At 44.3% G+C, this 57,671-nt stretch carries 40 protein-coding genes and 1 pseudogene (2 of these 41 cut by a window edge); 13 read left to right on the forward strand and 28 right to left on the reverse strand.

The window, feature by feature from the left end; all coding sequences use genetic code 11:
- A protein-coding gene (locus AC1DQW_RS09805) for a hypothetical protein (RefSeq protein ID WP_477453912.1) crosses the window boundary here: on the forward strand, window positions 1–346 show its 3' portion. 320 nt of this gene lie to the left of the window's left edge; only the last 346 of its 666 coding nucleotides appear in the window; its start codon lies beyond the left edge, outside the window; the stop codon is at window positions 344–346.
- On the opposite strand, the gene AC1DQW_RS09810 is transcribed toward AC1DQW_RS09805, so the two are convergent.
- Entirely contained in the window at window positions 347–1,012 is a 666-nt protein-coding gene (locus tag AC1DQW_RS09810; protein WP_477453913.1) for a phosphatase PAP2 family protein, read from the reverse strand. It lies immediately after the preceding gene.
- Window positions 1,013–1,092: 80 nt separating this feature from the next.
- Between AC1DQW_RS09810 and AC1DQW_RS09815 the strand changes: the two genes are divergently transcribed.
- On the forward strand, window positions 1,093–3,024 hold the full coding sequence (locus AC1DQW_RS09815; RefSeq protein ID WP_477453914.1) for an amino acid permease: 1,932 nt from the start codon (window positions 1,093–1,095) through the stop codon (window positions 3,022–3,024).
- A gap of 5 nt (window positions 3,025–3,029) precedes the next feature.
- Window positions 3,030–3,443 carry a DUF5655 domain-containing protein gene (locus tag AC1DQW_RS09820; protein ID WP_477453915.1) on the forward strand — a complete coding sequence of 138 codons (414 nt, stop codon included), beginning with the start codon at window positions 3,030–3,032 and terminating at the stop codon, window positions 3,441–3,443.
- A 79-nt stretch (window positions 3,444–3,522) separates the two neighbouring features.
- Here AC1DQW_RS09820 and AC1DQW_RS09825 read toward each other — a convergent pair whose 3' ends face one another.
- The 17 genes from AC1DQW_RS09825 to rhaM all read right to left on the reverse strand — a co-directional run bounded on the left by AC1DQW_RS09825 (window position 3,523) and on the right by rhaM (window position 31,124).
- A complete protein-coding gene (locus AC1DQW_RS09825; RefSeq protein WP_477453916.1) occupies window positions 3,523–5,130 on the reverse strand; it encodes an arylsulfatase in 1,608 nt (535 codons plus the stop codon).
- 57 nt (window positions 5,131–5,187) lie between these two features.
- Window positions 5,188–5,619 carry a hypothetical protein gene (locus tag AC1DQW_RS09830; protein ID WP_477453917.1) on the reverse strand — a complete coding sequence of 144 codons (432 nt, stop codon included), beginning with the start codon at window positions 5,617–5,619 and terminating at the stop codon, window positions 5,188–5,190.
- Between the two features lie 151 nt (window positions 5,620–5,770).
- Window positions 5,771–6,703 carry a glycoside hydrolase family 43 protein gene (locus tag AC1DQW_RS09835; protein ID WP_477453918.1) on the reverse strand — a complete coding sequence of 311 codons (933 nt, stop codon included), beginning with the start codon at window positions 6,701–6,703 and terminating at the stop codon, window positions 5,771–5,773.
- Window positions 6,704–6,739: 36 nt separating this feature from the next.
- Window positions 6,740–9,202, reverse strand: a complete 2,463-nt coding sequence (locus tag AC1DQW_RS09840; protein ID WP_477453919.1) for a glycoside hydrolase family 31 protein — start codon at window positions 9,200–9,202, stop codon at window positions 6,740–6,742.
- Window positions 9,202–10,347, reverse strand: coding sequence for a glycoside hydrolase family 88/105 protein (locus AC1DQW_RS09845; RefSeq protein ID WP_477453920.1), 1,146 nt, complete (start codon window positions 10,345–10,347; stop codon window positions 9,202–9,204). Before AC1DQW_RS09845 ends, AC1DQW_RS09840 begins: the two co-directional genes overlap by 1 nt.
- A gap of 59 nt (window positions 10,348–10,406) precedes the next feature.
- Window positions 10,407–12,548: a hypothetical protein gene (locus AC1DQW_RS09850; protein ID WP_477453921.1), complete on the reverse strand. Its 2,142-nt coding sequence runs from the start codon at window positions 12,546–12,548 to the stop codon at window positions 10,407–10,409.
- A 10-nt stretch (window positions 12,549–12,558) separates the two neighbouring features.
- A complete protein-coding gene (locus AC1DQW_RS09855) occupies window positions 12,559–13,629 on the reverse strand; it encodes a glycoside hydrolase family protein (RefSeq protein ID WP_477453922.1) in 1,071 nt (356 codons plus the stop codon).
- A gap of 31 nt (window positions 13,630–13,660) precedes the next feature.
- On the reverse strand, window positions 13,661–14,467 hold the full coding sequence (locus tag AC1DQW_RS09860; RefSeq protein WP_477453923.1) for a rhamnogalacturonan acetylesterase: 807 nt from the start codon (window positions 14,465–14,467) through the stop codon (window positions 13,661–13,663).
- A gap of 13 nt (window positions 14,468–14,480) precedes the next feature.
- Entirely contained in the window at window positions 14,481–15,251 is a 771-nt protein-coding gene (locus tag AC1DQW_RS09865; RefSeq protein WP_477453924.1) for a rhamnogalacturonan acetylesterase, read from the reverse strand.
- A gap of 9 nt (window positions 15,252–15,260) precedes the next feature.
- Complete coding sequence (locus AC1DQW_RS09870) at window positions 15,261–18,191, reverse strand: exo-beta-1,4-galactosidase (RefSeq protein WP_477453925.1); 2,931 nt, start codon at window positions 18,189–18,191, stop codon at window positions 15,261–15,263.
- Window positions 18,178–19,587, reverse strand: a complete 1,410-nt coding sequence (locus tag AC1DQW_RS09875; RefSeq protein WP_477453926.1) for a glycoside hydrolase family 28 protein — start codon at window positions 19,585–19,587, stop codon at window positions 18,178–18,180. The genes AC1DQW_RS09870 and AC1DQW_RS09875 overlap by 14 nt, the downstream gene beginning before the upstream one ends.
- Before the next feature lie 98 nt (window positions 19,588–19,685).
- Window positions 19,686–21,206, reverse strand: coding sequence for a RagB/SusD family nutrient uptake outer membrane protein (locus AC1DQW_RS09880; RefSeq protein ID WP_477453927.1), 1,521 nt, complete (start codon window positions 21,204–21,206; stop codon window positions 19,686–19,688).
- Window positions 21,207–21,225: 19 nt separating this feature from the next.
- A complete protein-coding gene (locus tag AC1DQW_RS09885; protein ID WP_477453928.1) occupies window positions 21,226–24,441 on the reverse strand; it encodes a SusC/RagA family TonB-linked outer membrane protein in 3,216 nt (1,071 codons plus the stop codon).
- A 169-nt stretch (window positions 24,442–24,610) separates the two neighbouring features.
- Entirely contained in the window at window positions 24,611–27,469 is a 2,859-nt protein-coding gene (locus AC1DQW_RS09890) for a glycosyl hydrolase (RefSeq protein WP_477453929.1), read from the reverse strand.
- A gap of 10 nt (window positions 27,470–27,479) precedes the next feature.
- Entirely contained in the window at window positions 27,480–28,709 is a 1,230-nt protein-coding gene (locus tag AC1DQW_RS09895) for an oligogalacturonate lyase family protein (protein WP_477453930.1), read from the reverse strand.
- Between the two features lie 15 nt (window positions 28,710–28,724).
- The gene (locus AC1DQW_RS09900; RefSeq protein WP_477453931.1) at window positions 28,725–30,071 is read right to left on the reverse strand and encodes a rhamnogalacturonan acetylesterase; all 1,347 of its coding nucleotides are present in this window, start codon (window positions 30,069–30,071) and stop codon (window positions 28,725–28,727) included.
- A gap of 738 nt (window positions 30,072–30,809) precedes the next feature.
- A complete protein-coding gene (gene rhaM / locus AC1DQW_RS09905) occupies window positions 30,810–31,124 on the reverse strand; it encodes an L-rhamnose mutarotase (protein WP_477453932.1) in 315 nt (104 codons plus the stop codon).
- Window positions 31,125–31,347: 223 nt separating this feature from the next.
- Here rhaM and AC1DQW_RS09910 point away from each other — a divergent pair, with 223 nt between their 5' ends.
- Window positions 31,348–32,379 (forward strand): GntR family transcriptional regulator, encoded by a 1,032-nt coding sequence (locus AC1DQW_RS09910; protein WP_477453933.1) that lies wholly within the window; start codon window positions 31,348–31,350, stop codon window positions 32,377–32,379.
- Between the two features lie 122 nt (window positions 32,380–32,501).
- Here AC1DQW_RS09910 and AC1DQW_RS09915 read toward each other — a convergent pair whose 3' ends face one another.
- The 9 genes from AC1DQW_RS09915 to AC1DQW_RS09955 form a co-directional block, all read right to left on the reverse strand.
- Window positions 32,502–34,001 carry a DUF5689 domain-containing protein gene (locus tag AC1DQW_RS09915; RefSeq protein ID WP_477453934.1) on the reverse strand — a complete coding sequence of 500 codons (1,500 nt, stop codon included), beginning with the start codon at window positions 33,999–34,001 and terminating at the stop codon, window positions 32,502–32,504.
- Window positions 34,002–34,031: 30 nt separating this feature from the next.
- Window positions 34,032–35,525: a SusD/RagB family nutrient-binding outer membrane lipoprotein gene (locus AC1DQW_RS09920; RefSeq protein ID WP_477453935.1), complete on the reverse strand. Its 1,494-nt coding sequence runs from the start codon at window positions 35,523–35,525 to the stop codon at window positions 34,032–34,034.
- An 11-nt stretch (window positions 35,526–35,536) separates the two neighbouring features.
- A complete protein-coding gene (locus tag AC1DQW_RS09925) occupies window positions 35,537–38,989 on the reverse strand; it encodes a SusC/RagA family TonB-linked outer membrane protein (protein ID WP_477453936.1) in 3,453 nt (1,150 codons plus the stop codon).
- A 105-nt stretch (window positions 38,990–39,094) separates the two neighbouring features.
- Complete coding sequence (locus tag AC1DQW_RS09930) at window positions 39,095–40,117, reverse strand: FecR family protein (RefSeq protein ID WP_477453937.1); 1,023 nt, start codon at window positions 40,115–40,117, stop codon at window positions 39,095–39,097.
- A gap of 78 nt (window positions 40,118–40,195) precedes the next feature.
- The gene (locus AC1DQW_RS09935) at window positions 40,196–40,765 is read right to left on the reverse strand and encodes an RNA polymerase sigma factor (protein WP_477453938.1); all 570 of its coding nucleotides are present in this window, start codon (window positions 40,763–40,765) and stop codon (window positions 40,196–40,198) included.
- Window positions 40,766–41,080: 315 nt separating this feature from the next.
- A complete protein-coding gene (locus AC1DQW_RS09940; protein ID WP_477453939.1) occupies window positions 41,081–42,079 on the reverse strand; it encodes a hypothetical protein in 999 nt (332 codons plus the stop codon).
- A gap of 48 nt (window positions 42,080–42,127) precedes the next feature.
- Window positions 42,128–42,325: a hypothetical protein gene (locus AC1DQW_RS09945; RefSeq protein ID WP_477453940.1), complete on the reverse strand. Its 198-nt coding sequence runs from the start codon at window positions 42,323–42,325 to the stop codon at window positions 42,128–42,130.
- 273 nt (window positions 42,326–42,598) lie between these two features.
- The gene (locus AC1DQW_RS09950) at window positions 42,599–43,354 is read right to left on the reverse strand and encodes an SDR family oxidoreductase (protein WP_477453941.1); all 756 of its coding nucleotides are present in this window, start codon (window positions 43,352–43,354) and stop codon (window positions 42,599–42,601) included.
- A 993-nt stretch (window positions 43,355–44,347) separates the two neighbouring features.
- Entirely contained in the window at window positions 44,348–46,975 is a 2,628-nt protein-coding gene (locus AC1DQW_RS09955; RefSeq protein WP_477453942.1) for a sigma-54-dependent Fis family transcriptional regulator, read from the reverse strand.
- Between the two features lie 28 nt (window positions 46,976–47,003).
- Here AC1DQW_RS09955 and AC1DQW_RS09960 point away from each other — a divergent pair, with 28 nt between their 5' ends.
- Complete coding sequence (locus tag AC1DQW_RS09960; RefSeq protein WP_477453943.1) at window positions 47,004–47,219, forward strand: hypothetical protein; 216 nt, start codon at window positions 47,004–47,006, stop codon at window positions 47,217–47,219.
- 81 nt (window positions 47,220–47,300) lie between these two features.
- Here AC1DQW_RS09960 and AC1DQW_RS09965 read toward each other — a convergent pair.
- Window positions 47,301–48,433, reverse strand: a pseudogene (locus AC1DQW_RS09965) (alpha-L-fucosidase).
- A 221-nt stretch (window positions 48,434–48,654) separates the two neighbouring features.
- Here AC1DQW_RS09965 and AC1DQW_RS09970 point away from each other — a divergent pair.
- The 8 genes from AC1DQW_RS09970 to AC1DQW_RS10005 all read left to right on the forward strand — a co-directional run.
- Window positions 48,655–50,316: a glycoside hydrolase family 28 protein gene (locus tag AC1DQW_RS09970; protein ID WP_477453944.1), complete on the forward strand. Its 1,662-nt coding sequence runs from the start codon at window positions 48,655–48,657 to the stop codon at window positions 50,314–50,316.
- Between the two features lie 13 nt (window positions 50,317–50,329).
- Window positions 50,330–51,271 carry an alpha/beta hydrolase gene (locus AC1DQW_RS09975; RefSeq protein ID WP_477453945.1) on the forward strand — a complete coding sequence of 314 codons (942 nt, stop codon included), beginning with the start codon at window positions 50,330–50,332 and terminating at the stop codon, window positions 51,269–51,271.
- 13 nt (window positions 51,272–51,284) lie between these two features.
- Window positions 51,285–52,070: a rhamnogalacturonan acetylesterase gene (locus AC1DQW_RS09980; RefSeq protein WP_477453946.1), complete on the forward strand. Its 786-nt coding sequence runs from the start codon at window positions 51,285–51,287 to the stop codon at window positions 52,068–52,070.
- A gap of 4 nt (window positions 52,071–52,074) precedes the next feature.
- Window positions 52,075–53,061: an alpha/beta hydrolase fold domain-containing protein gene (locus AC1DQW_RS09985; protein WP_477453947.1), complete on the forward strand. Its 987-nt coding sequence runs from the start codon at window positions 52,075–52,077 to the stop codon at window positions 53,059–53,061.
- A gap of 5 nt (window positions 53,062–53,066) precedes the next feature.
- The gene (locus AC1DQW_RS09990) at window positions 53,067–54,248 is read left to right on the forward strand and encodes a glycoside hydrolase family 88/105 protein (protein ID WP_477453948.1); all 1,182 of its coding nucleotides are present in this window, start codon (window positions 53,067–53,069) and stop codon (window positions 54,246–54,248) included.
- A 6-nt stretch (window positions 54,249–54,254) separates the two neighbouring features.
- Window positions 54,255–55,262, forward strand: coding sequence for a pectinesterase family protein (locus AC1DQW_RS09995; RefSeq protein WP_477453949.1), 1,008 nt, complete (start codon window positions 54,255–54,257; stop codon window positions 55,260–55,262).
- A gap of 2 nt (window positions 55,263–55,264) precedes the next feature.
- Entirely contained in the window at window positions 55,265–56,911 is a 1,647-nt protein-coding gene (locus AC1DQW_RS10000; protein WP_477453950.1) for a glycoside hydrolase family 43 protein, read from the forward strand.
- 140 nt (window positions 56,912–57,051) lie between these two features.
- Window positions 57,052–57,671, forward strand: the beginning of a protein-coding gene (locus tag AC1DQW_RS10005) for a hybrid sensor histidine kinase/response regulator transcription factor (protein WP_477453951.1). It continues 3,754 nt past the right edge of the window; 620 of the gene's 4,374 nt are visible here — the first part of the coding sequence; the start codon lies at window positions 57,052–57,054; its stop codon lies beyond the right edge, outside the window.

A 57,671-nucleotide genomic window follows, 5' to 3' on the forward strand; every position in this document is an offset into this window, starting at 1 on the left:
AGGCACGCTTGAAGCCAGGGTATTTACGCTGAGGGTTGATAACAGTGCCTCAACAGGCGAAGCACCGCAATTAAGACAGTTTATCCTTTTATATACGCAGGAAGCCACCTATACCATAGAGTATTTTTATCCCGAAGCCAGGGCAGACCTTGCCAAGGCCGAGCTAAAAGAGTTTACTGGCTCCATAAAGCTTGCTCCCGATTTGAAACGTAATGATCAGTATATTTCAAATGCAAAAGGTTTGTCAACTCCTTTAAAAATAGCTTTATATGGCGGCGCCCCGCTTATCATCATTATTATAGTGATAGCTATGCGCAGGAAAAAACGACTGGCGGCCGAAGCATGATTATTTGAAAAGCGTTTTGTATAGACCTGTTTTCCATTTATCGGTATGGATAAATTGCCGACTTTCCAGCCAGCTTAGCCAAAATACGGTAACCATTACGCCAATAACCGAACCGGCAATTACATCCTCAAAAAAATGCTGGGTAAGGTACATTCTTGAGTAGCCAACCAATATGGCAATTAATAAGGCTGGGACACCCCAGCCTTTATTTTTGCACCAATAAGTTATTACCACCGCGGCCGAAAAAGCACTTGCAGTATGCCCCGAGGGGAAACTGTTGTAACTGAGGATATAAATATCTTTAACGGTATGCACGTGGCTCCACTGATCACTAAAGTAAATTTTTGGCCTGGGGGCATCAACCATGTACTTTAATACCTGGGCCACCAGGGATGTTACAAGATAGCTTGATATCAATAAAAGGAATTTGCGATAGCTGAATAAAAGCAAAATTAAAGATAGTGAGATAACTGTAAGGCCATCGCCTATATCGGTCATATAGGGTTCAATATAGTCGGCCCAGGGGCTGTTCCATCCGTTAACCGCAAAATATATTTCGGGGCGCGTATAAAACAATTTGATTACCAAACAGGTGCACAAAAGCAGCAGGTAGAGTATAAAAAATGGCTTAATCCTGTGTAAAACATCATTTATCCCTATCTTCATGGCGCAAAATAAGCATATACTTATTCAATGCAAAAAAATGATTATGTTTGGGAAGGGTTCACTATTACTAATTTAATTAAATGTCGAAAAGCATATTTCGTAAAAAGTCAGTTGCCAAAATATTACATGATGTTGAATGCGGTTTCAGCGACAGCGAACACCCCGGTACCGCCGCTTCCCAGCTCAAAAAAGAACTTAACGTTAAAGACCTGACCCTCATGGGCATAGCCGCCGTAGTTGGCGCAGGCATTTTCAGTACTATCGGCGAGGCATCTTTTCATGGTGGTCCGGCTGTTTCCCTTTTATTTATCGTAACTGCTATTACCTGTGGTTTTTCGGCACTATGCTATGCCGAATTTGCATCCCGCATCCCTGTTGCGGGCAGCGCCTATACCTATGCCTACGCTTCATTTGGCGAACTGATAGCCTGGATAATTGGCTGGGATCTGCTCATGGAATATGCTATTGGTAACATTGCTGTTGCTATATCCTGGAGCGAGTATTTTGTGAACCTGCTGGAGGGCTTTAACATTCATCTGCCCAAATACCTTGCTATGGATTATGTTTCGGCCTTAAGAGGGCACGAAGCGGTGTCGGCTGCAGGAGCTAATTTAGCCATTATTGGCGATAGGGTAAAAAGCGCCGCCATGGCCTGGGACAATGCGCCGGGTATTGGTGGTTTTAAACTGATTGCCAATCTGCCGGCTTTAGGTATAGTATTTATTATTACCTACCTGGTTTACATCGGCATCCGCGAAACAAAGAAGGCAACAAATGCCATGGTGGTATTAAAGGTACTGATAGTTATAGCGGTTATAGTGGTAGGCTTTTTTTACGTTACACCAGCCAATTGGCATCCATTTATGCCCAACGGTTTTGGCGGCGTGATGAAAGGAGTATCAGGTGTATTTTTTGCTTATATCGGTTTTGATGCCATTTCGACTACGGCCGAGGAATGCGAACAACCACAGCGCGACCTGCCCCGGGGCATGATCTATTCGCTTATTATATGTACTGTTTTATATATTCTTATAGCGCTTGTACTTACCGGCATGGTAAGCTATAAAGAACTGCAGGTTGGCGATCCGCTTGCTTTTGTGTTTGCCAAAGTGGGGCTACATAAGGTAAGCTACATCATATCAATAAGCGCGGTAATTGCTACAGCAAGCGTTTTACTGATATTCCAGTTAGGCCAGCCGCGTATCTGGATGAGCATGAGCCGCGATGGGTTATTGCCTAAAGCATTCTCCCGTATTCATCCCAAATTTCATACGCCGGCATTTGCAACTGTTGTTACCGGCTTTGTGGTAGCCGTACCCGCCCTGTTCATGAACCTTACCGAGGTTACCGATTTAACCAGTATAGGTACCCTGTTTGCATTTGTATTAGTTTGCGGAGGGGTGCTGTTATTGCCCCGTGAAGCTGCGGTTAAAGGCAAGTTCCATTTACCTTATGTTAACGGAAAGTTTGTTGTTCCGCTAATAACTATTATCATCCTGGGTTCGCTTTTTTATTTAAAGCCTGCCCCCCAGGTTGAAATGATGCAATTTAAAAAACTAAAGGAAAAACCGACAATTATCGAAAGCCTGGATGCTGCTGATAATGCAGCCTTGTTTACTACCTGCACCATGCTTTATGGCAAGCAAAACGTTAGCGGCACGGTTGCCCAAACAAAGTATTTTAAAGATCTTGAGGACGATAACTTTAACACCGCGCTACGGATCACCCCTATCAATGATGTTAAAAAGTATCACTTAGGATTAGACGGTTTTTTATATAACTTCCCTAATTACCTGTTCTTTATACTCATCATAATAATAAGCATATATAGCTTCCTTAAAAATTTCTCGCTGATACCGGTTTTGGGGCTTATGAGCTGCTTTTACCTGATGACCGAACTTGGTTACACCAACTGGCTACGCTTCCTGATATGGCTGGTGATAGGCCTGGTTATCTACTTCTCCTACAGCTACAAAAACAGTGTATTGGGCAGGGAGGCTAAAACCGCTTAACACCTATGTGGACCTGCCCCATTTGCAACCGGGAATTTACAAGCACCAACCAGGTACACTCCTGCCGGGAGCGTAACCTGGGCGATTTTTTGCAGGGCAAATCAGAACATACAATAGCGCTGTTTGATCACCTGGTGAATGAATACCTGCAAATGGCCCCCATTAAGGTTTATCCCACCAAAAGCATGATCGCCTTAGGCTTGCGTACCAATTTTGCCTATGTAACCCAGTTAGGCAAAAACTTTATTGATGTGGTATTCCCTTTTAACCAGATCTACGCTGATAATCTTTGCTTCACCAAAATTAAAACCGTCCCCGGCACCAACGATCATAACCATTACTTCAGGATGTATTTTAAGGAAGATATTAATGATGAGGTGAGGAAGTATATGCAACTAAGTCTCGCAGAAGGCAAATAAAAAAAATCCACATCGCTTTTCAAACCCCGTCATTGAGTACCCATCAGCCAAGCTGGAAAAAACGGTAATGACTCCTCAATTACTCACCTTTATTTTTTCCTAATTTATCAAACTCAACCACACCAGCCCGGGTGGCCCAGGCATTATACATTGCAGTAAGCCCGGCAACCTTTTGCGGGTATCTGGCGCTCAGATCGTTTAACTCAGAGCGATCAGTGCTGATGTTATAAAGCTCCCATTTATTGGCCGGCCATTGGGATACCAGTTTCCAATTACCCTGCCTTACTGCCCGGTTGCCTTCATGTTCAAAAAACAGCCCGTTATGCCCTTCCCATTTTTGCCCCTTAAATACCGGAACCAGGCTGATGCCTTCGGTTGGTGTTATGGTATTGCCGTGGTAAACTTTAGGGTACGATGCTCCGGCCAGGTCAAGGCATGTGGCCATCAGGTCAATAATATGCGCCGGTTTGCGAACTATAGAACCAGGCTGAATTACACCCGGATAATAGGCTATAAAAGGCGTGGCTGTTCCGCCTTCGTACTCCCAGTGCTTAAATAAACGGAATGGTGTATTGCTGACATTAGCCCCCAATGTTTCGTATGCTGTAAATGATGTGGAGTCACTTGCCGGTTTATTGTTTGCAGCCAATACTTCGGGTGTAAAACCCGGGCCTTTAATACTTTCATTACTGGCGCCATTATCTGATAAAAACATAATCACCGTATTTTCGTCCTCGCCCAAATCCTTCAATTTTTTCCGGATGAGGCCTATGTTTTGGTCCATACGATCAACCATGGCGGCGTATACCGCCATTTTAGTATCAAAACGTTCTTTTTCTTCCACGGTCAAACTATCCCATTCGGGTACATTTTTATCCCTGGGCGAAAGTTGCTCGTCTTTACCGACAATGCCCATTTGTTTTTGACGTGCAAGCCGCTCCTCCCTAAGCTTATCCCATCCCTTCATGTACCTGCCCTTGTATTTGGCAATATCCCCGGGCAGCGCCTGGATTGGCCAATGCGGACTGGTAAAAGCCATGTATAAAAAGAAAGGTTTGTTGGTTTGTTTATTATCGTCAATAAATTTAATGGCATAATCGGCATAGGCATTTGTTGAATACCAATTTGACCCGGGAGTAAACTCCTTATCATCCAAAGCGATGGTTAATTTTTGATTTGGGCGATATGGCGTAGTTGGGTTAAAATAACTGCTTGCTCCATCAATCAAACCAAAATAATGGTCAAACCCGCGTTTAACCGGCCAGCGCGACGAATCGGTACCCACATGCCATTTGCCTGCCATCAGGGTGTTGTAACCTCCTTCTTTAAGGGCCTCGGCAATAGTTACACAATTTTGATTAAGATAGCCCTGGTAAGCGGGTACATCACGATGATTTACCATATCGCCAACACCTGCCTGGTGCTGGTAAAGCCCCGTTAGTAACGATGCACGGGTGGGGCAGCAACGCGATGCATTATAAAACTGGGTCATACGCAATCCACCTTTTGCCAGGGCATCAAGATTTGGGGTTTGAGTTTCGGCCCCAAAGCAACCAATATCAGAATAACCCATGTCATCCGCCAGGATGATAATAATGTTTGGCCGTTTTGAAGCCGGCTTATTTTGGGCGAATAAAAAATTACTTACTACTGTAAACAGAATAATTATACCGATTAGTTTTTTCATAGGATAGCCAGCCATAAATGGTTCCATAACGTTTTGGGCAGTGTTGCAGTTTGAAATTTAATTTTCACTCGTAACCTCAGCCCCATAGCGTATTGCCGCTTCAAGTATATCAATGTTTATATCTTTTAGCGTTTTGAACCTAATGCAATACCCAGTCACGCTCGCCTTGCCTATTTTTTCTCCATACGTTTGGGCTAAGTATGTCTTATCTTTAATGCCGAGGATATAGACAGAGATTCCGGTTTTGTTTGCGCTCAAACCAATTTGAAAAAAATCCCTGGTCTTTCCATCAGCATATTTTATGGTGTGAAAACCATAGCCTATAGTAGGGTTACTAACAGTTTTATTTTCGCTGTTTTTACCATTGTCGAACCATAATTTACAACCTGGTAAAAGTTGAAGTGTGAGATGGTGTAACTCTTGCATATCACTACGCTTTGGTTCAGGTTGGCTGGTAATATATTCTTTGATTTGTTCCTGTACGTTCATATAATATTAAATTACGGTTTGCTTATGCTGTCCTTTCAAATTTCGCTTTATTTTTAGTCACCATTCATTTACTTTTCTTCGAAAGTACCTTCCTTTTTTCTATGGTTCATCATTCAAATTTCAAAGTGAAAATTGGATAAACAGCGCAAGCTTATTTTCCTGTTAACTTAGCAAACTCCGCTTCGGTAATTTTAAAAATAGTACCATGCCTGATACCTTTTGGCATTTTAATCTGACCGGATATATCCGTCCATTGCTTCAGATTGGTTGATGTGATGGCGCCGTATTGATGATCACGGTATTTATCAAAATAAACAATCCATTGATTGCCAATGTGCAGCGTTGTTGGTCCTTCGGCCCAATAATTACCTGTTATTGGTCCGCTGGGTTTTGAGTATGGTCCCGTCAGTTTATCGGCATAAGCTACTTTAATGTTTTTTTGTACCGGATGCAGGGTTTCATCTTTAAAAACCATCATAAAGCGTTTACCATAAGGCACTATGGTGGCATCGATACTGTTAAAACCCGGATCAAACAGCAAACGTGTTGAACTGTATGTTTTAAAATCTTTAGTGGTAATGTAATATATCCGGTGATTGTATTTACTCTCGGCAACGCTATCAACCAGCGGGAAACGCCCATCAATAGTAGTGGCCCAATAAATCATGTATGATTTTGATGATGCATCGTACGTAATTTCGGGCGCCCAGCAGTTACGGGCTCCCGGCTCATTTGCCATAACGGGTAATTGCTGCTGCTCCGACCAATGCAGCAGATCGGGCGAGCTGGCGTAACCTATACCTTTATCTGTCCAGCTATCCGTCCAAACCATGTGGAACAAACCATCAGATCCGCGGATAATACAAGGGTCGCGCATCAGCTTGTCATTTGAAACCATCGGTGTTAAAAAAGAGCTGTCGCCCTTTAAAGCCGTCCATTGCAACCCATCATTACTATAAGCCAGGTGTAAACCATCCTGCCCGTTATCTTTAAAATAGGAAAACATATATACTTCTTTGGCCTGGGCTTGGGCGTCTGTTTTCCATGCGGTTAACAACAATAACAGGAATATTAGTTTTTTCATAGGGCAATGTTTACCGGCAATCTTGTTCATTTCTTATTATTTTATATCAATGAAAATATCTTCGCGGTTGTTGCGCGCTGTTTTGACCCAAAGTAAATGATTTGTTTTATCATAATACCATCCGGCAGCATTGTTTAATGCGTCGGCACTGCTCACAATTTTTACAGCCTCCTTATTTTCAGCTACCATGGATGGCTCCTTATCGCCACTCCAATGTATTTTAGCCAGGTAACCATGTGGCGCCGGGTTGTAAGTGCCGGCAGGCTTTTTAATATGTAACGCCCAGCCCCCGGTAACATTTGCTACGGTAATTTGGGTGATCGCTTTTTCGCCTTGCTGATATTTCAGGCTAATGCCATCATCCTCATACAGTTTAAATTCAGATGCCTGGTACGGGAAAATATCCAGCGTAATCACATCCACCGGCTTTTCATCCATATATTTCATAGCCGGTTGCATAGGAATAATACTGCCTGCTTTTACAAAAAGCGGCAAGTGGTCGGCGGGTGTTAATATATGAATATATTGCTTTCCGTTATATTTTTTACCCGTCCAATAGTTAAACCAATCACCGGCTGGTAAATACACCGTACGGGTTTGGGCTCCTTTTACAGTTACGGGGCAAACCATCATGTTATCGCCAAATAAATATTGATCGGCTATGTTATACGTATTCGGATCATCCTGGTATTCCAGTACCAGGGCACGCATCAGCGGCATGCCTGTTTGGTATTGTTTATAAGCATTGCTATAAATATAAGGGATCAGCCGGTAACGCAGGTCATCGTATTTTTTAAAGTTGGCCAAAGCTTCTGCGCCATAATTCCAGGGTTCTTTGTAACCCGGGTGGTCCATGCCAAATACCATAGCAACCGGACTAAACATACCAAACTGCACCCAACGCAAATAAAGTTCAGGGTCGGCAGCATGTTCAAAACCGCCCATACAATGCGCCCAATACCCTACGCCCGACAGACCAATATTTAAACCGGCTTTAATAACCGGTGCAAAATACTGCCATTCGCTGGGCCAGTCGCCCGCAAAAATGTACGGATATCGCTGTATGCCCGAGTAGCCCTCCCGGGTCTGGTTCAGGCCGCGAATGCCATTATATTCCTGGAACTTTAAATAAGGAGCTTTGGCATAAGCTATCGGGAAAACATTATGTAATTGCGCAACCTCTTTACCTGTAGGCCCAACCTTTTCGCTTTCATTTGCTAAGGAGCCAAAGGCGCTGCCTTCATCGGTTTTCAGGAATTTGGCGCCTATGGAAGCTACTTTCATTACCCCGTTATCCCACCACCAGTTGGTAGCCTGCTGATCAAAAAAGTTCACAAACTCGCCCGGCTTGCCGTTTTCGGGATAGGTAAAACCTTTAGCCTGCGCCTGGTCAAGCAGATTCAGATTTTTGGCATTATCAAACCGCGGGCGAATGTGCAATCCCACCATTTTAAAGTTCATGGCATACAGGCTATCGAACATGGCTTTGGGGTTTTTAAATGTTTCGCGCCATTCAAAGGTTGTAGCGCCTTTACCCCCATTTTTACCAAACAACCGCCAGGTAGAATCCAGGAACAAAATATCAACCGGAATCCCCATTTCGCGCATCTTACGTGCAAGCTCAACCACATATTTATCAGATGTAAGCTCCTCGTGCCCCCAGGTGCCGCCGCTATAAGTCCCCATGTGCAATCCAAAAGCAAAGCGCGGCAATAAAGGTGATTTGCCGGTTATTGACAGGTAGCTGTTTAATATGACCGGAAAAGTTGGACCATAAATAAAGTAATAATCCAGCTCTCCATCATTGGCTTTAAAGCTGTATTCATCATCGCTTTTGCTGCCCATGTCCCATGCTGTGGCCGATGAATTATGCAGATAAATGCCATATCCCCGGGTGCTCATAAAAAACGGCACCGGGCAATAGTTTGCTTCGTTGACGTTATAAGCGCCCAGCAAATTATCTTTGTTTTTGCCCCGGCCCACATTTAATTTTACCAGTTTGTTACGCTGATCTGTAAAATCCATACGCTCACCAAAACCAAAAAAGTGTTCATTGGGCATCAATTGTTTGGTACACATCACCGTATCGCCCATATGCTGCAGACCGCCATTTTTAGGTACATATTCAGATGATAACATCAGGCCCTTAGTATCAGATACATTGATGATAAAAGGGGATTTAATAACCGTAATAATTAATGCAGATGTTTGAATAACGTAAGCAGATTTTGAATCGGTTACCTTATAATTTACTGCGGGCCAGTTATAGTTTTCCTGCATTAAATGCTCATCAGCCAAAAAATGACGGCTCCAGCTTGCCCTTACCCGGAACATGGAGGGCGAACAAAACTCAATTTGAACATCGCCATTAACATTTTTAAAATACAGCGTATTGCCTTGCTTTTTATATCCCGACTTATTACTGCCAATACCCGTTTGCGCAAATGTATTTACGGTGAACATTAAAACAAGCGCAAGAAACAGCGTAAACTTCCTCATTATTTACTCAATTTATAAACTTCGCTGCCTGCCAGCAAAAAACAGCCTAAACCATAATCTTCAAAATCGGGCACACTGTTATAAGTTACCGGCTGCCCGTCTTGAGGTTGCTTGCCGGTTCCCTGCACAAAACCCAGCATACCATCTGTATGTAAACTCTCTGCCGACATGGCATTCCAGGCTTTGGTAACTATAGGTAAATAGGTTTTCTTTTTGAGGATGCCATGGTTGATGCCCCAGGCCATGCCATAAGCAAACAGCGCGGTACCTGTTAGTTCCTTGCCTCCAAAATTGGTAGAATCTTTTAAACTCACGTTCCAGTAGCCATCCGCACGTTGCAGCGGTACTAAAGCTTCAATCATTTCTTTATAAACATTTAAATATTCATCTCGGTGCGGTGCTTTTTTTGGCATTACCTCCAAAACCCGCAACAAGGCTGCTAACACCCAGCCATTACCGCGCGACCAGTAACAATCGGCCCCGTTAGGCTCTTTGTAAGGAGTTACAAAATCCTTATCCCGCCACCAAAGATGATCTGCGGTATTGTACAAGCCTTTGCCGCCATGAACGGTTTTGGTATAGTTATAAATGGCGAACATCTTTTCATAATACTTATTGTCCTGATAAACCTCGCCAAGCCTGGCATATACCGGCATAGCCATTTGCAACGCATCAACCCAGCTCCAGTCGTCCTGTTTTTCGCTATTGACCATTAAGTCAATGCTTTGCTTTATTTTCTCTATGCGTTCGGGCTTTTTATCTATTAGGTACAGGTCTATATATGTCTGTCCGCAGCATTGGTTATCGGCGTTCCGGGTGTCAACGGCGCCGCGTGGCCCCCATTGGTGTTTTTCGCCCCAGTCAACCGCGTAATCATAATATTTTTTTTGCGGATCAATTTTGTACATCCCCATCAAGCCCTCGTAATAAACCGCCCTCGTCCACAGGTTACTGGTTCTCGTATTACCTTTTACGGTAACAGAAGCGCCTGCATCCGGCCATTTTTGCATAAAATAGTTGTTAGCCAAAGTCATATCGGCCAATACTTTACTTTTTGATGGCAGCTGGGCGTGTACAGCGCCCGCCGTAATCATGATTGCACCCGCGCACAGTATCATTTTCAGTTTTGCAAATAGTTTATTCATATTGTAGGTTTTGATGTATTTCTATTTAGTTAATTCACAGGTTATTATCTCTGGCTTTTTTAAGGCATCTTTTTAAGGCCTTCCCATCTTACTTTCCATTTTCCGTCTTTTGGAAAACCTGGATTAGCGATGGTTGAACCATCCCAGCCGGCACACATCATGGCTACAGCAGCCAGCAATCCGCCATTGCCTGGCAGGTAAAGGCGTAAGCGACCATCCTGGTAATTATGGCCGTTGGGCAGGTAAGTATTGGTTTTTATGGGCATAAATAAGGCCTCAATGGCTTTTTCGGGCATATTTAAGCGGGCAGCGGTCATGGCTGTCATCGGGAAATCCCAGCCCCAGGTATCTTTCCAGTCCCATACATTCCATACCAGGTCAAACGTTTTCTTCATTACCAGGGTATCCAGCTTATTATTGTAAGGCAGCATACCATAGGCTGCCAATACCGTCGGATGATCTGTTTTCAATTTCGGATTGGTATAAGCATCGGGCGAGCTTTCCGCAGCAAGGTAAACGCCATCCTTTTGGGGTAGCTCGGCCAGTTTTTTCAGGATGAGCGCATATTTTTTATCGGGTTGCATACCCAAACGCCCGCGCCATTCCTGGGCCGTTGAAAGCGCCCAACGCCAGTATTGCAGCTCATAAGTTGGGTTAAGGGTTTCCTCGGGTTTATAGCGTTCCTGTGCCAGTATAATGCCCTTGCCTAAATTATAACGGTCGTGCTCTTTATCGTAAGTTGGGAACGAGGCCATAAAATCGGCATCGGCTAATACCAGGTCTTTGTATTTATTCAGGGTTTGTTTATTGGGATGTGCGCGGTAATCCAACTCGGCAAAATAAATAAAATGCGGCTGCTGCCAGATCAGGAAGGCACCAACCGATGACGGACTTTCATTACCATCAGGGTCGGTCATTTTTTGCCAGCGAACGCCATCGTAGCCCTGCCTTTTAGCTATGGCCCGGGCATTGGCTTTAACATGATGGTACCAGGTCATGCTGTTTTCCAGCAGTTGCTCCCTTCCCCAAAGCGCAAAGTGAATACCATGCCACCAGTGCATTTCCAGGTGGGGTTTACCATACCAGCTATTATAGGTGAGCCCGGTTTCCTGGGGTGGTTGATGGCCGGTGCATTGTATTTTGGTAAGATACTGGGATAGCACCACCCGCCGCTCCAGTTCATTGGCACGCGGGTCTGTACTGCCGCTAAAATCAACTGCGCCGCCGCTTTGCCAAAAAGCCTTCCATTGCTGCATGCTGTTTGCCTGCGTTTGAGCAAAGCCTGGTAAAACCGCCGTAGTTTTGCGTGGGGTAAACAAACAGGTAAACGTTAACAGATCTGTTTTGCCCTGCGGGGATAACACAAACTGATGAGCGGCGGTATTTTTAACCGAAGCATCTCCCTGCCAGTCCAGGCGCACAAAATATTGGTTAGTATCTAAGCGATGAATAATGGAAGCCTGCTGCCGACCGGATGAAATGACAGCTGAAGAATGTTTTTCAGGATTTTTCCAGTTATCGCCGTAATCAGTAAATTGATTGGTAGGAAACGGAAAACGCAGCCTTACTTTCAACCTGCCCTGGCTCAATAATTTAGATTGCACTTTTACTGCCACCAAATCCTGCGCCTGGTGGGCATAGGTTTGTACACTTATAGCTTCGCCGTCAAAAGTAAAAGAACTGTTGATGGCGCCCGTCCAAAGATCGAGTTCCTGGCGAATGTTTTGAATCTCATTGATATTTCCCTCGGTTCCATTCTTATGCAATAGCATAAATCCAAGATTGCCCAGTTGTAAACGGTGCACATTTTCGCGGAACCAGTTGGCTGCATCTCTATTACGCCCAGGCTGATTCCATTGCACTGCGTAGGTAACCTTACGGCCGTTGAGTGTATAGGTTTTAAATGTTTCATCAAACTTATAACCCATGGTATCTTTGAAGCTGTGCCAGCCCCACTCTGATTGTGTACCCAGCGGAATGCCTTTATCGTAATGTTCGGGAAAAGTTTGCAGGCCGGTAACATCAACCGTAAAAGCAAAACGACCATTACCAACCGACAGGGATGATAAGGTATCTGTACCCTTATTGATCACATTATGCCGTTGCACCAATGCCTTACGGTTTATTGGGGTTTGCGCCTTTATAATAACCGGCCAGGCACAGGTAAAAATTGCAAAATATACAGGCAGTAGTTTCTTCATCTTCCGGTTATTATGATTCTATTTTAAATATAAAAGGCGAAGCCGTCATGTATTTACCCCCTTGCGATGTGGTGAACATGTATGTAGGTTTACCGTTTTGAAACAATAGTTGCGGCCTTTCAAAGCGGCCATATTTGTTTAAATATTTTGGAGGTGGCGGCTGGTTGATATGATAATATTCGGCATTAAAATAGCCTATTTCGGGTTCGTTCCACTTCTTACCGGTTTTGGACTCCATGTACAAACCATACTGGTGGTTAAACACGCCCATATCCCGGGCCAGCATTTTAAAGCGGCCCTTATCCAGCCAAACAAAGGCATCTTCCAGTTGGGCATTATTGCCGCGTGCCGAAAAATCTATTACCGGGTTTGCCTCATACTTTACATAAGGCCCTTCCAGCTTATCGGAAATGGCCAGGCCATATTTGCGGTTTCCCTTTACCAGCGGATCGGTTGAGGTTTCATATTCTTTGGTGTTCCATGATTTATAGAATAACCAGTATTGCCCGTTGGGATGTTTGATGAATGCCGGGTTGGTGGTACAATGATCATCCCATGCTCCGGTCGCTCCTGGCAATAATAAAGGTTCGTCCGGGCGTGTCCATGGGCCATCCGGAGAATCGGCAGTTGCCAGCCCGATACGCTTGGTATTGGTTTTGCCGTTGGAATTACCCATAAAAAACAGGCAATATTTGCCATCCACAATTTTGATCGACGGATTATGGCAGGTGGTTGCATCCCAATAGCCAGGCCCGCGTGGGGCAAGGATGGTTCCCGTAAACTTAAATTCGCTTTCGGGGGTATCGGCCACAGCATGGCAAATTTCGGAGCCATTGATCCATCCACTCATTTTTTTTGTTGCCACCCACCGGGAAAAAAATACATGAATTCTGCCGTCCGGCCCTTCAATGGGGCTGTTGCACCAAGCGTAGTAGCCTTCCATTTCCAATGCACGACCAACCGGTTTCAGTTTTCTGGCAAAAGAAGAAACATGGCCTTCCGGTGCGCCAAATGCCAGGCCAGGCAATAATGCCATTGCCGAAGCCAAACCTAAGTGCTCAATAAAGTCTCTTCTTTTCATGATTTCAATTTCCCTAGCCGAACCCATGCCATTACTTCAAATATTTATTCAAGGCCAGTTTACTAAATGACCTGATTCCCTGGATCACAAGCCTTGCATTTAGTTGCGCACCCGGCTCGAGCGTGTGGGTAGCATCGGTACCAAAATAGGTCGATTTTACTTTTGCCTCACCCTCCGCATCATAATCATCCGCTATCATTTTATTCAGATCTACGAAATAAGTACCGGTTTCCTCACCTAACTCCCTGGCCCATTGCCCGTAACTGTTCTGGTTGTTGCGGCCGGCCGATTTACCATCCTTCCAAACATTACGCGGTATTGGCGAACAAATAATTGGCGTTGCGCCTTTGGCCTTTATATCGGCAATGTATTTGCGCATGTACCAGCCGTAGGTATGTACCACTTCCTGTATTTTTCTTTTCGGGTTGTATATTTCCTGCTGCTCGTTGCCGATGCCCTTGATGGTTCCGCGTGCCCGGGCGGTATCATCCAGTGCACCGGCATCGTTATGGCCAAATTGCATAATTACAAAGTCGCCGGGTTTTACTTTTGCCAGTACCTTATCCCATAGCCCCAGCGTTTGAAAAGTGCGGCTACTGGTTCCGCCCAGGGCATCGTTTTCAACTGATATCCGGGTTGTATCAAAATAAGGGGCTATATAGTTGCCCCATCCCCACAAGCCACCATCCCCCTTACCCTTACCATTTTTTACGGTTGAATCGCCAATGAGGTAAAATGTTGGTTTATCAACAGGTTTTATCAGCATAAAAGACGATAGCATTATCGCCGCTATCAGCATTAAGCTAAAACCTGCATTTTTACGCATTAAGTTTTTCATAATAGCTTAGCAATTAGTTTTTAAGATATTTATTTAAAGGATTCTTCGGATCGGCCCGGATGCCTTCGGCGACAGATTCAGCATTTACAGTAGCGCCTGCTTTATTGGTATGGGTATGATCCCCGGGAAAGAATTTCTTTACCGAATCGGGTCCCCATTGGTCATACTTATCAGCGGTGAGCCGGTTCATGTCAATAAAGATGGTCCCTTCCTGTTGCGCAACTTCCCGCGCCCATTTACCATAATCATTATCAGCACGGATCACTTTACCCTCGCGAAACTCATTACGGGGAATCATGGACAATACCATTGGCGTAGCGCCCTTAGCTTTGGTTTCCCTTATAAATTTGCGAAAATACCAGCCGTAGGTGTGTACGGTTTCTTTTATGCCATTAGGCCAGGTAAGCTCTACTGTTTCCTCGCCTGTACCTTTTAATACGCCGCGGTATCCTTTTTTTGTAGTATCGGGCTGGCTGCCTTCATTATGACCAAATACCATCATTACAAAATCGCCGGGCTTTAACAGGGAATCTACTTTGTTCCACCTGCCTTCTTTTATAAAAGTACGCATGCTGCGGCCAGCCATAGCATGATTCTCGATATTGATCTTCGACAGGTTAAAATAGTTTGGAATGATACTGCCCCAACCCCATGTTTCCTTATCGCTGTTATGGGTTGTAGAATCTCCGATGAGGTACAGTGTTGGTTTTTGCCGACTAACGAACGCCAGTCCTGCGAAAGCTACAATTAACAGGATAAAAATGGATTTTAATGGTTTTATCATGATATAGTTTTACTTTTTCTTAATATTTTTAGGTTTTAACTCATCGGGCGCGCCGTTTGTGTAAGAAATAAACACCTCTTTGGATCCCGATTTAAGAAGGCCTTCAATAATGTTTATATCAATAACCCCGGCAGGCTTAAACTGCACCGACGACATATATTTGAGGATACTGTAATACAGCTGATGTGCTGCCGGCCTTTCATTATCTATTGCCGGCGACAGATCCGCGCTACTTACCATAATGCTTCCTTTACCCACCTTTGCTTCAAACAGGAAAGCCAGGCGGCGGTTCATGAACCAGGTGTCAATGGGCTGTATAACAGGCCGGAATGTAGTTGGAAAATCCTCCAGGTGCATTACCTGTGCGTTTAATAATACATCCCACCATTGAATTTCGCTATATGATGCCGTTGGAAAATCATTAAATATGGGATGCCGGGGATCACACACAAACCCAAGCGTATGCGGTGGACGCATTTTAAACCAGGAGGTGTTCCAGAAAACCGGTGTAAAGGTCTGCACAATCTCCTTACCCTTTACTACCTTGCCTGCAACGTTCAAAAACACCTTGCCTCCATCATTAAGTACCTGTTTGGCTTTATCATCCAGCGATGTTGTATAATATACATCTGGTTTAATTTCGGGCAACGTTGCCGGGTATACCCAAAAATCCCAGTCATTTATATAGGGAGAGTTTGGTACAGATACCTCCAGGTTCAGTTTTTCCGGTGATCTGATACCTGATAAAGACAGATTGATCTCGCCCGACTGCTGGCAATTGCCCATAACATAGCTCTTTTTATTAAGCACACCCTGGCTAATCACCTTATGTTGTGCATTGGTTAGCTTCCAGCTCAATGCGGCAGTTATAGGCTTGCTGTAATTAAACAGCTCAACTGACGCCTTTAAGGTTTCATTATTATGATACACAAATTTTTCGGTACGGATAAGCGGCACTGTGGCATTGCAAAAACGGGCAAACTGCTTAGCCGTGATATAATCTTTATTATCCCAAAAGGCATTAAGCACACCAACCAGGGCGGTACCCTGCCCCGGATAATCATTTAATGACAGTAATTGAAAGCCCGAGTAACCAGGTGTGCGCATGGCCTTTTCAATTTCATGCTTATAACATAAAGCCTGCAATTTCCCTGAGGCCATCAGGAATTTTTCTGCTTCATCGGCCATACCGTGGTCTTTCAGATCTTCCTCAAAAAGTTCAAAATTTTTGGCTTTATAAAAGCCGGTATATTTTTTTATCTCTTTAAAATCAGGAAACGCACAATACTGCCCCATCTCATGGGCTACAAAAGGGACATTAAACTGTGCTATCTGCTTGCTGTAGTCCGAATAACTTTCTGGCCGCTGGCTCCATGCCAGTCCGCGCGCGCCGGCACGGGCCATATACTCGTTGTTGGGTATTACCGGCCAGCTGCCGCCTACTGCCGCCCCGGTATAAAGCCTGCGGGTATCTTTGGCTTTCCAATAGTCAACAAACTTAGTCAGGTACTCCACCTGTTTGCCGCTGGGCTCGTTGCCATAGGCCATCATACAAAACGATGGGTGGTTACCATACCATTTGGCTATGCGGTTTGTTTCATCATAAATATACTGATCAATGGGACGGCCCAGCCCCAGGGCGCTGCCGTGGTTAGCCCATGATGGCCCTTCCACATGTAAATAAAACCCTGCTTTATCTGCTGCCGCGAAAGCCGCCTCGGGTGGGCACCAGGAGTGAAAACGCATGTGGTTTAAGCCATATGCCCTGCATATTTTAAATATCCGGTCCCATTCAGCTTCGGTTGTGGGCGGATAGCCGGTTAACGGAAATTCGCAGTTGTTTACTGTGCCGCGTAAAAAAAACGGCTTCCCGTTAATAGTAAAAGTTTTCCTATCAGCCTTAAATTCGCGCATACCAAAGGCGATCTGTTTGGTATTTGTGTCGCCTTTACCGGTAGTTAATGTAGCTGTAAGCTGATACAAAGCAGGGCTAAATTCATCCCAGGTTTGCATTTTGGTGCCCATTGGCAAATCAATAGTTATTTCACTTGTACTATCCCTGATTGTAACAGACTTACTTACAGCTGGTATAAGCTGCGAATGTGCAATATTAAACGCTTTGGCCGATAGGGTGATCTTGCCTGTAGTTTCACCACCTTCACTTTTAACCAATATTTTAATATGCGCTGTTTTTTGTTTCAGATCGGGGTAAACCTGTACGTCTTCTAACCATGTGGTTGCCCCGGCAAGCAGTTCCATTTTACCAATTACACCATTCCAGTTGCCTTGTGTATGATCGGTGATGCTATGGGAATCCGGACCAACATTAATGGCTTTTTCCCGGTTATCAACACTAAGTGTTATGCTATGCTTTCCCGGCGATATTTTGCTACCCAGATCAAACTGGTGTGGGGCTACCAGGCTGTTTTGCAGGCCAATCTCCATACTATCTACCCAAAGGCGGGTTTCTGTATGGGCTCTTTCCAGGAAAAGCACTATGCGTTTATTTTTCCAATCCGGCGGAATGTTTACCTCCTTTTTGTACCATGCTACCCCGGTATAATGCTTAGGCGGTGTAAGCCAGAAGGGTATCTTCAGGTTACCGGGCTGCCGGTATTTGGCCATGTGCGGATTATAAAACCACGAGCTATCATAGATGCTGCCTGTCCATTTTGTTTTTAGGGTGACATTGTCGCCTTTTAAATTTCCTGTCATAGAACCAGGCAGGTGAATGGTATCGGTAAGGGGTTTTAAAAACCATTTTTCTTCAATGCCCTTACCGGCAGAATCTATCCGGAACTGCCACCGGCCGGCCAGTGAAATAATATTGCCCGCCTGTTTTCCATCCGGGACAGACCAGGCACAAAAGAGTACACCCAGGATCGCGGTTATGCAGATCAGGAGGTATTTTATGCCTCTATATTTATTATTTATCTGCATTTATATCAATTAAATCGAGTTTTGTACCATCTTTAGTGATGATCTGCGAGTTTTTCCATTCCCACCCCTGTGAAAACTTTACGTCACCGGCGGTAGCTGCGTCAATATTGACATTATCGAAATGAAAATGCTGCATGGCCGACTCTTTCAGGCCGATGGCGTTAATGGCTTTTTTGGCACCCGTCACTTTAACATTAGAAATATAGATATCTTTAAAATGCGGCATCCCCTTTTCGGCCGGCTCTACCTGGTGCAGTATTTTTTTCCAATGCTCGGGTATGCTGTCAATGTTATAACCATTGGGTAGTTTGGAGTAACTGTAGCTGGGGTTCCAGTTCATGGTGATCTGGAAAGCCGTGCCTACACCATTCATGGTGATATTGGTGAAATGAATATCCTCTACCGTACCACCCCTGGTAATGGCCGATTTAATATTGAGCCCATTGCTGGTGCCGTTGCCTGTAAGTTCGGTAGCCAGCACATGCCTGATGCCGCCGGATGTTTCGCTTCCGCAGGTAAGCAAGCCTGCACCGGCCCTTGAGATACATTTGCGGATCACCACATACTCGGTAGGCCTGTTCACCCTTAAGCCGTCCCAATCTCGGCCGGCCTTAAGGCAAAAATCATCATCATTGCAATCAATATCGCAGTTTTGTACCAGGATCCAGCTTGATGAATCTATATCAATCCCATCAGTTGAGGGCCCGTGACCATCAACGTTATTACGAATGGTAATACCATCAACCGTAACCTGTTTGGAATACAGCAACTGAATGGTCCAGAAACCCGCCTGCTGCAGGGTAATATCCTTAATGGTAATATCTGTAGCGTTGGCAACCAGCAATGTACGGGGGCGTTTAGCATCGTAATCAACAATCCAGCGCAGGCCTTTGGGATCATACTCTGCACGCATTTTGCGGTAAATATCCCAGAATGGTTTGCCCTGTGCATTCACCAAACCTTTCCCGCTAATAGCCACATTACTTTGCCCGATGATATTGATCAAAGCGGCGGGCCATTTCATTTCGATACCGGCAACGCGGGTATCAATTTCGGGGTAATCTTTCAGGTCCTGGCTGCCCAGCAATTCCACACCAGCATCAATATTGAGGCAAACGTTTTTCTTTATAAATATAGATCCCGTTAAATATTTACCCGGCTTAAACGAAACTATACCACCGCCTTTTGCCGAACACTGATCTATGGTTTTTTGTATGGCAGTGGTGTTTAGTGTTTTGCCATCATTAAGCGCACCGTTATTATTAACATACCATACTGTTGTTTTCCCCGGATAATGTTTGGCTCCTACCTTTTTTGCCCAATCCAGGTTAGTTTGCGCGTTTACGGCATTTGCGGTCATAAATAATAGTAAAACAGAACAGTGCAGTAGTTTCATAGGTAAATTGTTCTTTTAATGGCTTACCCACCGAAATGCCGGAGGATAAGCCAGTCTTTTTATGATGTCCAGGACAATTCTTTCATCTCTTTTCCTTATCAATAGCCGGGGTTTTGTGTGTACAGGCCTGGAGCCGCATCCAATTGTGTTTGCGGTACCGGGTAGATCACATAATTTGCTACAACCGGTTTTATGCTTTTCTGTGCATCTTCCTTAGCAATCCAGGCGTTCATGATAGTTAACAGGTCGCCGCTTCTTTGCAGGTCGAACCAGCGCGAACCTTCATCAGCAAACTCCCTGCGGCGCTCATCAAATAATTGAGGAAGCGTTACACCGGCTATTGATGGCAGCCCGGCCCTTGCCCTCACCTGGTTAACAATTGCATCAACATCGCTTTGCGAACCTGCAGCGCCATGCAGTATACACTCGGCCTTTAGCATCAAAATATCCGTGTACCTGATAGCAATAAAGTTAATTCCCCAGTCGAAACGGCTGGCAGCAGGAATTTTGGTGATATCAAGCCATTTTTTAAAGAATGGCCGATTTTCTGTACTCCCGGCATTGGTATAACCCGCAGTGTAGATATTAAATGCCTTACGTGTATCAGCAGCATCGTAACTACCTGCCAAATCTTTTGATACCGGGATAATTTCCAGGCTCCCGTTTGATTTGGTATCCTTAATAGATAAAAAGTAACCGTTTGGCGTAAGTGTCCATGGATATGAAGCGCCATAAAGGTCGCTGGTACCGCTTATACCGCTGGCATACATTACATCAAAAACGGCTTCCTTATTGGTAACAGGACTTTGATTGCTATATGAAAACACATTGCTATAGTTTGTATTGAACGTAAACTGACCGCTGCTGATGATATCCTGCAACAATGGCAAAGCCAGGTCCCATTCATTTGATCCTGTTCCCGGCCCCTCTATACCATAGTTTGGTGCCGATTTAGCCATGTAAACCTGGGCCAGTAAAGCTTCGGCAGCATATTTGGTAGCACGGCCAACATCAACCCCGGTATAGGTGGCTGGTAAATTGGCAATGGCCGATTGCAGATCGGCGATAATCAGTTTATAAACATCGGCTACCGGGCTGCGGCCAATGGTATTAGCCTCGGACGCTGTTACCGGGTGATCAATAACCGGTACCTTGCCAAAGTATCTTACCAGGTCGAAATAATAAAATGCACGTAAAAATTTGGCTTCGGCTTGTAACCTCGTAGCCAATGACGCCGAGCCTATATAGCTGCCATTTTTGGCAACCTGGTCAAGCAGGGTATTTGCCCTGAAAATGCCATTAAAATCGGTTCCCCAGGCTTCGGTAACATAGGCGTTTGCTGCCAATGATGGTGAAAAATCATTCACCGGATCCCAGTCGCGCACAGTAACCGAAACGCCGTAAATATTGTCGGAACGTATTTCGGACAGGTTAGCCAGCCTTACGGGATAGCTATGCAAATCGGCATAAATTGCGTTGGAAGCCTGCAGAAAATCACTTGGCGAATGATAAAAGGTAACTGTTGTAGATGTTGAAATTGGTACCTGGTTTAATTCCTTATTACAGGAAGCCATCATAAAAACAGCCGATATGGTTGATAGAAAAAATATCTTTTTCATTTTGATAATGTTGAAATAATTAAAAAGTGACGTTTACCCCGAAGATCAATGATTTAGCCAATGGCAAACCTCCGTAGTCACCGGCTTCCGGGTAATTACTGTCAGAGCTAATTGCCGTATTCTGTGCTTCTGGGTTGAAACCACCATAATATTTATCATGACCAAAGAAGTTTTCGGCGGTAACATAAATTCGCGCTGCACCTAAAGCTTTTGTTTTAAAAATACTTTTCAGATCGTAACCCAAAGTGATATTTCTAACCCGCACATAGTTTGACGAATACAACCAGTCGGTATTGGCCACAAAACCAAATGTTGAATAAGCTTTACTAACGCGTCCATCACCCTGGTTATCTGGCGACCGCCAGCGGTTGGCATAAAATGCAGGCGTATTATCTGTAAAGCCCTGCCCTGTACGTGTTATAGCCCTGCCTAATAAGGAATAAATTGAACCCCCGTTTTGACCCTGCACTAAAATACTCAGGTCAAACCCTTTGTAGCGTACTGTATTGGTGATACCCCAGGTATAATTGGGGTTTGGATGGCCAACAATTTGCTTATCAGCTTCGGTAATTACACCATCGCCGTTCAAATCCTGGTATTTAGGATCGCCTACGGTTTCGCCGGTACCATATGTTGCCGCGTGGTTATCTATATCAGCCTGTGATAAGAAACCTATTTGTCTTACAACATAAATACTGTTTAGCGGCTGTCCTACACGTAAAATGGCGTCAGAAACATCAAATGAATTTGGAATGATGATCTGTTTTTGGTTGCCATACAGCGATACAATTTTATTGGTATTATGGCTAATATTAATTGACGTGTTCCATTGAAATTTACCAACCAGGTTATGGCTGGTTAATTCCAGTTCCTGGCCAATGTTACGTACCGAACCCGCATTGCGTAACTGGCTGCTAAAGCCTGTTGATTGCAGGATAGGTACATTGAGCAATAATTCGGTATTTAATTTATTATAGTAGTCAAATGAGCCGGTTAAACGGTTGCTGAAAAATCCAAAATCGACACCCAGATCATAGGTTTGTGATTTTTCCCACTGAATATCGGGATTTGGTAAGTTGCTTGGGGCCTGGCCAATAGCCAAAGCCTGGGCTGCACCTAAAACATATCCATATGAACCTATTTGCGAAATACTTCCATAATCGGCAATACTATTGTTACCGTTTACGCCATAGCTAAAACGCAGTTTCAAATCGCTTATAACGGGAACGCTTTTCATGAAATCTTCCTGGATAACCCGCCACCCTATGGACGCCGACGGGAATATGCCATACTTTGTATTTGGCCCGAACCGGGAAGATCCGTCTTCACGTAAGCTTGCCGATAAAAGATACTTGTCTTTGTATCCGTATTGCACACGACTAAAGTAGGATACCAAAACACTTTTAGTACCAGATGTGTTGCCCGTTACCGTAGCTGCTGCATTTAAGGTTTGAATTGCACCGCTGGTATATCCCCCAACTGATGATAGCGTTGACTGGTCTAAACGGTCGGTATTATAGGATTGCCCTACCAATACATTCAGGCTGTGTACCGAATTAAATGTAGTGTTATAGGTAAGCGTATTCTCGTTAACAAATGTTTGCCTTTTAAAAGTACTGTATGAACCCGAAGTGTTAGCTGTAAGATTTGAGTTTGTTGAAGCATTAAACGTTCTGGTAGCCAGTGTACCCGCAATAGTGTACGGCGTATAGCTGTTTGTAGCATTATCAACATTATCCAGGTTTACCGAACTCCTTAATGTTAAACCTTTAATAATCTCGTATTCGGCAAATATGGTGGCCAGCGTACGGTATTTTTTTGTTTGCCCAACTTTGTTTTCCAATTTGGCTATGGGGCTATTGGCCGAATTACCCCAGGTATATTGCGCGTTTTTAAAAGCATTTGGGTATAAACCAACAGTATCTTCCTGTATAGGGCTGTAGCTAATAGCCTGGTGAAAAATATTATCCTTACCCTCCACACCCGGATCCTGGGTGATGGAATAAGTAGGAGCTATATTTAAACCTATTTTTAATTTTTTGGTGGCATGTACTTCCACATTAGCCCTGGCCGAATAAGCTTTATACCCCAGTCCCTTTACAAAACCATCCTGGTTGGCATAATTTCCCGAGATAAAATAGTTCACAAACTCATTACCGCCGCTGGCGCTTAGCGCCTGGTTTTGCATAACACCATTTTGCTCTATGGCTTTCTCCCAGTTAACATATTGTAACCCAGGATGACCTGGCATAGCCCACCTCGGATCAAGCATATAAGCCGAACTGAAGGCCCCTCCGTTTAGCGACTGGCGTTTAGCATTGTCATCACTGGCTGTTGCACCCTGGGTGCCAAATTTAAGCACATAAGCCGCGTTGATCATTTCAGTAGCGCGGTCTATCCATTGGTCGCCATTAAGCATAGGCAAATATTTGCTGGCCGCATTATATCCGTAATAACCGTTATAAGTAATTTTAGCCTTGCCCGATTTGCCCTTTTTGGTTGTAATTAAAACAACCCCATTTGATGCTCTTGATCCGTAAATGGCAGCAGCAGCGGCATCTTTTAAAACCTGGATATCTTCAATATCATTTGGATTAATATTATCCAGCGGGTTGCCTGTTCCAAAGCTGCCACCGCTACCTATTGGTGATACCGACAGCGGAAAGCCGTCTATTACATACAATGGTTCGTTGCCGGCACTTATAGAACCGCTGCCACGTACATTAACGCTAAAAGCCTTGCCCGGTACACCTGTAGTTTGTTTTACACTAACGCCGGCCATTTGGCCTACAAGCGCCTGGTCAACACGGGTTATGGCACGCTCATCCAGGTTATCTGCCTTAAAGGTAGCCACCGCACCGGTAACATTCGCCCGTTTTTGGGCCCCGTAACCAATTACCACAACTTCATTTAACTGCGATTCGGTTTCGGTTAAACTTATATTAATGATGTTGTTTGTGCCTACGGTAACTTCCTTTGTTTCAAATCCAACCGATTTAAACACTAACACTTGTCCGGCGGCAGCTTTTATAGCGTACTTGCCATCCACATCTGCAGTTGTGCCTGCTTTTGTGCCTTTTAGCTGCACAGAAGCTGCAGGAACGGGAAGATGTTTACTATCCGTAACCGTACCCGTGATACTGAGTTGTTGTGCAAAAGCACTATAGATGCCTGTCGCATTAAAAAAAAGCAACAGCAACAGCACTTTACAAGAATGAATAAAGATTCTTTTCATAAAATTAATTTTAGGGGTTTAACTGTTTGGTCAGTTAGGTTATAATGTAAAACGAACATAAAAGTTAATTCCAACAGCACCATCCTGTAGCATCCTGCTTACGGAGTATGGGGGCACAAAAAAAGGCGGTCAAAACAACCGCCTTTTTCCATAAAAAAAACTTTATTAACTATTTAATAGGTAAATATTTAACCGGCCTAAGGGTAACCGGCCCAACCAAACCAGATGGCTCAGGCTGCCAGTTTATTGCGGTAAAAAGGCCATCCGGACCTTTGGATCCGGGGCTATGTGACTGAAAATTAGTATTATAGAAGATCCTGTAGGGGATGTTCTTTTTATCCATATCTATAATGCGGTTCACCATCAGGTTAGCTACTTTTACCTGTAACTGATTGACCGGCCTTAACTGTGCTGAAGGTATAGTGACCGTGTATTGCGGACCTATAAGTGTAACTAACTTTTTACCATTGAGATAAACTTCGGCACTTTCATGCACCTTACCCAGATCCAACTGCCAGGCCACCACGTTTAGGGTTGGCTTTTTAAAAGTGATTGAATAGCTGCCTGTTCCGGAGAACGCTTTAAATTCATCGCCCGCTAACGCCGTCCATGATTTAAGGTCAGCGGTTTTTATTGGTTGCGGGAGGGTTGGGCCGCCCTGGGTAAATGTAAGCGCCCATGTACCATTTATAGCTACCGGTTTACCTGCAAGCTGGTAGTATTTATAATTTGCAATATTAACTTTTGTAGGTAATGTTTGCAAAATGCAGCTTTGCCCGGGCTGTAGTTGCAGGTAAACACCGGTTTGACCTTTACCTTGTTTCCGGCTCCTTGCCAAGCCGTAATTTTTGGTCATCGGATCAAATACCACTACCGATGCTGCATTAACGGATAAGCCTACCCAGCCATCTACCGCTTTATCGCTATTATTGGCGATAAAATAGCTGTTGCCATTTTTGTAGGTTCTGCGTACAAATTGAAGGCCATCATCGGTCATACGCTCCCTGTTTATTCCAGCGGCATCCAGCAAGGGCATTATTTCATCAGCAATTAAAAACCGGCCTTTGCCTATCGCCGCCGTTTTAACCCCATCGGGCCCCGGGGTAAAGTTTAACCCGGCCAGTAAATCCTTAAATGCTTTTTCCCGCTCATTTAAACGGGCATATCCGGGCACATCTGATGGCAGTTTTTTATACACCACTACTGTTGCTCCTGCCTTTGCCATATCCATTATTTTATGGAACGTTTCCAGCGGGATATACCTGCAATCGGGCAGCAAAATGGTTTTGTAACTGATTCCACCGGTGGCTATGCAGGCGCTTGTGGCTTGCAAGGTCATTATCTGTTTATCTGATATAAAATCAAAAGTGTAGCCCTTTTTTAGCATCTCCTGGGTTGAGTTTTCAAAACCGGTGCCGCTAAAATCGGGTTTCATGGCATCATAATGCTTAAGTAAACCTTTTTCGCCTGGTTCCGAAAAACTATCGAACAAAGGATAATAAACCAGCACATCATTATCCGGCTTGCCCTGTTGCAGAAATGACTGGCAATTGGTTATATACTCATTAAGAGTTGAAAAATCGTTCCAGAATGGATTGGTTTGGTTAAAATGTACTTCGGCATAAAACAACCAACCCGGCCAGGGCGCATCCTTTGGCGAATAGCTGATACCATGATAAAAAATATGGTTAACACCGCCTACAAAATATTTATCAATAGCCTGTTTAACATCGCCTAATGACGTCAAAAAGTGATCGTTTAGCCAGGTTGCCGACTCGGACGAAGCCAGCGGCTTACCGGTAACGTGTGCCGCCGAGGTAGCAAACTTGAATCGCAAAATATCATTTCCCTCGGTTTCAGGAATGTCAATAGCCGCGTACAGATCCAGTATATTGGATGGCGAACCGTGCGATTGATTACGGATTAAAGCGCCTTTTGATTTACCCCACTCATGCCAGGGTTTGGTAAAATTGTCAAGCAACAGGTCGGATATAGTTTGGCGGTAATCGCACAATATCCTGTTATTGTTTTCTTTGTCATCGTTACCAAACAGGGCCGGTAAATGATCCCGAAGATCGTAGCCCCGGCGCTTAATAAACTCATCAAAAAACTGTGGGGTAAAATTTGATTGCCCGCGGGCGTCATCTACTTCGTACGAGTCGTTAAAAAACGCGCGGATAGCACTTACATCCTGGCCTTTGAATGCCTGGTTAAACCTATCCAGGTAATGATCCAGTGCTGGTTTCGAAAAATGGTCAATCACATAGCCTTCACCACCAGGGGCTGCCCGCTCCACCATTTTACCATGCCATCCCATAAAAAGCGCATATAGCTTCCAGTTACCGGCAGGTGCGGTCCAGTTCAGTTTGCCATCGGCCTCAACTTTATTGGTCAGGTTCAGGCCCTGTCCTTTGCCATCGTAGGCCATTAAAACAGTGAGTGGTATACGTTTTTCAAACCGCACCTGGTCAAGTGCTATCAATTGCAGGTTTTTATTACTGCTGATGGGTTCAACCAGGTCGGTGATCTTTGGCGCCTGGCCGTCTGCCCGTACCAGGGGTTGTTGTACAAACACAACAGGTTCACTTAATTTATCCCCACCCTTCAGGTCATAATTTTTCCAGAAGAGTTCCTTGCTCGCATCCTGATCAGTTACCCAGGGACCACCGAACGGCCAGCCTGTGGCATTGGCCAGGTCAATACCCATATCCAACCGCTTAGCCTCCTGTAGTGTATATTTGAGCATATCAACCCATTGTGGCGACAAATAGGGTATAAACTCGCTTTCGTGCCCTTTTACACCGTAAATGGGTGTTATTTCCATTCCGCCTAAGCCGACGTCATGGTAGCTTTGCATATTCCAGGCCAGGTCCTTTTTGTTTACGGCGCTGCCCTCCCACCACCAGCGGGCCCAGGGTTTGGTTTGCCTGGTAATAACAGGCCAGGTTACCTGGGCGGTTACAGCCTCAGCACTTATTAAAAGCACTAAAGCGGCGGCTATTTTGAAGTTTTTGTTGAATACCGACATGTAGATTTTTTTATTTGTATTTGGCAATTTCGACCGCGTAAACGCCTTCATGACCTTCAAAATTGGCTCTGAAGATAACCCATTTTTCATCGGGCGAAAAATGCACATTAGGTTCAAGGTGATAGTTGTGATTTTTCATATTAACCAGTTTCTCGGATTTAAAATGATCCCCATCGGGTTTAAAAAGGTAGATCCACATGCCATCGGGCGCTTTTGCTACCTGCCCGGCATTACCGCCATCGCCAGCAAATGTTTGCTCATCCCTGGTAACATTGAAATGGATTGACCATTCGTTGCGGTCCATCTGGTAAACGCGATCTTCCTTACCTGTTTTCATGTTGATGCCTGCCAGAAAAAATGTTTGTCCTTTAGGTTTCTGCAGATCAAACCACTCGGTATTACCAAGCGGCGAAAAAAACTCGTGGCCGGCAATTTCATTTACCATGGTACGCTTATGCAATAGTTTATTCTGGCCGGTTTTTATATTGATATTCCACATCCTGTCTACCTTTTCCCATGGCCCTTCATGACAGTACGACAAATTATAGGGATCCGTGGGCGAGAAAAGCAGGTGATTAGTCCATTCGTTCTCCTGGTGTATTTGTTTTAATAATTTGTGTTTAACATCAAGCACATATAGGGTATGCTGAATATGCGCATCATAGATCCGGTTAAAAAAATCGTGCTTTTCGGGATATCTGGCCAGTATCTGGCGTTCCTGCTCACCGGTAGCTTTAACACAGGCCATGAAAGTTCCATCGGCATTTACGGTACCTACCCTGCCTTTAAAGTCGGGGGCAAAAGCGTAAATAAACCTGGTTTTATGGGTATTTACATTTACAGCAAATATACTGTCGCCGCTTTGGTAAAATGCCTCACGGATTTTAGCGCAAACCATTTCTCCCGATACCTTTTGGCGGCTGGTTAACTGTTCGGTCTTTAGGGTTTTCAGATTAACAGTGAACAGTTGCGAACCCTTATCCGTTTTACCGTAAAACACCATCAAATCACCCTCGCCCTTTTCCTGGGGAACAAAAGGATTGTTGTTAAAATAAAAACTCCCGTTATCATTTTCACGGTTTACCAGCCGAACAACCTTATGCCCGGTTTCTTTATCAATCCACCGGGCCGGCATGGGTTTTATGCCTCCTGTTTCTAATAAATCCTGGGCTTTTACGGTAAAAAAGCTTATACTTAAAAGGGCGAAAGTCATCAAAGCCAGTTTTTTGCTTATCATCATTATTAAGATTTTTAATTAATTTCCGTCGGGTTTTATAGTGCTGTTTTTAGGGCTGACGGGCAGGCTGAAAGTAACGGCAGGGTCAGGATGCGATGGATCATAAGGTGGTGCATCAATAATATACTTCTCAATACCCAGGTGGTTGCTCCGGATCCCCTCAATAATACATTTGGCAATTTCGTAAGCTCCGTAACTGTTAAAGTGGGTATTATCGGCCAGGTCTTTAGGCTGGTTGGGGAACGAGTTGGCAGGATACCACACAAAAGCCTTTTTAGAACCTTCATTACCAAGGGCCTCGTAAAATTTAGCCGTCATCGTGTTAATATCTATCAGCGGTACATTTTGCTCTTTGGCAATTTTTCTTGCAGCGTCCGGGTAATCGCCCAGCGTATTCACCACTTTACCGCTATCATTAAAAGCGCGGCGGCTGGTGGAAGTCACAATAACCGGGATGGCATTTTTATCGCGTATTTTACTGATGAACAGCTTAAAGCGATCTGTATATGATTTATAGGCCCCATCTTCGGGACCTTTTTCTTTCTGATCATTATGCCCAAACTCGATAAAAAGATAATCACCCGGCTTAATGATACTTAATATTTTATCCAAACGGTGGCTATTTAAAAAGCTGCCCAGGGAAAGGCCAGATTCGGCATGATCGGCAATGGCTATTCCCGGTTTAAAAAAACGGGTGATCATTTGCCCCCATGAGCACCAGGGCTCATCATCCTGGTCAACCACGGTAGAGTTTCCTGCCAGGTAAACGGTTACCTGGTTATCCACCTTTTCTATTTCAAGCGCATCAATACATGCTTGGGTGTCATTAAATTCCAGGCTGAGCTTATCATCCCAGTCATATTTTCCAAATTCGCGGGGTTTAAGGGATACCTTACCGCCTGTGCCGATATCCCGCTTACGTATATTTACAACAAAGCTTACTTTTTTTATAGTGCCTTTACCGGTTTTAACTTTCTCCAGCATCAGCCTGCGCGATTCTGCACGCACGGTTATATTACTGTTGCCCTTAATGTCGCCCAATACCAGTGTTACTTTATAATTGCCTTCGGGCACATTTACCGAAAAATAGAAAGGTTTATCGCTGGTGACGTAATCACCGGTAAGTAATTTCCGGGGATCGCGCACCACTGTTGTTACTTTTGAGTCAAAATCAAACCCATAGCCTTTATTGTTATCAAACTTATCATCCGGGCCTACCTTTTGATACCCTTTGGCTGCCTTGCCGCTTCCAAAATCAAATTTAAAACTGATTTTAGATGCCTGTGCCAAAAGGGTTGCAGGTAAGGCAAGCCACAATAAAAAACAAAAACAGGGCAATAAGATCTTGTACCGCAATTTGATCATGATGAATACTAATTTACCTGGTTATCTGGCTGCCCAAAATTGGGGCATGGTTTATAATAGATAAAGTTATACCATGTTTATTCAGGCAGCATCCTGCACTATCCTGAATGAAGACCTTCTTAGTGTAACAAATTCATCACCATAAAGAGTTATATGTGCCGAACATATAATGAAGCACATATCCACGCGTCATTGCGAGTAACCACCAGGGTAATCCCTGGAAAAAATGGGTATGACGTGCTGGCTTTAGGGGCTCACAACAGCCATGTCATTGCGAGCGCAGCGTGGCAATCGCGAACTGTGCAGGTCCGCTCTGTGTAGCATGCGATTGCTTCGTACCTCGCAATGACATAGATTATATTAAAAAATGGCACTGATAATCAGCAGTTTGCAAACACGTCATTATAAGGCACGAAGCAATCCCCACCTTACAGGGTAGCTTATCTTCGTACCTTATAATGCCGTGCTTGTAAGTTGTTGATTTTCAATGCATATTTTTTTTACACGCAAACCTCTTACCCCGTCATTGCGAGGTACGAAGCAATCCCCAACTTACAGAGTAACTGTGCAAATCCGATCTGTATTTTGGGGATTGCTTCGTCGTACCTCCTCGCAATGACGATCACGAGGAGGTTGTGGTACCCATACATGTCATTACTGTTTTTTCCAGGGATTACCCTGGTGGATACTCATAATGACGTGCTGTTTTTTAGACAGTCTCTTAAAATCTTTTAATATTTATGGCAAATAAAAAACCTCTTTTAGCGGGATGCTTACCGGTGAGTTATCGGGATTGCTTTCCATAATATCGCCCATATAGGCCCACCATTTTTGCATAACGGCGTTTGCTGGCAAAGTATCCAGCAAGGCCTTGTCGCTTACTTTCAAAACACCGATCAGGCTGTTGGTTTCCTCATCCAGGAAGATGGCATAATCGCTTATTCCCGTATCTTTTAACAGTGCTGATAATTCGGGCCATATTTCATCATGGCGTTTTTTGTACTCCTGTTCAAAGCCGGGAAAAAGCTTCATTTTAAATGCTACGCGATCCATAGGTAAATGTTAAAAGGTTAAATACGGCAATTGGTTATTGATATACGATTCGTCCAAAAATTGCTTATATATTTAAACCAACCTGTATGTTTTGCCAAAGTAACATTTCTTTTCTCAGTTAACAATCCTGTGACATCATGATTAACTGGCAAAAAGCTTTAACTTTAGCTCGCTTAAACTTGCTTTTAAGTTTATAGCCAGGCATAGGATTTAAAGATGAGGTATGAAATCTTCGCGATTATTAGAATACATATATATTGACTATTATTCATCCACACCCAAATATATACAATTAGCCAACTCGATTATTAAAAGTGTACGTGAAGGGAAATTGGTTATTAATGAAACACTCCCCTCAATTAACGAGTTGAACCTCAATTTTGAAATATCGCGGGATACTGCCGAAAAAGCCTATAAACACTTAAAATCCATTGGTTTGCTTGGTTCTGTACCGGGTAAGGGATATTATATTAAAAACACGGAGGCCGGCCAGCAATTTAAAGTGTTTTTAATATTTAATAAGCTAAGCACCCATAAAAAGTTGGTATACGACGCCATTGTTAATGGCCTTGGGCATGAGGCTGCTATCGACTTTTATATATATAACAACGACTTTGAATTTTTTAAAAAATTACTCCAGAATAATAACAACGATTATACGCACTACGTAATTTTACCGCATTTTATGGATGGCGGCGAAAATGTGCACGATATAATTAACACATTACCTAAAGACAAACTGATAATACTGGACAAACTTGTACCCGGTGTAAAAGGCGACTTTGCAGCTGTATATGAAAATTTTGAAAAAGATATTTTTCACGCCCTGGAGCAGGCCCTGCCTCAGCTAATTAAGTACCATACTTTAAAGATCATATTTCCCGAATACACCTATTTCCCCGGTGAGATATTGAAAGGCTTCTTTAGTTTTTGTATTCAGTATGCCTTTACCTACAAAGTTGTTCATGATATACACAAAGAACCTATAAACGAAGGCGAGGTTTTTATCAACCTGATGGAAAATGACCTGGTTGTTTTGATTGAACGGATCCTGTCGACAAAATTGCAGATAGGTAAAGATGTGGGTGTAATATCCTATAACGAAACCCCGCTTAAAAAAATCATACTAAACGGTTTAACCACCATATCAACAGATTTTGAAAAAATGGGAGAAATGACTGCTGCAATTATTAAAAACGGTACAACTGCCCGCTACGAAGTACCTTTTTATTTAACTTTAAGGTCGTCTTTGTAGGCTGCTAAATGAAGGCGCTCCCGGTTATTAAACCAACATTTTTTATAAAAGATCTTCTGTTCATTTTCAATTTTTGTTAAATCCCCGCACTTGTATTTTTAACCGGTGCGGGGATTTTGATTTTAGTTTTGCAGGATTGTAAAACCGGTACCGGCTTCAATAGTGCTTAAAGATGATGTGAGCGTTAAGGGGATGCTTGCTACCGTACGCCCGGTTGTCCAGCGGCCGGTAATTGCATCATAAACACCGCCAAGCCGGGCGAAATTACCATCGGTTGGCAGGGTCAGTTTCGAGGTATTGGTACCGCCGCCGTAAAATCCCTGGGCTTCGCGGCTTACCGGGTTTATGGTGCTATAGTAGTCGGTATTGGTGATACGGTAACCAATCTCGGGCGGCCCAACCGCATAAACTGCTCCGTTACCACCATACATGATCACATCAACGGGCACGGTTGTGGCATCAACCGTTACCCCCTGGAATATGGCTATACCTGCCACGTTACCGCTATTGGCCAATAAGTTTGAGGTAGCGCTGCCAAAGCCGGCGCCAGGATCGGTTGAATATTGTGTGCTGCTGATCCAATTGGCGGCGCTGATATCGGTACTGCCAGCACCCCAGATGTTTTTATTGCCCCCTACATAAAAAAACTGCCCTTTGCTTACCTTGCCCGCTGTAAGGTTAAATTTATAGCTACGCGCCTGGCCGTTTGCCCAGCCATTAACCGGTGCTGGATTAGTGCCGGCGTTATTGCAGGTAACCACAGCAAAATTGGTCACCGAAAAATCAATATCCCTGGTAGCCATTAGCTGGATATACTCGTAATTGGCATCACTGCCGCTTGGATTGGTAAGGTACCCGGTTATAATTACAGGCGATGGCCTGGTAGCAGCAAGGGTAAATATGTCGTCCTTGGTTCGGGGCCACAACTGCACGGTAGTATCTGCCGCGGTAGACGAAATAAAGGGGATACCCGTGAAATTTGCACTGAAAGGCAGCTCCTGCCCGGCGTATATTGCTGCAGCCTGGGTATGCAGGGTCATCTTACCAAAACCGTCATTAATAATTTTGTCACCTGATAGGGTCTCTCCTTGTAGAGGTTCGGGTTGGGTAATAGCCTTGCTAATGGTCACCAACGTATGCTCGTAAACATCCGGCGACGCCAGTATTTTGCCCGATGGCACAGCCTGCAACCATATGACATGATTGGCCGATACTTTACTTACCGACGACTCCTGCAGCCCGGTAACGCGCATGCTGCCGTTCACTTTGGTTAAGGTAGCCCCCGCAAGCTGCACCACTACCGAATCGCCGGGAACGTAGTTGGCCGCAGAAGCGCCAATGGCCAGCGAAATACCCCGTATGGCGTTGCGCCTGTTGTTTTCAATCACTAAAATACCCGCGGGAACATTGCCCGATGCTGCATCGGAAATAACCACGCCTGTAACTTCTTTTGCACCGCTTAGTTTTTCGGCAGTTAATGTTACATCTGTACCTTTGTACAGCCCCTTCAAATCCACAATAGCAATTATTGGGCTAAGTGTGCCTTCTGCATAATTGTTTTTTTTACATGCGGTAAAACCAACTGCTGCGGTTATGAGCAGGAATAAATATATCTTTTTCATTTTATGGAGATCTGGATTATCATTTAATTATTATGGTTTCTGCCACCAAACCTGTGTGCTGATCTCGTCGGCACCCTGGCCGGCAACCGCCGCTTTGTAATTATCCGGGTTGGCCGATTGCACGTAAACAGGATAGGTTAAACGCGCAGGCATAATACCATTGTTAACCAGCCCGTTGCCTTTAGGTAATACGGGGTGGCCGGTACGGCGGTATTCAAACCATTGCTCGAAGTCGGTATAAAACATCGAATAATATTTTTGCAGATGGATCATCTCCATTTTATTGTCCAGCGTCGCGGTATCGTCCCAGGCCATATCCGCGCCGGTTAAATAAGTATCTATAGGTGTGGTAAAAGTTGGCACCCAAAAGGTAATGCCCGATAGGACCCCGTTATTGTAATAGGTTTTCGCATTGCCGGCAATCCAGCCTTTGGCCGATGCTTCTGCCAGGATAAACTGCAGTTCGGAATAGTTCATGATGTTGCCCATCAATGGCTCGCTCATCAGCGTTGTTGCCGACGTGGTAGACAGGAAGTATGACCGGTTAGGCACACCCTGCCCCGGCGCGTACCCGCTTGGAATGCCCACATAACTTCCCTGGTAGGTAGCAATTGACCAGCGATTAGGATTAGTAAGCAGCCTCGGATCGGCCCACCGGTTCAGGTTATTGATAAAAAATTCGGCAATACCTAAAGCACGCCAATCCTGCTCCCGTACCCCTCCTATAAATGGCGAGGTTATGGCCCCTACACCCGTCCAGCGCAATACAGCTGCATCATCATTGCTTGCCATAATGGGATAGGCCGAGGGGTTTGTATCTACCATTTCTTTGATTTTGGCAATACAGGCGGCAGAAACATCCGCCTTGCCCGAAAGCCTTAATAATAAGCGCAGGTACAGGCTGTTACCAAATTGCCGCCATTTTAAGGCATTGCCTTTATAAACCGGGTCGCTGCCGCCTAAAATGTTCGCAGCCCCGTTCAGCAAGGTATCGGCTGCTTCCAGCTTTTTAAAAATATCCAGGTAAATATCTTTTTGCTTATCAAACTTTGGGGTAAAATTACCCTCCTTACCCTTGTTGGAGTCAAAATAAGGCACATCGCCATAGGTATCTGTCAGCAGGGAATATAGCCATGACTGGCAGATGAGCGAGATACCCATATAGGTTTTGTTATAGGTAAGCGGCTGGCTGGCCACGGTATAAATGTCCTTAAAATTGGTTAACTGGGTATACCAGCCATTCCAGGTATTATCGGCCCAGGTGCGTTTAATATCATACCTGAAAACCTTGCCCTCGCCATCTCCGGGGTCTACAGTAACCTGCATCAGCTCGTTGTTGAAGTTGCGGCTGCGCAGCATATTCATGCTTACCGTATTAACCAGTGCCGGCGCTAATAATTGCTGCGGCAGGGCGTTCGGTGTTCCATTCGGGTCAGTATTCAGGTCAACAAATCCTTTTTTACAGGCTGATAGTATCAGCGTGCATAACAGCAGTATTGATACCGTCTTTAAACTCTTTTTCATTTCATCAATTATTAAATACCAATAACTATGTTAAAACCAAATGTGCGGGTAGAGGGAAACTGGGCAACCTCGAAACCCTGCACAATATCACTGTCACTCAGCGTACCAAATTCGGGGTCGAAAATTGGCCATTTGGTCCAGATGTAGAGGTCGCGGCCGTAAACACCTACCGTGGCGCGCTGCAGGCCAAGCCGTTTGGTGGTACGCGAACCCAGTGTAAAATCGAGCCTGGCCTCGCGGAATTTGATAAAGTTGGTGGAGAATGTGTTACCCTCGGCGTTATCAATACCATAATGAGAGCGGTAATAGCCGTCAACATCAGAGGCGATAACATCATTGGGACGATAGGTGCCGTCGGCATTCTGGATAACCCCTTTACCGATGATACCATTGTACCTGCCCGGAAGCGTGTTGGTTGTTTTGCCCTGCTCGGCCAGTTTGTAGTTGGATAATGAGTAAGAAACACCGCCAACCTGCGCATCAAATAACAGGTGTAAACCAAACTGGTGGTACTTAAAATCGTGCCCCAGGCTGGTTTTCCATTTTGGCATGGTGTTGCCCAGGTAAACCAGTTCATTAGATAATTTTGCGAAGCCTGTTTTTGGGTCATAAACAATCTGTCCGTCAGGCGCCCGTAAATATCCCCTGCCATACATATCGCCCATGCTGCCGCCAACCCTGGCTACAATCTGCCCGCCGCCGGTTGGTCCGGTGCGAAGTACCACCGAGCTATCTGCCAGTTCCTTTATGGTGTTTTTATTGGCCGTAAAGGTCGCGTTAACAGTCCAGCTGAACCCGCCTGGTTTACGTACCGGCGCGCCGTTTAACGATAGCTCCAAACCTTTATTGTTTACATTGCCCACGTTAATAACCGCCTTGCTGTATCCAGAGGACTGGTCTATTGTCCGTTTTAGGATCTGATTTTTGGTACTGCCGGTATAAACGGCGAGGTCAAACCCTAAACGGCTTTTAAAAAAGCGCATTTCGGCGCCAAGTTCCAGCGTTGTTGTCCGTAATGGTTTCAGTTCGGGGTTAGAAAGGGTGCCCGGATTTTGTAAACCGCCGGCATAATTACTGCCTGCCGTAACATAATTAAAGGTAGTTTGATACGGAGTTGTTGTACCGCTGCCCACACCCGCAAGCGATGCCCTCAGTTTGGCATAATCAATACCCTGTGGCAGTTTAAATGCCTCCGAGGCTATAAAACTTAAACTCGCTGATGGATAAAAGAAACCAACCTGATCCGTCCGGTTTGCGGTGGCCAGTGTACTTACCCAATCCTGCCGCGCGGTAAGGTCAAGGTACAAATAGTCTTTAAAGCTGGTAGATATCAAGCCGTAAAAACTGTTGATTGCATATTTTGATTTAAACGGTGCTGTAACCAATGCACCCGCATTGTTTGACATCGAATAAACGCCGGGATATACCAGGGAATCTGCACGAACCTCGTCCCTGTTGTAATTATTGCGGAGCATGCTACCGCCGCCGGTTGCCGTAATAGTAAGGTCCCGGCTTATCTTTTTGTTATACTTCAACAGGAAATCGCCGCCCGCTTCTTCCGAGTAAATGTTTTGGGTACGGTATGATCCTTTAGGGTATTTGGTACCAGCGTCATAGGGGCGCTGCTGCGCACGTTGCTCGTAACCCATATCCAGCGTCGCCCTCACCTGCAGGCTTAGCTCTTTGGTAATGCTGTATTCTGCCTGGATGTTGCCGGTAACCGAGTTGCGGTTTGATTTATTGATAAACTCGTACGATATAGCATAAGGATTTTCGGGGAACGAGCTGAACGGATAATATATGGCTTTGTCTACCTGCCCGATTTTCCAGTAATTCTTCAGCCAGTTCAAATCTGCGCTGGGCTGCCAAAAAATATACCAGTACATTAATGACTGGTTGCCATAGCCCGCGCCCGGTAAATTATCGCTGTTTTTATTGTTGTAATTTACTTTGGAGCTGATGGTTAGTTTATCATTTATCTTTGAATTAACAGATAATGCTATGCTGTTGCGGGTGTAGCCGGTATTGGGGGTGATCCAGTGATTGGTTACATTGGTTGCCGAAAAACGGGCACTTGTTTTATCTGTGCCACCATCCACGCTGATGGAATTGGTAAAGGTTTGGCCTACATCAAAAAAATTGCGGCTTTGATTTTTGTAGGGAACCCAGGGCGTTCTTACCGTTGATTGCTTTTGGGTTACGGGATCAAGCTGGTAAAACTCCTGCCCGTCAAATTTAGGGCCGTAAGCCGAACTGGTTGCACTGGTACTGGCGCCATCCGGCCCGGCACCGAAAGAATAATACCGCGACCCGGCAGTACCCTGGCCATATTCATACTGCATATCCGGCCAGCGGTTCACACGCTCGATAGATGCATTGGAATTAAAGGTGATACCCAGGCCATTCCGTTTTGTACCGGATTTTGTGGTTATGATAATAGCACCATTTGCACCACGCTGGCCATACAATGCCGCTGCACCGGGGCCTTTCAATACGGTTACATTCTCAATATCTTCGGGGTTAAGGTCGTTTACATTGCTGCCGTAATCTGCCGGCATATTATCGCTGCTGGTGCCGTAAGCAGATTCGCCCGAATTGGATGTCCGCCTCCCGCTGCCCTGGTTAATAACCACACCGTCAACCACAATCAGCGCTTCATTATCTCCGGTAAGGTTATTTTCTCCCCGTAAAATAATTTTGTTTGATCCCGCAGGCCCACTGTTTGAACGGATGAGGTTTAAACCCGCTACCTTGCCCGATAAGGCATCTGTCCAGTTGCCGGATAACGCGCTGGTAAGCTGTTCGCCTTTTACAACGGTTGCCGCATATCCCAAAGCCTTTTCGTCGCGCTTAATACCCAGCGCCGTTACAACAACTTCATTGAGGCTGTTGGATGCGGGTTTAAGTGAAATGTTTAAGTTAGTAACGCTATTGGCGTTAACCAAAACGTTAGCTGTTTTTTGAGTTTGATAAGAAAGAAAACTTACCTCAACGGTATACGTACCTTCGGCAACGTTCAGTGTAAAGGAACCATCGCCAAGGGAAGCTGCGCTGATACCTGCAACCGGAATTTTGACTGAAGCACCCGGAAGCGGCTCGCCTTTTTCGTCAAATATTTTACCTGTTATTTTGCCTTTATCCTTTGCTTTCGCAATAATCAGGATGCTTCTGTCTCCGGCCTGTTTAAAGGTACAGGCAGTGCCTTTTAACAGCAAAGTAATGGTTTCTTCTAATGAACGTTCGGCCTTGCTGATTTTTACAATGCGCTTGTCGTCCAATAAGTTGTTATTATAACTGATAGAAATATCGCTTAGCTTTTCTACCTGTTGAAAAGCATCCTTAAGTGTGATGCCATCTGTGCCAAAGGAGATCTTTTTATTATTTACTGTTTGTGCCTTGACGCCGACAAAGCCAAAAGGCATATGCAACAGGAACAGCATGGTTAATAACCATAACTTTTTCATATATTTACTTAATTTATACTTGTTTAATCGTGAGTTTAAATTCTATTTTTTAGCCTGGGATTGTTACCAGCAATTCCGGGCTTACCTTACCATTATGGGGTAATACTATTTCATAATCTTTCCTCCTTTTTGATTGTTGTTTGAAATAAATACGTGCGCTCCTTTTTGGGTATAGGCCAGCCCCGATAGCGCACAAAGGTTTTCCATGGCCTGTTTTAATGAAACATTTTTGAACTTGGCTGTCAGCCTTACCTTACCAAGATCGGGTTCGGTAAATTCTATCTGCACCCCGTAATAATGTTCCATGGATGCTGCTATCTCTTTCAGGCTTGTATCGTAAAAAATAAAATCATTATTTATCCAGGAGTTTACTGCGCGGGCATCGGTTGTATTAAATGTATACAGCCCGCTTACCGTGTTAATACTAATCTGTTCATTCGGAAGCAGGTATTTTACCACTTGTGATTTTCCGCGCACATCGGCCATTACGCCTACTTTGCCGGTTTTTACCGTAACCGCCACCTTATTTTCGGCAGCATAAGCCTTTACATTAAATGAGGTGCCCAAAACTACCGTAGTGATCTGCCCGCTTTTTACCGTAAACGGTTTTGCCTGGTGTACCACATCAAAAAAAGCTTCACCGTCCAGGTAAACAGCCCGTGTTTTACCTGTGAAGTTTTTGGCGTACTTCAATTTGCTTCCCCCGCCAAGGTATACGGTTGAACTATCGGGCAACAAAAACTTAGTGTGTTTGCCATCGGCGTTGCTGATCACTTCGTATTCGGCAGTTAAAGCCGGCTTATTGTTCAGGTTCTTATAAATTAGCCAGCCCGATGTACAAACCAGGAAGCAAGCTGCTGCATAGACCAGCCACCTGCGCTTTTGAACAGGTACCGGCTCCAGGCTTTCCTGCGGACTAATGTGGGCATTAATTTTTGCCCACATTTTTCCAGGGTGCTCTGTTTGCTTAAAGTATGATTTGGATGCTTCAAGGATCTGTATGGTTTCGCTGAACTGCGCCAGGTTATCCGGGCTTATTTCAATCCATTCCTGTAATTGCGTCAAACCATCATCGCTGATGGTTTTTTCAAAATAATCAATTATTAACTGGTAACTTTTATCTTCCATTATCTGTCTCTGATATCAAAGACAGATTTATTGCCCGGCTTACGTAGCCATATTGGTTAACATTATATTAAGAAATCATTAACTCCCGGAAGCGGAATTGTGGTAGCCTTTTAAAAGCAGGCGAAGTTTTTTGATAGATTGATATAAGGTGGTTTCTACAGTACGCACCGAAATACCAAGGATGCGTGAAATTTCCTGTTTATCCAGGTTATCAATACGGCTCATTAGCAATACCTGCCGCTGGCTGGCTGGCAGGGTATCTATTACTGTCAGTATCCCGTTATAGGATTCACGGCCCGAAAGGATCTTAAATGGCGTATCCCTGTCATGGATAACATCCTGCCCCATCTCTAAATCTTCCATAAAATCAACCGGGGCTTTCTTTTTTTGAATATGGTTGAGTGACAGGTTTTTTGCCGATGCAAAAAGGTAGCTTTTTACATTCAGAATTAAAGCATCATGGCGGTTATCCCAGAGCTTCATAAAAAGGTTGGCGATAATTTCTTCGGCTACCGTATAATCCCTGGTGTATACAGTACAAAACTGACACAGGGATTTGTAATGACGGGAAAAAAGAATTTCAAGGGCCAAATGGTCATTTTGTTTCAAAAGACTCATTAACGCTTCATCGGTAAGTGCAGGATACATGCCAAATTCAGTGTTTTGGCCAAAGGTAAAGATGTGATGTTAGCGTAATGTTAAATAAATCATTGAAACAGATATGTTGCAAGCATTCGACGAAATTTGTAGAAATATTGACGTTTTCTTCGCCGATTCATTCTTAGGGTACCCGGTTAAACAAAAAGAGCAGTCGTTTAGACTGCTTTTAAAATTGGGTGTCGGTTATTGTACAAATCCCGAACCTGTTTATAACTGGTCTACGGAAAATTGCATGTTGTTAAACTATCCGATTCTCCCTCCTGCTACGCGTTATCAGATAGTATTAATATGCTTTGCTGGTTATTATTGATAAAGACTTATTGCATCATCCTTATTAAGATCAATAATCCACTTTTCAATGTAAGCAAGCAGGTCATCTTTATCAGGATTTGAATTGTTTTCTCCATGTGAGCCAAAAACAATTAATCCCAAAGCAATGCAATACCTGATGTCAAGCTGCAATATTAAACCGATGGTAAAGCCGGCAATGAAATTGTCTCTTGCATCCTTTGCAATCTCAATGTTATAATCTACTATCTTTCGTGTCAATACGAATTGTTGATCTTCGGAATATACCAGGGCGTCATTTACAGAATAAATTAACAACTGGTCCACTGTCATCGTTTTAAATATGGAAAAGTATTTCCTTTTTAAATCGCTTACTGCAAAAGCGTTCAATGTATAGTCTGGACGTTCGCCATTCAGAACCATCCATAATTTAACAGCCTCACTTTCGTCCAGGCAAAATGTCACCCGACCATGTTTTGAAAATTCACTTATAATGTCGAGAATCTCATCTACCTGGAAGAATAACTTTTTAGCAGGATCTCCGAGATAAAAAATAAAATCTAAATCATTTTTCTGTAAAGGCCGAATAACATCTGAAAGCAAACCGTCCCATAAGTCCGAGGAGTTTGCCACATTTATCCAGTCGTCAAAAGCGATCGTGCGACAAGCCTGAAACAGTTCTGAAAGATCAGCAATTAGTTTTTCGCTTTTAATTTCAGCCCATCTGTTGCTTTTGTTACCGCCCTCTCCAACATCAAAGGCGCATTTGGAAAGTGCATCTTCAGCGTACGGAGAACTTAAAGTTACACTACGGACACCTAAATTGGTTAAAAATTCGGGGAGTTTAGCCTCTTTAATTCCAAATGCCTTTTTAAGGGTTCCCGGCTCAGGTGTGCTGCTATCATATGTCCGGCTCAGGTAAATATTTTGAGAATCATTAAAGTTCCTGATAGATTCGACCAGATCCGTTAATATGGGAAGCGCATTTTTGATTTCGATATTATAAACTTGCATGGCTCAATTTTTTGTGCATAATAATGGGGTTGAATATTTGCCGGGCAGTTAAAATAAGTTTATCGGGTTGCCGGCAGCAACGCGTTTTTCGCTATAGATTAATGGCATATCTTTCATGCGGATAGCATCGTCTAAAAACTCACCACCTTCATTCATATTGTGCAGAGGTTCGTTAATAGCTATAGCGTATTTATCTGATTGATCTTTCAGATTTTTACCGTGGGGATATAAAAAGAAGAGATTCATGATATTTACATTGTTAATGAATAATTTATTTTTCTTTCAGTAACAGCTGGTCCTATCACCCGGACCAGCTGGAAGACAATTTGTTGTCAAAAAACCAGAAGTTCGATCTGCTACCTGCTGACTTGCCGTGTTGTTGACCGGTTTTCGTAAGGATAATACGCCGGCGTAGGGATATCCTGGTGCACGAACTGGTGGAAAGTGCATTCCCGTTACAACCGCCCCGGCAAGCTGCCACCCGTCATCTTCGTTTCAACAGGTGGCAGATCGCTACCATCAGGCCTTTTGCAGCTGGTTGCTCCACCATTTTTCAAAGTTAATGGCTCCCAGCTCCGCCTGCCCGGCCGGCACCAATGCTGTATGGCTAATTCCTCCGCCAAAGTACGATGGTTTGCCGTCAGATAATACCTGGCGCGGATCTTTTGTATACTGCAGATACCGGGCCACTATTTCGTACAAGGCAAAGCGTTCGGGACCGGCTATTTCTGTTTCGCCATTAATAGGGGCCGCCAGAGCGTATTTAGCTACAAAGGAGGCTACATCTTCTGCAGCAATCGGCTGGAACAGAACATCGGAAAGATGTACTTCGTTTTCATTAGTAGCCTGGTTGGCGATACCTGCCAGGAACTCTAAAAACTGGGTGCTCCGGATAATAGTATAAGGCACTCCCGATTGCTTGATAAGGTCTTCCTGAGCTTTTTTTGCCCGCATGTAACCAATGTTTTGCATGATGTCGACCCCAACAATGGAAAGCGCCACATGATGTTTTACACCGGCATTAATTTCTGCGGCCAGTAAATTGCGGCCGGCAGTCTGAAAGAATTCCAGGACAGCCTTGTCTTCAAAAGACGGAGAATTTGCCAGGTCTACAACAACATCGGTATCGTTCATGGCCTCAGCCAGTCCCGCTCCTGTGATGGTGTTGATACCTGTGTCAGGAGAGGCAGCGATAACCTGGTGCCCCTGCTGGCGAAGTTTTGTTACTACTTTGGATCCGATGAGGCCAGTGCCTCCAATGACTACGATTTTCATAATGTTGTTTTTTAATGATTTGTTATCAAAAAGGCAAAGCCAATGCCAAACAACACAAATCATTGATAATCAACAATATAACAAATATAGACCACTATATTTTTCACTATATTCAGTGAAATCACTATATATCTCACTATATAAAGGGAAGAAATTAGGGAATTCTAAGAGGCTGTCTAAATTTGATTTATTAATATTTTTATACCTCTAATGAAGCACATATCCACGCGTCATTGCGGCACGAAGCAATCCCCGCCTTACAGAGAAGCTTTGCAAATCCGATCCGCATAATTTGGGATTGCTTCGTGCCTTATAATGACATGATTGTAAGCTATTGATTATCAATATGTATTTTCCACACATAAACCCGTCATTGCGAGGAACGAAGCAATCCCCGATTTACAGAGTAGCTGTGCAAATCCGCTCTGTATTTTGGGGATTGCTTCGTCGTACCTCCTCGCAATGACGATCACGAGGTGATTGTGGTACCCATACATGTCATTACTATTTCTTCCAGCTCGGCTGGTGGTTACTCGCAATGACAGCCTGTTTTTTTATTTTTAGACAGCCTCTTAAATTGAGGTTAAAATTTGCCGGATTTCTGAGATCGGCGGATGATAAGTTTCTAATTAATCCGGCTCTATATATCCCGATATAAATTGATTTTTCTTCAAAAAAGTTTATTTATAGTGAAGACAGGAATACTATATAGAAATTAACTAGCAAAGAAAAAAGAAGTAAATCACTTTGCGTCTTTGCGCGAGATAAATTCAGATATCGAACTACAGTCCGTTAGCTTGATTTTAATCAAAAGTTAATATTCAGGTTTATAATGTTGATTATCAGTCGCATAAGCGTTCCGGTCTTTGTTGATTTTTAAAAAGCTTAAGTTGTTGATAATCAGCCACAATGCGTTCCAAAGCGTTCGGGGTGTTCCACTGCGCTCAAATGGAACACTTAATAAATCAAATTTAAACAGCTTCTAAGAATTTATCAGGCAAAATAATCGCTCTTGCCAATGCCTAACTTTTTCATTTTGGAGTGTAAAGTATTTCCGGGAATTTTCAAAATTTCAGCAGCACCGCCTGCACCTGAAATTTTGCCGGCACATCGTTTCAATGCTTCAATAATATGACTACGTTCAACTTCCTCCAGCGACCGGTTTAAGAGATGCACCTCGTCTTGCTTTTCGGTATTCATATTCCTGGGAATATATACATCTTGCAATATACCGTCGGTTGTTAATAATATGCTGCGCTCCAGTAAATGCTCCAATTCCCGCACATTACCCGGCCAGGTATAGCTGCGTAATTGCTGTATTACATTTGGCGCAATTTTCCTGATCTTGCGGCCGGTACTTCTACTGTGTTTCTGTATAAAAAAATGAGCAAGCGGTTCAATGTCCTCCGGCCTGTCACGAAGAGGGGGCAGGTTGATAGGAAATACATTTAGCCGAAAATACAGATCCGGGCGAAAGCGGTTCGCCTTTACCTCTTCTTCCAGGTTGCGGTTGGTTGCTACAATCAGCCTTACATCTATCTTTATGGTTTGTTTACCTCCAATTCGTTCCAGTTCGCGCTCTTGTATTACGCGCAACAGCTTAGCTTGTGCATCAAGTGGCAGTTCGCCAACTTCATCAAGGAACAGCGTACTATTGTTTGCCAGTTCAAATTTACCTATGCGCCGGTCGATGGCCCCTGTAAAAGCCCCCCTTTCATGACCAAACAATTCGCTTTCGATAAGATTTGCCGGCAATGCAGCGCAATTAACTTTTACCATCAGTTTGTCTCCGCGCGGCGACGCATTGTGAATACCTCTTGCGATTAGTTCCTTTCCGGTGCCGGTTTCGCCAGATACCAGCACGGTGGTATTGGAATCAGCTACCAATGACATCAAGCGATACACTTTTTGCATTTGGTCGCCACTGCCAATTATTTCCGAGAAGTTGTAAATGGTTTTGATCTGCTCTTTCAGATAATCATTTTCTACTTCCAACTGCTTTTTGTAGGCCAGCAATTTTTCGTTAGCCTGTATATTGGCAACAGCAACAGATATTTGAGCACATATCCCTTTCAGTAGCAGCGGGCTCAGCCGGTTGGCCAGCAGCCAGATGGTGCCTATATTTTTATCGCCCACTCGTAACGGCAGGGCGTACATATTTTTTAGTCCGGTTGTTTGCCACAACTTTGCGTATGTATTACCAGTTTTTAATTCTTCTTCCACATTAAACACCAATCCATCCTCACTTGCAAGCACCTGCGCCGTGTAGGTTTCTTCAATGGTGACCCGGTTGGCCAGGCTTTTATCGTAATAGGTTTGGGCTTTGTCAAACAACGTACTGTCATACATAAATGGGGTCAGGTGAAAGCCGTCATCATCAATTACCCGCAGCATGGCGAGCTTTGTATGCATTGTTTTATCCAACACCCTGAAAATAGCATTCTGCAGATCCAGCTTCGTTCGTGACTGTGTAATATCATTGCTGAAATTTAGCAGAAAGGCCTGTTCTTCCTGTTTTTTATTGATTTGCTCATGAGCCAGAATATTAGCCATAGCGATGGATATTTGTGCGCAAATACCTTGCAACAGCTGAACATTGATCTCCCCGATGTCGAGGAATAAAATTCCAAGGTTTGTTTCCCCGTTACGCAACCGGATACCTACAATGTCCTTAAACCCCATCTGCTTCCAATATTGTAAATAAGCTGAGGTGATCCCGCGGTGTATTTCCCTGTCTATGTTAAATAATAAAGGAATTGAGCTATGTAATACACGATTTTGAAGTCCGTCATTGACGGGATACCGGGCTTTCTCAAGCGCACTCACTATTTTGGGATCTTGCGCCTTTTGAAGATCGTACACATAGGGGCTCATTGTCGTCTGATCTTCATTGATCCGGCGAATGACAAAGCCACCCGGTGGATTTAACTTGCCTAATGCGGTGCGGACGGCGCGGGCAAGCTCTTCCTTCGTCCTTACGGTTACGATATCGCTGCTAAAGTCAAGAAGGAATGATTTTTCTTTTTCCTTATCAAGCAGCTCCTCATTTTTAATAATATTGGATACGGCGCTCGACAACTGGGGTATAATGCCTTTAATAATGCTCCTAAATTCGTTGCTAAAACTACCTGGTTTATCTGAATAAATATGAATAAAGCCCAAGGGCTTTCCTTCTTTCATAAGCCGCGTCATTAAAATTTCTCTTACGCCTTCTTCGTAATTAACGCGGAGAAAAGCGGGGCTTTGCGGCTTGTCCATGATATCTTCCAGCAGAAAAGATACCGGTTCTTCTACCCCCAATACCGACTGGATAAAGGGCTCGTTCAGTGAAAAATGAGACTTCACCATTTCCTGGTATCTTGGATGCGATCGGATCGGAGACCCTTCATTGTCCAGCAGAAAAGGGACGTATGTTTCGTCCTTATAGTCAATCAGGGTAACAATGGTATGGGTAAAGTAGAATAACCCTTTGATCCTTTTTTTAAAAAGCACGATAAGATCATTCTTGTCCCGAACCCGGGTAATATCATTTCCCAGTTCCAACAAGATCTTTCTTTCCTGCTCAAGTCCGGCCATTGAAGGCGCCGGCAAATCTGATTCAGAAAATTTTATTTTTTTCATGATGGCAATTTATGGAAATTACAAGTAGATGTTTCCGCTTGTTGCTGTTGTCCAAATATGCGCACTGTTTTGTCACCAAACAAAAAACACACCACATTTTCATGAGAAGCATTTGGTGTGGATGATGGAGCAGAATCCGAACCGTTTTGTGGAAGAATTGATTGAAATAGGTGGTTTTTCAAATTCCTTACAACACGAGAGTAATTTATTAACTAAATCAGAAATTGATATGTTTACGCTATAAGTCCCTAAGACCTTATATAAGTAAGTCCTTGGGGTCAACAACGCCCGAATCTCACTCAATAATCATTTCCGATAAACGGATTTACTCAAGAAACAGTTCTATCATTGGTATTTCCATTAAAGGTTTTTTTGCTGGAACCTTTAATTCCAGGTCGTCGGGGTTACTCCCCGATTGTTTGCATAGCAGTTCGGAGTTATCATGCAAAAACTGCGCGTATTTCACTTTATCCTTATAACCGGGCAGCGATAAAACACTATCTGACGGATATTTGTATAAATGTACATATAGTTTTTTTGCAGCCGCATTGTAAGTGAGTTTGGTATCCGCCGGAGCTTTGAACACCTCGGGTGCCGATGTGCAACCATAAATAGCCTTATTGTTTGCATGCATCCACAGGGCTAAACTATCCATTGCTTTAGTAGCCCGATAATCAAATTCACCACGGGCTGTTGGCCCTACATTTAAAATAAGATTTCCACCATTGCTTACCGATGTAATTATTAAATCAAGCAGCTGCCGGTTTGTTTTCCAGGTATTCTCGTCCCTGAAATATCCCCATGATCCTGAGAATGTTTGACAGGTTTCCCATAACTGGTTTTTGTACTTCACTAATTCACTTGCACTTACCTGCTCCGGCGTTACAAAATCTGCTCCGTCTTTGTACTCTTCCAATCCTAAACGGTTGTTAATTAAAATACCGGGTTGCAGCTTTTTGACCAGTTTAAGTAATTCAACAGGTCCCCAATCACCTTTGCCCTTGCCATGAACTACCTTTGTTCCGTCGGAGAAATCAAACCATAATATATCTATTTTACCATAGTTGGTAAGCAGCTCAGTAACTGATTGCATAAATACTGCCTGTATTTTGCCATATCACGTTTTTTATTTAGCCTGTTGAAAGCCGTATCGCCGCCTGTTGCCGGCTTAAGGGGATGCCAGTTATCAATTGCATAGTCGGGGTTATGCCAATCAAGCAGTGAATAGTAAAATCCAACCTTTAAACCCTCGGCCCTGAAAGCGTCCACATATTCCTTTACCAGGTCTCGTTTTGCGGCGGTATTGGTGGCTTTATAATCGGTATATTTACTATCAAATAAGCAAAAACCCTCGTGCTGCTTGGTTGTTAACACGGCGTATTTCATGCCAGCGGCTTTGGCTTGCCTGGCCCAGGCTTTCGGATTAAACTGATCGGGATTAAAAGCATCACCTGCCATTTACTGTAACCATCTAGAATAGATCAAACAAACACAAAACAAATTGGATTTATTGCAAAGAAGCTTCAATTATTGAACATTTTAGACCAATTTTTAAACCTCCGGATAGGGTTATGTTAATATGTTTGTTTCAACCAATTATAGAGCTGTTTCTCTGAAAAGGACTTTTTCTCTATCCTATATGGACCGGCTATTTGCGGATGACGTATACCTAAAATAACATGCATCTTAAAAAACTGAACTTATTAGCAATTTTATTATTTTGCTTATGCTTAGAAGCGAGCGGGCAAAAAAACACCGCCGTTTATTCCTGGCAACATCTGCCTACCTCCGAATTACCATCCTTTAAAACCGATACTTTTAACATTGAAAAATTTGGTGCCAAAGCAGGCGGGTTCACGCTTAATACACAAAGTATCAACGCTGCTATCAACGCATGTAGCGAGCATGGTGGCGGTGTTGTGCTCATCCCTCCCGGATTTTGGTTAACCGGCCCTGTTGTGATGAAAAATAATGTTAATCTTCATCTCAGCCAGGCTGCGGTATTACAATTTACATCTGACAAAAGCAGTTTCGCCCTTATTGAAGGGAACTTTGAAGGACATAAGTCCATCCGAAATCAGTCTCCGATCTCAGGTAAGGATCTGCAGAGCATCGCCATTACCGGCGAGGGTATTGTTGACGGACACGGAGAGGTTTGGCGCGCAATGGGTAAAGACAATATTACCGACCGCGATTGGAAAGCACTCATTGCTTCGGGCGGTGAGCTTAGCGATGACGGCCGTACCTGGTACCCTTCGGCCAGCTATGCTAAAGGTGCCCGCACCCGGAACGCAGGCTATATACAAACCGGCAAAAAACCGGACGATTACCAGGAGATAAAAGATTTTTTCCGCCCTAACCTCATCGTATTCAGTAATTGTAAAAAGGTGCTGCTGCAGGGTACAACTTTTCAAAACTCTGCAGCGTGGTGCCTTCATACACTGCAATGTGAAGATTTGACATTTGATGGCGTGCATGTCCGCAACGCGTCAAATGCGCAGAACGGAGATGGTATGGATATTGAATCCTGTTCAAATGTGCGGGTGGTTAATTGCACTATTGATGCCGGAGATGACGGGATCTGTATAAAATCGGGAAAAGATGAAGAAGGCAGGAAAGTTGGCAAACCTTGTCAAAACATTTTGATCCAAAACAATGTGGTATACAGCGCCCACGGTGGCTTCGTGATCGGCAGCGAAATGTCAGGAGGTGCACATGATATTTTCGTTTCAGACTGCAGTTTTTTTGGCACCGACAACGGCTTGCGTTTTAAAACTGTAAGAGGGCGTGGCGGCGTGGTTGAAAATATTTATATCCGTAATATTTCCATGCGCAATATTGTGCACGATGCGATCCTGTTTGATATGTATTATTTTACTAAGGCACCTTCATTGGCCCAAACCGGCGGTGATGAAGAAAAGCCACCTGTTGACGCCGGAACTCCTCAATTCCGCAATTTTTATATTAATAATGTAGTTTGCGATGGTGCCAACCGGGCCATGCTCATCCGTGGCCTGCCTGAAATGAGCATCAGGGGCATCCACCTGGAAAATATTTCGATCAAGGCCGATCACGGTGCCGAAATAATTGATGCCAGCAACGTTAGCCTGACCAAAGTAATGCTGCAATGCAAAACCACCCGACCGTTGGTTCATATAGAAAACAGTAACAAAATCAGGATCGATAACCTTGCATCGGCGGCAAAACCTGATCTGCTGTTGAGTATCAATGGCAAGTATATGGGTCAGGTTGATTTATTGCACACAGATATCAGTTCGGCCGGCCAGGTGGCAGAATTTAATTATGGAGCGGATAAATCTGCATTAACAACGACAAAATAAACCGGCAGGATAAATGATGAAACATTTGCTTTTCAAATTGATCGTACTGGCACTAGTGATCTTTTCAACCCGTACACAGGCACAAAACTTTATGGAGATATGGCCGCATGGTCACATCCCAAACTCCAAAAACCTGCGGCTTACTGACAGCGTAGCTAATGAACGCATCTACAGGGTAATGCTGCCGGGAGTGTACGCGTTCTTTCCCGGGAAACAGGAAAACAAGGGTGCCGCAGTGGTTATTTGCCCAGGCGGCGGTTATGAGCGGCTTGCCTACGTGATCAGTGGGTTGCAGCTGGCTAAATGGTTCAACACCATGGGCGTTTCGGCATTTGTACTTAACTACCGCCTCCCTAACTCTCCAGACTTGAAGCAACGTGAAATCGGTCCGTTGATGGATGCACAGCGAGCCATTCGCCACATCAGGGCCAATGCAGCAAAATGGGGCATCAATCCCGATAAGATCGGCATAATGGGTACATCGTCAGGTGGGCATCTTGCTGCTACCACAATTACCCAAACCACCGACGTTAGTGCAATTAAGGATAGCCTCGACCATGTTTCATTCAGTCCGAATTTTGCTATTCTCATTTCGCCGGTGATCGACCTCAGTACGTCTTATGCACATGCGGGTAGTGTTAAAAATTTATTGGGGCCTAACCCTACTGAAGATCTGAAGAAGCATTTTTCGGCCCAACTTAACGTAAGCAGCACCACGCCCCCATGCTTTATTGCCGATGCCGTTAATGATAAAGCAGTAAACCCAATGAACAGCCTGATGTTTTACCAGTCACTATTGCAAAACAACGTGCCGGTAAGTTTTCACGCATTTCCGCAAGGCGCACATGCCATAGCGGTGCGCAATAATCCTGGGTCGACTGAGTTATGGACTAAATTATGCGAAATGTGGCTGATTGAAATGAACATCATCCCCGAAAAACTGCTAACCAAATAACTATAACATCACCATGAAAAAACCGCGTCAAAGTAAAATCTATCGGTTTAGCCTGGCAATTATGATGCTGGGCGGCATAGCATTAAGCTTTATTCCACCTAAAAAAAAGTTAACCATTTTTTTAGCAGGCGATTCAACAATGGCTGATAAAAAGGTAAATGCATATCCCGAAACCGGATGGGGCATGAGTTTCAAATTTTTTTTCGACTCAACCGTGGTCGTAGTCAACAAGGCCCAAAATGGCCGCAGCACCCGTACTTTCATCACTGACGGCCTTTGGAAGCAGATCACCGATAATTTGAATGCAGAGGATTATGTGCTGATACAATTTGGTCATAACGATGAGGTGCCTACCAAAAAATCAGCTACTACAGAAACTGAATTCAAAAATAATTTGATCCTCTATATTGATCAAACCCGGAGCAAGAAAGCAATACCTGTACTGATCACCCCGGTAACACGACGTAGTTTTGACAGCACAGGCACAGTAGCGGATACCCATGCCCGTTACGCCCGGATTATACGCGATGTAGCTACAGAGAAGCGTGTGCAATTGATAGATCTTGACCAGGAAAGCATGGCACTGGTACAGCGCTTTGGCCCTGAAGGGTCTAAATGGCTATACAATCACCTGCAACCCGGCGAAAATCCAAATTACCCTGACGGGAAAAAAGACGATACCCATTTCAATGAATTGGGTGCCCGCAAAATGGCCGAGATTGTACTGGCAGACTTGCGCAGGCTGTCACCAGAAATTAACAGCCGTGTAGTAGGATCTGATCAGGGATTAACCAGGTAGCATCATGAAAAACAAAATCCTGCTATTGAGCTTAGCTTTAGGTCTGCTTGCATTTACAAAAGTTTCGGCGCAATCCAAGGAATGGCTAACCGCTACCCCGGATACCTCTTTTAACATTACCCGCGATTTTAAAAATAATGTAAAGAAATACCCTTTCATTAAGATCGTTCCCGATAGCCCTTCAAAAACAGTAACTGAAGTCAGGAACCTGGTTTATGGCAAAGTGGACAGCCGTGAGCTGCATATTGATGCCTTTACGCCATCAGCAGCTAAGAAAAAGCCTACGCCCGCAGTCATTATCGTACATGGCGGCGGCTGGCGTTCGGGTAACCGTGCGCAGCATGTTCCGCTGGCGCAACATTTGGCGGCTCTGGGTTATGCCAGCTTTACGGTAGAATATCGCCTGTCTACCGAAGCGCTTTATCCGGCGGCGGTGAATGATATCAAATCGGCAATACAATGGTTGCACGCTAACGCGAAAAGATTTAATATCAATACAAATAAGATCGCTGTTTTGGGCTTTTCGGCTGGCGGGCAGCTGGCCGCATTGGTAGGAATGACTTCAGGTTCAGATAAATTCGATGCGCTGGATTCTAACAAAGGTTATTCAAGTTCGGTACAGGCCGTGATCGATATTGATGGCACGCTCACATTTGTGTCGCCCGACGCCTGGGAAACTCAAAATCAGCAAACGGTTGCGGCCTCAACGATGTGGTTAGGCTATAAACGTAGCGAAAAGCTTGATATCTGGACAGCGGCCAGCCCCCTTACTTATGCCGAACGTAATAAACTCCCTTTTCTGTTCCTGAATAGCGCGGTTGACAGAATGCATGCCGGTCGTGATGTATTTAAAGAGATGATGGATAAGAAAGGCGTATATGTACAAATTGATAATTTTAAAGATACGCCACACACTTTTTGTTTATATCAGCCCTGGTTTAACCCTATGGTAAACAACATTGATCAGTTTCTAACTAAAATATTTAAATAAACACCATGATGAAAAGCTTTTTACGCCTGCAAATACTTGGTTTTATATTGTTAACAGTTCAAGCGGTCAGTGCACAATCAGCCAGGCCATATTCACAGCAAATGGCCCACACGGTGATGACTATCTGGAAAGACAGCCTGCCAACAGGCAGCAAATGGACTTATGACCAGGGTGTTATATTGAAGGGATTTGAAAATATCTGGCATCAAACCGGCGACAAGCAATATTTCGATTTTATAAAACACTGTATGGATAAATTCGTGCAGCCAGACGGCAGTATCCGTACGTATAATCTGTCCGATCATAACCTCGATTTTATCCTTTGCGGCCGCAATGTGCTGATGTTGTACCAGCAAACACACGAGGATAAGTACCTGAAAGCCGTGCAAACATTGCGCGAACAATTGCGTACACAGCCCCGTACATTCGATGGTGGTTTTTGGCATAAAAAACGTTACCCGAACCAAATGTGGCTGGACGGCCTGTACATGGCCGAGCCGTTTTACGCCGAATATGCGGCCACTTTTCGCGAGGATACAGCTTTTAATGATATCGCCCGCCAGTTCATATTAATGGAAAAACATTCGCGGGATGAAAAAACAGGATTGCTGTACCATGCCTGGGACGCATCAAAGAAAGAACGCTGGGCGGATCCGCAAACCGGCCGTTCACCAAACTTTTGGGGGCGGGCTATGGGCTGGTACGGCATGGCGCTGGTTGATGCATTGGATCAATTTCCGGCTGATCATCCCAGGCGCAAGGAACTGCTGGGCATCCTGCAGCGTTATGCCGTGGCAGTGGAGCGATGGCAGGATAAACCTACCGGACTTTGGTACGAAGTGCTGGACAAAGGCGCTGAAAAAGGTAATTACCAGGAAGCGTCTGTATCATGTATGTTTGTGTATACGCTGGCTAAGGCTGTACGTCAAAAATATCTGCCCGCAAGCTATATGCCTGTGGCACGGAAAGGGTATGCAGGTATTATTAAAAAATTTATCCGTACCGACAACAAGGGCCTTATGGTGTTGGATGGCACTGTTCAGGTAGGCGGCCTGGGCGGTAAGCCTTACCGTGATGGCAGCTACGCTTATTACCTGAGTGAAAAGGTAATTACCAATGATGCCAAAGGTGTTGGCGCTTTTATACTCGCAGCTACCGAAATTGAATGGTTGAAGGGGGAAAAATAACATAATATGAAAAAGATCATACTTAGCTTGTTACTGTTGGCGGCAGTTGCTGTTTGCCAGGCGCAGCCTGTTACTAAGGTTTATAAAGAAATAACCGTGGCGCAGGATGGTAGTGGCGATTTTAAATCCATACAGGAAGCGGTAAACGCGGTTCGTGATCTGGGCGCTATACAGGTACCTATCCACATCAAAAAAGGTACTTATCACGAAAAGCTGGTAATACCATCGTGGAAAACACATATCTCACTTATTGGTGAGGATAAGGAAAATACCATTATCACCAATGATGATTATTCGGGCAAACCCGTACCTGGTGGTAAAGATGCCTTTGGAAGGGATAAATTTTCAACTTACACCTCTTACACAGTACTGGTTGCCGGCAATAATTTTACGGCAGAAAACCTCACCATTATCAATTCGGCCGGCCGGGTGGGACAAGCCGTAGCGCTGCATGTAGAAGGCGACCGCTGCATTGTGCGTAACTGTAAGCTGCTGGGCAACCAGGATACACTGTATACTGCTACTGCCACATCGCGTGAGTTATTTCAGGATTGTTATATTGAAGGCACTACAGATTTCCTGTTTGGCGAGGCTACCGTTGTTTTCCAGCGCTGCATTATTAAAAGCCTGGTTAACTCCTATATCACGGCAGCGGCCACTACTTCCTTGCAAAAATATGGTTATGTGCTGATGAACTGTAAGCTGATTGCCGATGAATCGGTAAACAAGGAATACCTGGGCAGGCCCTGGAGATCATACGCCAAAACGGTATTTCTTAACACCGAGATGGGCGCTCACATCATTCCCCAGGGCTGGGACCCGTGGAAAGGCGACAGCATGTTCCCGGATAAGGAAAAGACAGCCTATTATGCCGAATATAAAAACACCGGACCGGGCGCTAACCCTAAAGCCCGCGTACAGTGGTCGCACCAGCTAACAGATCAGGAAGCAAAACAATATACAATTAAGAACATCCTTGGCGGCAGTGATAACTGGGACCCGGAATCAAAATAATTATGAAAAACACCATTTGCATACTGGCTTTTGCTGCCACTGTACCTTTTGCTAACGCACAGGTAAAACCTGTAGCAAAAAGTAACTATATATCTAAAGTATGGGTCGCCGACCAGGGCGATGGTACCTATAAAAACCCGGTGCTGAATGCCGATTATTCAGATCCGGACGCGATACGTGTAGGCGATGACTTTTATCTTGTTTCATCCAGTTTTGAGGATATACCGGGGTTGCCCATATTACATTCAAAAGATCTGGTGAACTGGAGCATCATTGGCCACGCCCTGGTGCGCCAGCCACCTTTTGATCATTTCGATATTCCCCGTCACGGTGATGGCGTTTGGGCTCCTGCACTACGTTATTACAAAGGTGAGTTTTACCTGTATTATCCTGATCCTGATTATGGCATTTACCTTATAAAATCCAAAAACGCGGCCGGGCCCTGGAGTAACCCCGTAATGGTTTACGCGGGCAAAGGTTTGATTGACCCCTGCCCGCTGGTGGATGATGACGGGCAGATGTACCTGGTGCATGGCTTTGCCGGCAGCCGTGCCGGTATTAAAAGTGTTATCGCGGTAAATAAGCTGAATGCGGATGGCACCAAAGTAACTGATGCCGGCGTAATAGTTTATGATGGCCACGAAACCGACCCAACCATTGAGGGGCCTAAATTTTACAAGCGGAATGGTTATTACTACATTTTTGCACCGGCGGGTGGGGTACCTACCGGATGGCAGCTGGTATTAAGGTCAAACAACATTTATGGCCCCTACGAGCGTAAAGTAGTGATGGACCAAGGTAAAACAACCGTTAATGGCCCGCATCAGGGTGCCTGGATAACTACACAAACCGGTGAAGACTGGTTCCTGCACTTTCAGGATAAAGAACAATACGGCCGCGTGGTACACCTGCAGCCTATGGTTTGGAAAAATAACTGGCCGGTGATAGGTACAGATAAAGATGGCGATGGTAAAGGCGAACCTGTACTGGTTTACAAAAAGCCAAATGTTGGTAAAACTTACCCTGTTGAAACACCGTTTGAAAGCGATGAGTTTAACGGCAACACCCTCGGCCTGCAGTGGCAGTGGATGGCTAACGCACGAGCCACCTGGTATTATCTGAACCCGGGCAAAGGTGCGCTAAGGCTTTATTCGGATAAGATGCCTGACGGTGCTAAAAACCTTTGGGGAGCCGGTAATGTACTGCTGCAGAAATTTATGGCCGGCGAGTTTGAGGCTACAACCAAAATGACCTTCACGCCCAATATTAAACTGGAAGAGAAAGCTGGTTTAACCATCATGGGTTTCAGCTATGCCAGCATAGCGGTTAAAAATAAAAAAGATGGCGTATACCTGGTGTTTGATTATTGCAAAGATGCAGATAAAGGCAACGCCGAAGAAGAGAAAACCATTACTAAACTGGATAAGCCTGCTGTGTGGCTGCGCGTAAAGGTAAGTACCGGGGCAAAGTGCGATTTTAGCTATAGTACCGACGGGCAAACGTTCATTAATGCAGGCGAAACGTTCCAGGCAGAAGTGGGGCGATGGATAGGCGCGAAGGTTGGCATATTCTGCACGCGCGGTACACAAATCAATGATTCGGGCTATGCTGATTTTGACTGGTTTAGGGTTACGCCTATTGACAAATAACTATGGGGTAATAAATTATATGATGGTGCAGTGAAAATTCAGGGGTATGATAAGCAAAATAAAATTTATAGATTTAACCGTGTGGCAATCTGCCAATATAGCCTAATTGTAAGTTAATGTTTTTTTGAGGTAGAAATTATATGAAGTTAAGGTGTTTTTTGTGCATGTTTTTGTTTTGGTTATTAACCGAAGCTGCGTTTTGCCAAATACATTGCATAACCGAACATTACTCAACCGAAGACGGCTTATCTCATGATGTTATTGCATCAATATTTAAAGACCGGCAGGGATATATGTGGTTTGGCACCTGGGATGGCCTTAACCGCTTTGATGGGCGGAAATTTACGGTCTTCAAGTCTTTAGCCGGCGATTCGTCGCAAATCAATAATAATCGTATCGATCAGATCACCGAAGACAACTACGATCATCTTTGGATCAAAGCTTATGATTCCCAGATCTATCGGTTCGACAAAAAGACAGGTCGCTTTCTTTCACTCGCTCTTATCCTCAACCTAAAAGAGAAGATCATTTTTGATAAGATCTTATCCCTGGATCAGGACGCCCTATGGGTTAGTACATTAAACAACGGAATTATTTGCGTTAGCAGGATCAATAGCGCGGGAATAAGCTACAGGAGTTATGTGCAAAACGCTACGTCAACTTCAAAGCTGCCTTCAAAAAAGTTTAAATTTTTTTACGGGGATAGTGAGGGGAAGAAATGGATAGGGACAGAGCACGGCCTTGTATGCCTTGAAAAACG

The organism is Mucilaginibacter sp. P5_A4 (assembly GCF_056400605.1).

What these genes read in the sequence shown, in the direction of transcription:
- AC1DQW_RS09885 (WP_477453928.1), bottom strand. Translation starts at nt 24,441, where the DNA reads ATGAAAAGAATCTTTATTCATTCTTGTAAAGTGCTGTTGCTGTTGCTT.
- AC1DQW_RS09860 (WP_477453923.1), bottom strand. Translation starts at nt 14,467, where the DNA reads ATGAAAAACTTAATGCGTAAAAATGCAGGTTTTAGCTTAATGCTGATA.
- AC1DQW_RS09950 (WP_477453941.1), bottom strand. Translation starts at nt 43,354, where the DNA reads ATGAAAATCGTAGTCATTGGAGGCACTGGCCTCATCGGATCCAAAGTA.
- AC1DQW_RS09875 (WP_477453926.1), bottom strand. Translation starts at nt 19,587, where the DNA reads ATGAAACTACTGCACTGTTCTGTTTTACTATTATTTATGACCGCAAAT.
- AC1DQW_RS09990 (WP_477453948.1), top strand. Translation starts at nt 53,067, where the DNA reads ATGATGAAAAGCTTTTTACGCCTGCAAATACTTGGTTTTATATTGTTA.
- AC1DQW_RS09830 (WP_477453917.1), bottom strand. Translation starts at nt 5,619, where the DNA reads ATGAACGTACAGGAACAAATCAAAGAATATATTACCAGCCAACCTGAA.
- AC1DQW_RS09995 (WP_477453949.1), top strand. Translation starts at nt 54,255, where the DNA reads ATGAAAAAGATCATACTTAGCTTGTTACTGTTGGCGGCAGTTGCTGTT.
- AC1DQW_RS09945 (WP_477453940.1), bottom strand. Translation starts at nt 42,325, where the DNA reads ATGAATCTCTTCTTTTTATATCCCCACGGTAAAAATCTGAAAGATCAA.
- AC1DQW_RS09900 (WP_477453931.1), bottom strand. Translation starts at nt 30,071, where the DNA reads ATGATCAAATTGCGGTACAAGATCTTATTGCCCTGTTTTTGTTTTTTA.
- AC1DQW_RS09895 (WP_477453930.1), bottom strand. Translation starts at nt 28,709, where the DNA reads ATGATGATAAGCAAAAAACTGGCTTTGATGACTTTCGCCCTTTTAAGT.
- AC1DQW_RS09920 (WP_477453935.1), bottom strand. Translation starts at nt 35,525, where the DNA reads ATGAAAAAGAGTTTAAAGACGGTATCAATACTGCTGTTATGCACGCTG.
- AC1DQW_RS10000 (WP_477453950.1), top strand. Translation starts at nt 55,265, where the DNA reads ATGAAAAACACCATTTGCATACTGGCTTTTGCTGCCACTGTACCTTTT.
- AC1DQW_RS09820 (WP_477453915.1), top strand. Translation starts at nt 3,030, where the DNA reads ATGTGGACCTGCCCCATTTGCAACCGGGAATTTACAAGCACCAACCAG.
- AC1DQW_RS09850 (WP_477453921.1), bottom strand. Translation starts at nt 12,548, where the DNA reads ATGAAGAAACTACTGCCTGTATATTTTGCAATTTTTACCTGTGCCTGG.
- AC1DQW_RS09930 (WP_477453937.1), bottom strand. Translation starts at nt 40,117, where the DNA reads ATGGAAGATAAAAGTTACCAGTTAATAATTGATTATTTTGAAAAAACC.
- AC1DQW_RS09955 (WP_477453942.1), bottom strand. Translation starts at nt 46,975, where the DNA reads ATGAAAAAAATAAAATTTTCTGAATCAGATTTGCCGGCGCCTTCAATG.
- AC1DQW_RS09940 (WP_477453939.1), bottom strand. Translation starts at nt 42,079, where the DNA reads ATGCAAGTTTATAATATCGAAATCAAAAATGCGCTTCCCATATTAACG.
- AC1DQW_RS09985 (WP_477453947.1), top strand. Translation starts at nt 52,075, where the DNA reads ATGAAAAACAAAATCCTGCTATTGAGCTTAGCTTTAGGTCTGCTTGCA.
- AC1DQW_RS09975 (WP_477453945.1), top strand. Translation starts at nt 50,330, where the DNA reads ATGATGAAACATTTGCTTTTCAAATTGATCGTACTGGCACTAGTGATC.
- AC1DQW_RS09980 (WP_477453946.1), top strand. Translation starts at nt 51,285, where the DNA reads ATGAAAAAACCGCGTCAAAGTAAAATCTATCGGTTTAGCCTGGCAATT.
- AC1DQW_RS09870 (WP_477453925.1), bottom strand. Translation starts at nt 18,191, where the DNA reads ATGCAGATAAATAATAAATATAGAGGCATAAAATACCTCCTGATCTGC.
- AC1DQW_RS09825 (WP_477453916.1), bottom strand. Translation starts at nt 5,130, where the DNA reads ATGAAAAAACTAATCGGTATAATTATTCTGTTTACAGTAGTAAGTAAT.
- AC1DQW_RS09840 (WP_477453919.1), bottom strand. Translation starts at nt 9,202, where the DNA reads ATGAGGAAGTTTACGCTGTTTCTTGCGCTTGTTTTAATGTTCACCGTA.
- AC1DQW_RS09925 (WP_477453936.1), bottom strand. Translation starts at nt 38,989, where the DNA reads ATGAAAAAGTTATGGTTATTAACCATGCTGTTCCTGTTGCATATGCCT.
- AC1DQW_RS09915 (WP_477453934.1), bottom strand. Translation starts at nt 34,001, where the DNA reads ATGAAAAAGATATATTTATTCCTGCTCATAACCGCAGCAGTTGGTTTT.
- AC1DQW_RS09835 (WP_477453918.1), bottom strand. Translation starts at nt 6,703, where the DNA reads ATGAAAAAACTAATATTCCTGTTATTGTTGTTAACCGCATGGAAAACA.
- AC1DQW_RS09845 (WP_477453920.1), bottom strand. Translation starts at nt 10,347, where the DNA reads ATGAATAAACTATTTGCAAAACTGAAAATGATACTGTGCGCGGGTGCA.
- AC1DQW_RS09810 (WP_477453913.1), bottom strand. Translation starts at nt 1,012, where the DNA reads ATGAAGATAGGGATAAATGATGTTTTACACAGGATTAAGCCATTTTTT.
- AC1DQW_RS09880 (WP_477453927.1), bottom strand. Translation starts at nt 21,206, where the DNA reads ATGAAAAAGATATTTTTTCTATCAACCATATCGGCTGTTTTTATGATG.
- AC1DQW_RS09935 (WP_477453938.1), bottom strand. Translation starts at nt 40,765, where the DNA reads ATGTATCCTGCACTTACCGATGAAGCGTTAATGAGTCTTTTGAAACAA.
- AC1DQW_RS09855 (WP_477453922.1), bottom strand. Translation starts at nt 13,629, where the DNA reads ATGAAAAGAAGAGACTTTATTGAGCACTTAGGTTTGGCTTCGGCAATG.
- AC1DQW_RS09815 (WP_477453914.1), top strand. Translation starts at nt 1,093, where the DNA reads ATGTCGAAAAGCATATTTCGTAAAAAGTCAGTTGCCAAAATATTACAT.
- AC1DQW_RS09970 (WP_477453944.1), top strand. Translation starts at nt 48,655, where the DNA reads ATGCATCTTAAAAAACTGAACTTATTAGCAATTTTATTATTTTGCTTA.
- AC1DQW_RS09960 (WP_477453943.1), top strand. Translation starts at nt 47,004, where the DNA reads ATGTTTCCGCTTGTTGCTGTTGTCCAAATATGCGCACTGTTTTGTCAC.
- AC1DQW_RS09865 (WP_477453924.1), bottom strand. Translation starts at nt 15,251, where the DNA reads ATGATAAAACCATTAAAATCCATTTTTATCCTGTTAATTGTAGCTTTC.
- AC1DQW_RS09890 (WP_477453929.1), bottom strand. Translation starts at nt 27,469, where the DNA reads ATGTCGGTATTCAACAAAAACTTCAAAATAGCCGCCGCTTTAGTGCTT.
- AC1DQW_RS09910 (WP_477453933.1), top strand. Translation starts at nt 31,348, where the DNA reads ATGAAATCTTCGCGATTATTAGAATACATATATATTGACTATTATTCA.
- rhaM (WP_477453932.1), bottom strand. Translation starts at nt 31,124, where the DNA reads ATGGATCGCGTAGCATTTAAAATGAAGCTTTTTCCCGGCTTTGAACAG.